We start from the raw sequence: 54680 nt of genomic DNA on the forward strand, positions 1-54680 counted from the left end.
ACAAACACAAGGCCGGCATCCAGTCCAACGTGTATGTGCAGAAGTGGGGTGTGCGTTTGCTGCCTGGCCTGTATGCCATGTACAACCCCATGCCGTATGAAGGGGCGCGCGACATGGAGGTGGAGTTGGGGATTGCGTTGCGGGAGTTGGGGTATGGGGTTTGGCAGGCTTAGAGTTGTCCTTTGGATCGCTGAAGCGACATGAGCGTTGCCGCCTCGTACAGAAGAGTGCGTCTTTCTAGTCCGATTGCAGGATGACGGGTTGTAGCCTGAGCTCGATACTTGGCATTTGCTGTATTTGTGCCCACCTGTTGGTAGTCGCTTTGCCGACAGATATTTCTAGCGGAATATCTTTACAACTGAATCACTTTTGACAAGAACACAATGAAGTCTCTACCCCTTGAATTCGAGCCGAATGCCTCCTTCTGCTACCGATTTGCTCGCTACCACCTTCTGCCAGAACTAGCCCAAGAACCTGAAGCTCTATCGCGTGAACCTTTCAAACTGAATCTTGTCATTAACAGAGTTTTGAACCGATATTTGACGGATGAGCAAATGGGTCTTACGTACCCAGCGCGGGACACTGAAGGGAAAATGCATCAGGTTGGCGCAGCCATTCGGTTTTTCGTTTCTCTTCGCGCAAAGCGAGGGTCGGAATCACCATTTGTTTGGATGGGGCAGTCCGGGATGTATCGCCTGAAGTCAGACTCGGAGTTGACGCAGGAAGCTGCCGAGGACGTAGACAACGCCGTTGAGGAGCAGGTCGACGTTGAATTCAACGGGTGGATATATGCTTTCACTTTCCCTGCAATTAAGAAAAGCAAGGAGCCATTTCCAATCAAGGTTGGGCTTACCACCGCTGCTGACGTAGAGACCCGTGTATTTGGACAATGTCGGGGTGCAGGATACTTCGAGAAACCAGAAATCCTCGGTCGGTGGCCGGTCAAACGGGTTGCCCAAGTTGAAGATGCCATTCATGCCGTTCTTAAAGCAAGAGGGCGTTGGAAAGAAGATGCGCCTGGAGATGAGTGGTTCATTACCACCATTGACGAAGTGCAATCTATCGTTGGCTTTATTAACCCGTAAGAAGGTGGCGAGTGTCTTGGCTATTTGTGTACTGACGCCAACGTTCGAAATAGGAACGGCGCGGATTTTTGTTGAGGATCTTCACAATCGAAGTCTCGCGATCACGTGAACACCCCAGCGTCGATGAATCAAACCCAATAGAAGCCCCACCCATGCGCTTCGAAGGCACCCTCAAAAGCTGGAACGACGACAAGGGCTTTGGCTTCATCAGTCCCAGCCAGGGCGGGCAGGACATCTTTGTCCACATTTCCGAATACCGGCGCGGTGGCCGACCGGTGCTGAACGAGGCGCTGACCTTCGAGGTGGCGCTCAATCCCCAGGGCAAAAAACGCGCGATGAATGTGCAGGGTTTGGGTGCGCAGCATGCCGCGTACCAGCCCGACCGCAGCAGCCGCCCGGTGCGCATCAGCCGTTCGGGCAATTCGCCCGGCGGTGCTTTGAAGACCGTGGTGGGCGTGCTGCTGGTGGCGGCACTGGGTTGGCAGGCTTATGCGTATTACCAGAAGGTGGCGCCAGCCCATCGTGCCAGTGAAGCAACGTCGCCCGCCAGCCAACCCTTGCTGGACCTGGCGCCTTCGCGTGCCGCTACAGCTTCCTATGTCTGCGACGGCCGCCAGCATTGTTCACAGATGACGTCCTGCGCCGAAGCCACGTATTTCCTGAAAAACTGCCCAGGTACCAAGATGGACGGCGACCACGATGGTGTGCCCTGCGAAGACCAGTTGTGCAGGTAGTCGCGACCTCGCTGTATTTGATCTGCTATCAATAGCAGAGCTGCTGGCGCCCGACAGACAGGGGCTGCAGGCCGTTTTGACCTTCAACTTTGGTGGACTGGCCGCAGCGCGGGCCTGGCACTGCAAGGTGGCAGGCGCCGGCTGTGGGCCCGCTGTGGGCCCGCTGTCCGACATGCAACGTGTTACCTCGCCTACACGAGCGTCGTGATCTGGCCCTAAATTCGAGCTTACGTCCGCTGTGCGGACATCAGCAGGAACACAAGTCATGGACATTTCCCTGGGCGGCGAGAAGAAGGCGTCTGTGAGCAAGGCGCAGGCAACGGAGCAGCGGGCGGCACAGCGTTTTGGTGTGGCGCTGCGCCTGACGGTCGACGGTGACGAGGGCGCGACCCATGACCTGAGCGCGACCGGGCTGTACTTCCAGTCGGACCGCAGTTATGAAGTTGGCGCCAATATGGAACTGGTGCTGGAGTTTCCACGCACCGGCCGTGTGCACCCGCTGACCTGCGAGGCACAGGTGGTGCGGGTAACACCTGCCGGCGACGGCTTCAACATTGCCGTGCGCCTGTTGACGCCGCTGTTTCCCGACCGGGCGTAGCCCCTCAGGCTCAAGCCGCCCTGGCCGCTCAGGCCAGGCCGATGTTTTTCAGCGCGGGCTTCCAGCACTGCATGACTATCTTTTTGAAACCCGAGCCCTTGGGGTGCAACTCGTTGGCCCAGTCGCCGGGGCCTAGCGTGCCGCGGCTGTCCACCACGTGCAGGTGGGCGGGGTCCATTTTCGTGATGTTGTCCAGCACCTTGTAGAAAGCGTCCAGCAGGTAGACCACGCAGGCCTGGTGCAGCTCGGGCTTGACACCGGCGGCCGTCAGCGCGGGTTGCAGCCAGCCGTCCTTGCCGAACACGCCCTTGCCGTCCGGGATCGCATAGTCGTAGGTGTGCATGACGATCAGGCAGTTCAGGGGGGTGCGGGTGTAGACCACACCAATCAGCTTGCGGTAATAGGTGTCCATGCGGTCCAGAAACCCCTGCAGACCCTGCGCGCCACCGCGAAAGCAGCCGTTGGCCGTGGTTTCGCCCGAGCAGCTGTCCTTGAGCAGCGGCCGCATGTCGTTGAAGCCGGCGAAGTCGTTGCCGCCGCCGCTCAGGAACACGGCCGACAGGCCTGCGCCGTACAGCTTGAGTGTGCTGCGCACGCTGTCGGCGTATTTGCCGTCCACATAGTCAAAGGCTTCGGCGCCGTTCATGCCCTTGGCCAGAATGACGTGGCTTTTGGGCGCCACGATCTGGCCCAGGTAGTTGGTCAGGCTGCCCCCGAAGAAGGGGTACCAGAACCACGAGTCGCCGATCGCCAGGATGGTCGGGTTGGCGCCGTCGGCCTTCATTTGCGTTTCGTCCCAGTAGTAGTTGCTCATGGTGTTTCCAGTCAACGAAGTGGATGAGGAGAAAATACTCGCGCTGGCGCCGCTGGCTGTCGTCCCACAATTGGAGGAGAAAGCGGCAGAAGTCACACAGATCGGCGGGGTGGCACCGGGTGGCCGGCGGCTGTCACCGCCGTTGCATGCCGGGCGCGCCGGGCGGCATAAACTCGGAGCCATCTTTCCAGGAGACAACACCATGCTTACCCTTTGCGGCTTTCCCGTGTCCAACTACTACAACAAGGTCAAACTCGCGCTGCTTGAAAAAGGCGTGCCTTTTGCCGAGGAACATGCCGCCACGCACAGCAAGGACGAAGCCATCCTCGGCGCTTCGCCGCTGGGAAAAATTCCGTTCATCCGTACCGAGCACGGCGGGCTGTGTGAGAGCCAGGCCATCCTGGACTACATCGAAACCACCTACCCGCAGTCGCCGCTGCTGCCGGCCGATGCCTTTGCCGCCGCCAAGGTGCGCGAGCTCACCACCTTCATCGACTGGCACCTGGAGATCGTCGCGCGCCAGTTGTATGGCGCGGCGTTTTTCGGTGCCGAGCCGCTGAGTGAGGGCAACCTGGCGCGCATCCGCAAACAGCTGGAGGCCAACATTGCCGCCTTCAAAAAGCTGGCGAAGTTTTCGCCCTATGTGGCCGGCGACACTTTCACCCAGGCCGACTGCGCCGCCTTTGCCAGCCTGCCGCTGGTGGGCATGGCCAGCAAGATCGCGTTTGGCGAAGACCTGCTGCTGGCCGGCGGGGTGGACTACAAGGCGTATGTCAAGCTTATCGGCGAGCGGCCTTCGGCCCAGAAAGTGGTGGCTGACCGCAAGGCCGCGCAGACCAAGGCCTGAGCAGGGACCGGCAAGCGATGATGGCGTTTGAACAGCTGATGGCGCAAGCCGTCTACCTCGTCTACCGCGTCGGCGGCTACGCGCTGCTGAACCTGGTGGAAGACCCGGCGCTGCTGGCCATCATCTTCTGCTGACTATCAAAATAATAGCTGGTGGCGCCCGTATCTATTGGGCTGACGGCTGTTTTTGCATGTAATTCTTTGACATGCGGAATCCGGCCACCCGCGTTAAGCTCGACCCCATGACGCCTGAGCAACTTCTCCACCATCACGACCATGCCGGTTTCTGGCCCGCCGCCTCGGGTCTGGACGTGCCTGCGGCTTATCAACGCGCGCTGGCGGTGCGGCAGTTGCGCATGGACCGCGGCGAACAGCCGCGCGGCTACAAGGTGGGTTTTACCAATCGCAGCATCTGGCCGCGCTACCAGGTGTTTGGACCGATCTGGGGCACGGTCTGGGACACCACCTTGTCGTATTGCGAAGGGCAGGGCGAGGTGTCGCTGGCGGGAACCTGCCAGCCGCGGCTGGAGCCGGAAGCGGTGTTCGGCATGGCCGCGACGCCCCCTGTGAATGCCTCGCTTGACGATTTGTTTGCCTGCATCGCCTGGGTCGCGCCCGGTTTCGAGATCGTGCAGTCGCACCAGCCCGGCTGGAAATTCGTGGCGGCCGATACCGTGGCCGACGGTGCGCTGCATGCGCGCCTGCTGGTAGGCGCACGGGTGCCGGTGGCCACGCTGGCCAGCGATGCGCAGGCCCTGGAGCAAAAGCTGGCCGGGGCACACATCACGCTGTCTTGCGGCGGGCGGCAGGTGGACCAGGGCGTGGGTGCGAATGTGCTCGACGGCCCGTTGCATGCGCTGCAGCATTTCCTGCAGGAGCTGCGCAGCTGCCCCGGTGCGCCCGAGCTGCAGCCGGGCGACGTGGTGACCACCGGCACCTGGACCGATGCCTGGCCGGTGGCGCCGGGCGAGACCTGGACGGCGGCGTTTGATGCACCACTGTCCGGTCTGAGCGTCAGGTTCCGCTGATGGCGGGCGCCGTTCCCCGGCGCATCCTGCCGGTCATCGTGCTGTCGCAGTTTGCCGGCACCTCCCTGTGGTTTGCGGTCAATGCCGTCATGCCCGACCTGCAGCGCGCCTGGGGCTTGCCGCCGGGCGCGGTGGGCATGTTGACCTCGGCGGTGCAGCTCGGCTTTGTGGCGGGCACGCTGGTGTTTGCCTTGCTGATGCTGGCCGACCGTTTTGCACCTTCACGCGTGTTCCTGATCTGCTCGCTGCTCGGTGCGGCGCTCAACGCCGCCACCGTGGGGGTGCAGGGCGACTTCACGCTGTTGCTGGCCTTGCGTTTTGGTGTTGGGTTTCTGCTGGCCGGCATTTACCCGGTGGGCATGAAGATCGCGGCGAGCTGGTACCGCGAACGCCTGGGCGCGGTGATGGGTGTGCTGATAGGCGCGCTGGTACTCGGCACGGCCTTGCCGCACGGTTTGCGTGCGCTGGCCGGTGACGCGGGCCTGCCGGCATTTGCAGGGGGCGGCTCGCCCTGGCAGGCGGTGGTGCTGGGCGTGTCGCTGCTGGCCACGCTGGGTGGCCTGGCCACGGCCTGGCTGGTGCCGGAGAGCCCGTACCTGCTGCGCGGCGCGCGCATCACGCCGCGGGCGCTGGGCCTGATCTGGACCGACCGGCGCCTGCGCGCGTCGGTGTTTGGTTACTTCGGCCACATGTGGGAGCTGTATGCCTTTTTTGTGCTGGTGCCGCTGATCGTGGCAACCCGGCTGGCCGGCACGTCGGTGAGCGCCGCGGCCTTCTGGATCATTGCGGTCGGCAGCGCCGGCTGCGTGGGTGGCGGCCTGCTGGTGCGGCGTTTCGGCAGCGCACGTGTGGCGCAAGTTCAACTGGCCGTCAGCGGCGCCTGCTGCGTGGTCGCACCGTTGATGCTGGCCGCGCCCTTGCCGTGGTTCATGGCCTGGATGCTGCTCTGGGGCGTGACGGTGTCGGGCGACTCGCCGCAGTTCTCCACCCTGACTGCGCAGAACGCGCCGCCTGCGGTGGCCGGCAGCGTGCTGACCTTTGCCAATTGCATCGGTTTTGCGATCTCGGTGCTCAGCATCGAAGTTTTCGTGCGGGCCACGCAGGCCTGGCCCTTGGCGGTGGTGCTGCCCTGGCTTGCCCTTGGGCCAGCCCTGGGTCTGCTGATGGTCAGGCCGCTGCTGCGCAGACGCGGCTGACGCGGCTGACGCGGCTGACGAGCCTTGCGTTCGAGCCCCTTGTCGGGGCTGGTCTACGGGCTGTAGTGGGCGCCCTACACACTGAAAAGTTGGGTGTTTCGCTACCTTGCCGTGGCACGCTGTTTGCATGCTAACCCTTTGCACAACCGACCGGTTGCGCAGCAGATGCTGGCTCATCAGCTTATCTACACCAAGGAATATCGCATGACCTCCACAAGACGTTCACTGCTCAGTCAGGCATCCATTGCTGCGGCTGCCGGAACCGCGCTCGGCTTTCCCATGATTGCCCGCGCCCAGCAGAATTTCAGCTGGAAGATGACCAGCGCCTATGGCAAGGGTTCACCGTTTTACATGGAAGGGCCGGGCAGTGCGACCGACCTGGCCAAACGCATCGACGTCATGTCGGGCGGGCGCCTGAAGATCCAGGTGTTTGGTGCGGGCGAGCTGATTCCGGCGCTGGAAGGTTTCGACGCGGTGCGTGCAGGCACCGTCGAGATGAACCATGCCAACAGCTACTTCTGGACCGGCAAGACCTTTGCCGCGCAGTACTTCACGGCCGTGCCGTTTGGACTGAACTTCCAGGGCATCAACGGCTGGCTCTACGACGGCGGCGGCCAGCAGCTCTGGAACGAGGTGTATGCACCCTTCGGCATGGTGGCCATGCCTTGCGGCAACACCGGTGTGCAGATGACGGGCTGGTTCAAGAAAGAGATCAAATCGAGCGCCGACCTCAAGGGCCTGAAGATGCGTATCCCCGGCCTGGCCGGACGTGTCTATGCGGCGCTCGGCGTGGACGTGAAACTGCTTCCCGGTGGCGAGATTTTCCCGGCGCTCGAGCGCGGTGTGATCGACGCGGCCGAGTTTGTCGGCCCCTTCCAGGACCGCAAGCTGGGCCTGCACAAGGCAGCCAAATACCTCTACACCACCGGCTGGCACGAGTCGGCCACGGTGTCGGAACTGCTGATCAACAAGGCCGCCTGGGACAAGCTGCCCAAGGACCTGCAGGCCGTGGTCGAAAACGCTTCGGCCGCCTGCAATGTCATCAGCGAAGCCTGGTGCCAGCGCAACAACGCCGAAGCCATGGACGACCTGGTGAAAAACCAGGGCGTGATCGCCAAGCCGCTGCCCGACGAGGTGCTCAAAAAGCTGCGCGAGGTCACCAACCAGGTGCTGGCCGAAGCCGTAGCCAAGGATGCAATGACCAAAAAAGTGCACGACTCCTACATGGCGTACAAAAAGAAGTACGACGCCTGGGCCGGCTACAGCGAAGGGCCGTACCACAACAAGATCCTGACGGCCTGAGCCGGTCATGACAGTTGCAAAAAATGCCGGCGCCTCCGGGGGCGCTGTGGGGCCTGCGCGCGCCTTCGTGGCGCGCGTTGAACAGGTGGTGGATCTGATCGGCCGCGCGGCCTCCTGGCTCACGCTGGCCATCGTGGTGCTGATGTCCATCGACGTGCTGATGCGTTACGCCTTCAGCATCGGCTCGGTCTGGGCGCAGGAGCTTGAGTGGCATCTGCTGGCGCCACTGGTGCTGTTTGGCATGACGTACGCGCTGCTCAAAGGTGAACATGTGCGCGTTGACGTGTTCTATGCACGTTACTCGCCGCGCATGCAGGCGGCAGTCGATTTGCTGTCGGCGCTGCTGGCCGTCGCCATGGCGGCACTGGTGATTCGTTACTCGATTCAGTTCGTGAGCCAGTCCTATGTGATCAACGAGATTTCGTCCGACCCTGGCGGGCTGACACACCGCTGGATGCTCAAGGCGCTGATCCCGGTCGGCTTTGCGGTGTTTGGCCTGATGGCGGCGGCGCAGGGTGTGGGCGCTGCCCTGCGCCTGTTTGGCCCGCAACCCGCGACGACCCCGGAGGCCGCGCCATGAGCATGAACGAATGGCTGGCAATTGGCCTGCTGATCGGCTTTTTCCTGATGCTGATGGGCGGCATCCCGGTCGGCATCACGCTGGCCGCCAGTGGCTTCATCTTCGGCTTCATGGGTTTCGGCGAGTCGCTGTTCAACCTGCTGCCGGCGCGTATTTACGGCGTGGTCGCCAACTACCAGTGGCTGGCGATTCCGCTGTTTGTCTTCATGGGCGTGATGCTGGAGAAATCGCGCCTGGCCGAGGACCTGCTTGACGTGATCGGCCACCTGGCCGGCGGGCTGCGCGGCGGCATGGCGCTGGGCATCATCGGCGTTGGCGTGTTGATGGGGGCGACCACCGGCATTGTCGGCGCCACCGTGATCACGCTGGGCCTCTTGACTTTGCCGACCCTGCTGCGGCGTGGCTACGACCCAGCGATCTCTTGCGGCGCGATCTGCGCCTCCGGCACGCTGGGGCAGATCATTCCACCCAGCCTGGTGCTCATTTTGCTGTCCGACATCATGCAGTTGTCGGTGGGCACATTGTTTGCCGCCGCCGTGCTGCCAGGCCTGATGCTGGCCGGGCTGTATGTGAGCTGGATCGTGGTTTACGGCATGATCCGGCCCGATTCGATGCCGCCGGTGCCGCAAGCTGAGCGTGACGCGGTGTCGCGCGCTCAGCTCTGGCTGCGCGTGCTCAAGGTGGCGCTGCCGCCGCTGGCGCTGGTGCTGTCGGTGCTGGGCTCCATCATTGGCGGCATTGCCGCGCCGACCGAGGCGGCTTCGATGGGTGCGCTGGGCTCCATCCTGGTGGTGGCGCTGGCGCGGCGGTTGTCGCTGGCGGTGCTGCGCGACGTGATGCAGACGACGACACGCATCTCGGCCATGGTGCTGTTCATCCTGATCTGTTCGCAGGTCTTCAGCCTGGCGTTTCGCGGGCTGCAGGGTGAAAAGCTGATCGAGGATCTGTTCGCGTTTTTGCCGGGCGGCATCAACACCGCGGTCTGGTTCCTGATGGGTCTGATCTTCGTGCTCGGTTTTTTCATTGAATGGATCGAAATCAGCTACATCGCGGTGCCGCTGTTTTTGCCGATCTTCGCGGCCGCCGGTGTCGACATGGTCTGGCTGGCGATGATGATCACCATCAACCTGCAGACATCCTTCCTCACGCCACCGTTCGGCTGGGCGCTGTTTTTCCTGCGCGGCGTGGCGCCGCCAGGCGTGACCACGCGCCACATTTACCTGGGCGTGATTCCGTTTGTGGTGTTGCAGATCCTGGGCATCGTGCTGGTGTTTTTCTTCCCGGCGATTGCGACCTGGCTGCCCAAGGCCATCGGCTGGTAGGCGGCCGTAACCGCAGCCGCTCAGCGCGCGATCAGCACCGGCACCGGCGACTCGGCCGCCACCTTGGCGGCCACGCTGCCCAGCATCAGCCGGACGATGCCGGTGCGGCCGTGGGAGCCCATGACCACGAGGTCTGCGCCTTCGTCCTTGACCGTCTGGACAATGCCGTTGGCGGCGGACACGTTTTCGGCCATGCGCGCTTCGAGCTTGACGCCCGCGCCCGGTGCACCGCACAGCGCCGCGACCTTGGCATGGGCCTGCGCGGCGTGTTGCTGGGCAGCGGCCATATAGGCCTGAACGCCCAGCGGGTTGGTCTCGCCGATGCTCAGGTAAGGGTAGGGGTCCACAACGTACAGGGCGGTGAGTCTGGCGCCGTGCGTACGCGCCAGGTTGACGGCCAGTTGGGCCGCGTGGGCGGATGCTTCGGAGCCGTCGGTCGCCAGAAGAATGTTCTTGAACATGGGAGCCTTGTCTGGTGATGAACAGGCCCTTATCTTGCTGGGGTGCGCGGCCGCTTTGTTGATGTGCATCAAGCCGGGCGCACAGACGCCCCCCTATATTGGCGGCATGAAAACCCATCCTGCCGCGCACGACCCGGGCCATTCCAGCGAGCCGCTGACCGGTTTTTCCCTGTGTCATCTGGGCATTCTGTCCAAGCTTCAGGCCTTTGCGGAACTGCCTGCGCTCCAGGCGGCGGCGGCCCAGGCGCGAACCATTGCCACCGACACGCTGGCCCTGTTCCACCATGCTGTGTACGAGCACCACGCGGACGAGGAGCGTGAGCTTTTTCCGGCCGTGTTGCGCAGCGCGGCCCGGGGCCAGGAGGCCGATGAAGTCCAGACCATGGTGCAACGCCTGACGGCGCAGCACCGTCAGATCGAGGCGATGTGGAAAAAGCTGGAGCCTTCCGTCAAGGCCGCGGCGAAGGCCCAGTCTGTCGATCTGGACCTCGATGCCGTGGAAGAACTGGTGCACGCCTATTCCTCGCACGCGCGTTTCGAGGAAGAGTTTTTCCTCCCACTGGCCGAGACCATTCTCGGCCGCGACGGCAACCACATGCAGGCGCTGGGCCTGTCGCTTCACTTGCGGCACACGCCGCAGCCCGTCGGCCACATCTGAGGGCGGTGACACGCCGGCTTGCCGGTGATTCCTGTCCGCATCGCTGTACGATAGCCGGTGGTGCCCGGGGCGATCCGCCCGGAGGCAGTTCCTTTCTATCGGTGCATTCCATGAAAAGTCATTCAAGCCCCGGCGGACTCGTTTACTCGACCGAGGCCGGTCGCATGTGCCCGGCTTGCCGCAAGGCGCTGGCCCAGTGCGTGTGTCGCCAGACGCGGCCGCTGGCCCCGTCCGACGGCATTGTCCGGGTGTCGCGCGAGACCAAAGGCCGTGGCGGCAAAAGCGTGACCGTGGTCAAGGGACTGGCCTTGCAGGACGCCGCGCTGGTTCTTGTCGGCAAACAGCTCAAGACGGCCTGCGGCTCCGGTGGCACGGTCAAGGACGGCGTCATCGAAGTGCAGGGCGACCATGCCGCGCTCGTGGTGGACTTGCTCACCCGGCAGGGCTGGACCGTCAAGCGCGCGGGTGCATGAAGCCAGAAGACCTGCAACTGCTGGTGACGCGCGAGATGCCTTTCGGCAAATACAAGGGGCGGCTGATCGCCGACCTGCCGGGCAATTACCTCGCCTGGTTCGCCCGCGAGGGTTTTCCCCGTAACGAGCTCGGTCGCTTGCTGGCACTGATGCTCGAAATCGACCACAACGGGCTGTCCGCCTTGCTGCAGCCCCTGCGCAGGCGCTGACAGGGGGCTTGTTTCCGGGCAGCGCCAGGCATACGATGGCCAGGCCGTTGCGTGAAAGTCGCGCAAACGGACTGGAAGCAGCAGGGAGGCCTTATGCCGCAGTTGATCGCATCGGTTGAGGGGGTCGAAATCAAGCATGTCCACCTGCGCAGGGACCGGACCACGCTGGGCCGGCGGCCCCACAACGACATTGTGTTCAACAACCTGGTGGTCAGCGGTGACCACTGTGTGTTTGAACTGGTGGGGCTGGCCGACGTGTATGTCGAAGACCTGCATAGCACCAACGGCACCTATATCAATGGCAAGATGATCAAGTCGCGGCAATTGCTGCATGACAACGACATCATCGCCATCGGAAACTTCAGGATCCAGTACCTCTCGGCCTCGGAAGATTCCGGCTACCACGAGACCGCGGCGATGAAGCTCGAGGGGCACGGCGCACCGGGCGGGGCGGGCACCCTGCACGCCAGTTTCAAGGTGCTCTCGGGTTCCTCGGCCGGACTGGAGGTGCCTGTGGTCAAGGCGGTGACCACCTTCGGCAAGCCCGATGTCAGCGTCGTGGCCGTCTCTCACCGGCGCTACGGCTACTACGTGGCGCACATGGCCGGCGAGGCCTTGCCGACACTCAATGGCCGGCCGATCGGTGCCGACGCGGTGCCGCTGGCCCACAACGACGTGCTGGAGCTCGCGGGAACCAGCATGCAGTTTTTGCTCAAGGACGGTTAGTTGCCTGTCCGGGGCCCTATTCCGGGGTGATTCCTTACATTTTTGATATTAATACAAAAGATTGACAGGGTTTTGTAGACCTTTTTTTGTGTAATTTCATGCCCAGATTCTTCAGCAACACCAAGAAGAATCAACAAGAAGAACAACAGCAGGCTACGCACAGAGCTTGTTTGGAAGGCGCCGGCAGGGCGCCTGTTTCAAGCCTTTTCACGGTCACTGTGCACCGCAGCTGCGTTCCGCGGGGGCGCTGAAATTTCTATCTATAGACAAATTTTCTATCGAGGCGAGAGCCTAACCTCTAGACTATGAGTGTTCACACATTAATCAGGGAAGGCCGCAAACGGCTGGGCATGAGCGAGCAGCAGTTTGCTGACGCTGCAGGCGTCAGCCGCGGGGCCGTACAACAATGGGAAAGACCAGGCGGCACCGCGCCAAAACGTTCCAACCAGCGCAGGGTGGCGGAGTTGCTTGGCGTTTCCGTGGCGGAGTTGATCTCTGGGGGGTCCAATGTCAGCCCGGGCTTTGACGTGAGGGCTGAAGTGCCGCTGATCTCGGAAGTGCAGGCCGGAAATTACACGGTGATTGACAACTTCAACCCCAGGGACGGACTGGAAATGGTGCCGGTGACGGTCGTTATCAAGCGCCACACCTTTGCGCTGCGGGTCCAGGGGGACAGCATGGTGGGCACCAACCTAGACTCCTTCCCGGAGGGCTCCCTGCTGATTGTGGAGCCTGAAATGCAGGCTATTCCGGGCGATTATGTGATTGCACTGAACGGCGAAAATGAGACGACCTTCAAGCAGCTCATCAGGGATGGTGGCGAGCTTTTCCTCAAACCGCTCAACGTGCGCTACCCCATCCGTCCCCTGGGGAATGCAGAGATCATCGGCGTGGTGCGCGAATTCACCAAGAAATTCCGTTAGCCATGCGGGCTGGTGCAGGCCGCTGACCAGCGCGCCGGGCTTCGTCATGAAGCAATTGCCGGTTGGACGCATCGGGAAAAATAAGTTTCCTTTTAGATAGAAAAATCATCTTTTCCCCCAGATTTGGTTAGACTCCCCCGAAAAGGGGTACGTGTGTTCGATGATTTGGCGGAGCTGGTCGTTCTGGGGCTCTTGCTGCTGGTATCTGTGGCCGGCGCCTGCGGACTGCTTGACAGAGGCCATCGGCGGCGCGATGCCCTGCGCAGCCTGAGTGCCCCCAGCCAGTGGCCGATCACGGCGCGTGAGCTGGTAACGCCGGATGAACATGAAGTCTGGCAGTGGTTGCGCGGAGTTTTTGCGGACTACCACGTCATGCTGAAAATTCCGCTGGTGCGCTACACCGCGCCCACCACCCCCGCAGAAAGCAAGGTCTGGCACAAGCGCCTGAGCGGCGTCTACTGCACGTTCACCGTCTGTGGCGCGGATGGAACCGTGATCGGCTGCGTGGACGTCGTGGGCGCAGGCGACAGTGACAGGGCGCACTGGTACGTCAAGGAATCGGTTCTGGGCAATGCGGCATCCCCTATGTGATGGTCAGCTGCGGCAAGCTGCCGGCGGGTGAGAGCCTTCGCACGGCTTTCATCGGGCAGATCGAGTTGAGCGGGACGGCCTCGACCGACCCCCTGGCCCCGGAAGCACTGGCCGGCAGCGGATCGCTGGAGCTGACGGCCTTCGACCCGATGGATGCTTCGCCAATCAAGCCGGCGCACGATCATCTGCACGCCAGCCTGGAGCAGCAGCGCCGGCCACGTGTTTTCCCCCCGGCAGGAGTCATCAATTCCTGAGCGCCGCCAGGCAGCCGCTGCGACAGTGCCGCCCGCGCTGCGCCGCTGCTTCCGAGCTTCATTTGGTAACCGTTCCCGCGGCCCTGCTTTGACCGGCGGGGTGTTTGTGACTTATGCTGGCTGCCAGAGGCGGGCTTGATCCGCCAGCCTGTCCACACAAGAAGGAGATACCGTGAACCTGTCCACATGGCTGATGACTGCGCTGGGCCTCTTGCTGGGCGTCGGGCTGGGGGTTCTGGCGCATTGGGGCTGGTCACGCCGGCGCGTCGAACGCAAGCTGCGCCTGCCGGCACGCTGGCTGCTCAATGCCCGTGGCCTGATGACCAGCGAGGAGCAGGAGGTGTGGAAGTGGCTGCGCACGGCGTTTGCGGACCATGCGGTGATGATCAAGGTGCCCGTCATGCGTTTCACGATTCCAAGCACCAAAAACCGGCCCGAGAACAAGGACCAGAACTGGCACGAACTGCTGGAGGGGGTTTACTGCAGCTTCACCGTCTGCACGCTGGACGGCAAGGTGGTCGGCTGTGTCGATGTGCCGGGCAAGCGGGGCCTGACCAAGGCGCAGAAGGACATGAAGGAAAGCCTGTTGCTGGAATGCGGCATTGGCTACACCACGGTGCGCAGCGGGAGTATGCCCACCGGCGGCGCCATGCGGGCGGCATTTCTGGGCGAAGTTCCGATGTCGGAGGCCGAAGCCGACGAGACCCGGGGCGGCGACAGCAGCTTTCATGCGGCGCTCGACGAGTTCACCAGCGAAAAGGTGCGCGCCGCCAAGGCTGCTGCGCTCAAGGAGCTCAAGGACAAACAGGCCGCCGACACCGACCCGCGGGAGAAAAGCCGCAACGTCGGCTTCAACCCCGAAGGCACCGGGTCCTTCATGACAGGTGACAAGCCGGGCCGTTTTGCGACTCCCTGGGAAGACTCCTTCACCCTGCCGGCAGACGGCTCGCGAGGCAGGTAGTCCGGACGCAGGCAGGGGCAGCGCCCCGACCCTTTCCAGGCGGCCACGGCCGCCTTTTTTGTGGCCGCTGAAAGACCCGTCCTACAGACAGTCGCGTACGTGGCGCTAACCAGCGGGGGTGATCTCCCTCAGGCCGGCCGCGCCCGTCTGCCTAGACTGAGGCATCTTTCACCGTTCAGGAACACCACATGATCACCACCAACCTCATTTTCCGCGCACGCCACGCCTGGGCCGGCCTGGGGCTGTCCCTGCTCATGGGCGCGGCCCTGGCGCAGGCGCCCATCACGGCGACCGGCACCACCGGCATTGATGCCTCGGGCAACGCTCAGAAGGAGCGCGCTGCCTGCATGGAGGGCCGGTCCCAGCAGGACCAGGCCACCTGCCTGAGGGAAGTCAACAATGCCGGGGCTGAAAAACGCAGCGGCAAGATGGACAACAGCGGCGCCCAGTTTGAAGCCAATGCCCGCCTGCGCTGTGAAGCGCTCACGGGCGAAGACCGCGTGGCCTGCGAAGCCCGCGTCATTGGTTACGGCAATGCCAGCGGCAGTGTCGCCGGCGGCGGGGTGATTCGCGAGGTCGAAACCGTGGTTGTGCCGGCGGGCGCCACATCGGTGCGTATCGAGCCGCAGACCAATGCGCCGGTGCTGCTGGTACCGGTTCCTGTGCCGCAAAAATAAGTAAAGTACGGCATGGCAGGCCACCAGGCTGGCCGGACCGACACGATCACCGATGAAAGCAGGCGCCCTTGACTGACAAGCCCAGACATTTTTCCATGTTGCGCGAGTTTCACCTCGCAGACTTTCTCACGCTGTGTAATGCGGCCTGCGGAGTGGCGGGTGTTTTTCTGGCGATGCTGTACGCGGTGGAGGGTGCCAAGGCCTGGTTTTATGCGGCCGCGGCGATGGCCCCGGCGGCCTTCATCTTCGACGTGCTGGACGGCCGCGTGGCACGCTGGCGCAGCCAGCATTCGGCGCTGGGGCGTGAGCTTGATTCGCTGGCTGACATCATTTCATTTGGTGTGGCTCCTGCCGCGCTGGCGTTTGCGGCGGGTCTGCGTGGCGGCTGGGACTGGATCGCGCTGATCTACTTTGTCTGTTGCGGCGTGAGCCGGCTGGCACGGTACAACGTCACGGCCGAAACGCTGTCGGCAGGTGCCGACAAGGTGGCCTATTTCGAGGGCACACCGATTCCTACCAGTGTGCTGCTGACCGCCTTGCTGGCCGTGGCTGCCTGGCAGGATCGCCTGGGTGACCAGCTCTACGGCGGCGTCTGGATGCTCGGTCCCTGGGCGTTGCACCCTCTGTCCCTGCTGTTCGTGTTGTCCGGCACGCTGATGCTGAGCAAGACGCTGCGTATCCCCAAATTCTGAGTCCCGCGTCGGTGGTCCTTGTCATGAAGCAAAATCGGTCTTCGGCCCTTGTGTGGATTGCGCAAGTAGCTATCAAAAAGTGAGCGATGGCGCGCTACCGGTCGCTGTGTCGGCCGTCACTGACAGGGCCTTTCAGATTCCGCCTATGGAAAAAGCGTGGCATTTCATCAAAAATAGAGGCATGCCAATCGTTACAGATGCCATCCCACCGAAGTCTTCCGGGCTGTCCGCTACACCGCGGCGGTGTGTGTGGGGTTCGGGTGGCCCATGTCTCATCGGTATCAGCGGGCACCGCCGCGGTAGCCGCGCTGGCGACCGCAGGTGCTCCGGTGTCATCCTGGATCACTGCTTTTTGACGACCATGTCGGCCACCCACCGTTCCCACCCTTCCGAAAATGGCGAGCCGCTCTCGCCTGGCGGGAAGACCGTGCCGGCGCCTGCCGAGTTTCCGGTGGAGCCCGACCTCGGGCCCGTGCCCCCGCCGGCGCACCCGGAAGAACCCGGAACGGTTCAACCCCCGATTTAAGGTCCGGCCCATGACTGCTCCCCTCACCAAAGCGCAGGAAGCCCTGGCCGACTACGACGAGGCGCGGGCGGACTACATGCGTTTTCTGAGCATGGACCCGCCTGACTACAAAGCGGTCAACGACGCCATGGTGGCCATGGACGAAGCCCACATCCGCTTCAAGGTGGCGATGGGCGACTCGGACCCGCCTACCCATCTCCGTCCGCTGTAGCCGCCTTGGGCTTTCGTCGCCCATCACCAGCCGAGACCCCAGCTTCGTCCCGGTGCATACAATCGTTGCTTCACGCCACGGCCGCCCGGCCACCTACTGAAAGCCCCCCAGTGCAAGACTGCTTTGACGACATTGCCAAATTCAAGGCAGTGCTGGCGGACCATGGGGTTCCTGGCGCGCTGGCCTTCCTGAACCGCCGCTCGCCGCACCGCTACACGGCCATCTACAAGCTCGACGGCGATGTGATGCTGAACGTCGGTATTTACGACCGGCTGGGCCAGGTGGCCTCTCCCTTGCCCCCCACGCCCCGTGACCACTCGCTTTGCAGTTTTGTGGAAGCCAGCCAGGCCTTTGTCAGCGAGGATGTCCTGACCGACCCGCGCCTGGCCGCCCACTTCCAGCGTGGGCGGATCAATGCCTACGTGGGCTTGCCGCTGTCTCGCGGTCCGCGTCATCTCTACGGCACCCTTTGCCAGATGGACCCCGAAGCCCGGCACCTGCCTGAAGGCGAGTACCGCTTTCTGGAAATGGTTGCGCCGCTGCTGCTCGATCACCTGGACTGATGCAGTAGCCCCCCGGCGGCGGCCGGGTAGGTGGCCTCCGACATCCGGAGATTGAGTTGACCTATGCCAAAGTCGGGCCGGCCCGCCCATAGTGAGTTCCATGTGGGGCCCGGATCGGCCGACCCTGCACTGTGTACCCACCAAGCCGGAGATGACATGCAGGCACACCTCACCAGCTCTCACATTCGCCCCACCGTGGCCTTGGCCGACTACGATTTTCTTCGCGCCACTTACGACATGCTGCTGCGCGCACCCGTGCCCGACCAGCGTGCCATCGACGCGGCCTTCGCCGCGCTGGACGCGGCCCACGCGCGCCTGAAGGCAGCCCACTTGCAGCGGGTGTTTGGCCTGTTGAACTAGGATTTCCATGGCCACCGCGTCCGCATTTTGCCGACAGCCCGTTCCGGCCCATGGTGGCCCCGTCCCTTCTGACCCGTGAAAGCAGGAAAACCCTTGGCGCTCATTACCTATCTCGTTGAGGACAACCAGACCATCCTCGCCAACCTGATCGACACGCTGGAAGAGATCGCGTCGGTCACCGTGGTCGGTCATGCCGCCACCGAAGTCGAAGCCACGCGCTGGCTCTCGCTGCATGACGGGCAGTGGCAACTGGCCATCGTCGACATGTTCCTGCGCGAGGGCAGCGGCCTGGGGGTGCTGGCCGGCTGCCGCAAGCGCGAGCCCCACCAGAAGGTGGTGGTGCTGACCAATTTCGCCACGATCGATATTCGGCAGCGCAGTCTGGCGCTGGGCGCCGATGCGGTGTTCGACAAGTCCAACGAACTCGACGAGTTTTTTGCCTATTGCATTGCCGAAACCGCCCGGGACCTGCCGCTGCCGGAGACCTGAGATCTCAGGCCCGGGCTTGCCGCCGCAGCCAGTGGTTTTTTGCTAAAAACAGCTTGCAGCCCTTGCCTGGAGAGCGCAGGCAGCTATCAAAAAAGTAGCATCCGGCCTTGACGACCTGGCCGTGCCGGGGCGCGCGGTTCAGGGATTCAGCAAGATGGTGACCAGCAGCGAAGCGTCCGTGGTGGCCTGCAGCGCATGCGGCTCGCCGCCGGGCAGGGCCATCAGCTCGCCGGGGCCGAGCGTGCGCGAAAGTCCGGGTGTGCTGACGACGGCCTGCCCCTCAAGGCAATGGATGGTGATTTCCCCGGAGACCTGGTGTTCGGGCACGTTCTGGCCGGCTGCCAGCACCAGACGCATCAGCTGAAGTTTTCCTGTCTTGAGCAGGCTGTGGGTTTTCACATCCGGCAGCTTGCCGGCAAGGGGCTGCACGTTGATGACATCAAGCGGCTGCGCGTGGTCCAGGGCCATGGTGTTTTCCTTCGGGGTTGCCTGTCACACTAACCAGCCCCGACGCGTTTGTCCATAGGCAGGGTTCGCCAGCTTCCACGCCAGGTCCGGCGTAGGATAATGGGCGCCAAAAAGGGGCTTTGCGCCACCCACATGCCTGAACTCCTGTGTTTCCGACACCTTGTCCGCCCGCGTCTGGCGCTGCGCGGGTTGCTGCTGGTGCTGGCGCTGCTGATGTTTCCCGTGCTGCATGCGCAGGGCGGCACGCTGGTGATCGGCCAGGACGGCCGCTACCCCTTGTCGCGCGCCTTCATGGTGCTGGAAGACCGTGGTGGCCAGCTGACCCTGGACGAGGTGCTGCAGCCGGGCCAGCAGGCGCGCTTCAGGCCCGTGGCCCAGAGCGGGTCGGCCACCAATTTCGGCTTGACCTCGTCGGCCTTCTGGCTGCGCGTCACGCTGCAGGCGCGGACCGATACACCGGCGCCCTGGCTGCTGGAGCTCGGCTATCCGGCGATCGACCGGCTGGACCTCTACACACAGAACCCCCGTGGCGGGTTTGACCACCAAAGGGGTGGGGATCTGCTGCCTTTTGCCAGCCGGGCCGTGCCCCACCGCAATCATGTGTTGCCGGTGACGCTGCAGCCCGGTGCGGATACCCTGCTTTATCTCCGTGTCCAGTCGGAGGGAACCGTGTCGGCCCCGACCTCCCTGTGGCAGCCCGGGGCACTGTGGCAGCATGACCAGCAGGAGTACGCGCTTCTCAGCCTCTACTTCGGCCTGCTGGTCGGCCTGCTGCTGTACAACCTGCTGCTGTATTTTTCCGTGCGCGACCGGGCGTACCTGATTTATGTCGGTTTTGTCGGTGGCATGGCCGTGTCGCAGGCCGCGTTGACGGGACTGGGCGGGCAGTTTCTTTGGCCTGGACAAACCTGGTGGAACAGCGTGTCGCCGCCGGTGGGCATGGCCACCGCGGCCGCGTTCGGGCTTTTGTTCGCCCGCAGGTTTCTCGACACTGCCCTGCGCATGCCGCGCATCAACCGCGTGATGCAGGTCCTGACCGGCGCGTGGCTGCTGACGCTGCTGGCCGGGCTGCTGCTGCCCTACACGGTTTCATCGTGGATGGTGACCGTGCTGGCCATCGTCAGTGTCCCGGTGGTTGTGCTGGCCGGCGTGCTCAGTGTGCTGCAGAAATTTCCCGGCGCGCCTTATTTCCTGACCGCCTGGACGGTGCTGCTGCTGGGGGTGGCGACTTTTGTGCTCCACAACACGGGCATCCTGCCTTCCAACCTGCTGACCTCCAATGCCCTCCTGATCGGTTCGGCGCTGGAGATGGTGCTGCTTTCCTTTGCGCTGGCAGACCGCATCAATGTCGCGCTGGCTGAAAAGGAAAAGGCCCAGGCCGCCAGCCAGGCCGACCATGCCATGGTTGAAGCCCTGCGCCAGTCGCAGGAGCGTTACCGCGCCGTGCTGCAGGAGCGCGAAACCATTCTTGCAAACTCCATCGTCGGCATCGCGTTCCTGACGCCGGAAGGGCGCTTTCGCTGGGCCAACCAGGCCATGCTCGAGATTTTTGCCGCCGGCGACCAGCCGCTGACCTCGATGGAGCCGTTCTACCTGTCGCGCGAGGACTACCTGCGCGTCGGGGGAGAGGTGGCGGCCTGCATCCGGGCGGGGCAGGCTTATGCGACCGAGATCCAGGTCCGCCAGCGCACCGGTACGCATATCTGGATTTCCCTGTCCGGCAAGGCCGTCAGCCCGCGCGACCTGACGCAGGGCACGGTGTGGGTGATGACGGATATCACCCGGCGCAAGGAGCTGGAAGCCGAGCTGATACGGACCTCGTCGGAGCGGGAAGCCATCCTGAACAGCGCGCTGGTCGGCATCGTGTTGTCGGTGGCGCGCCGGCTGGAGTGGGTCAACGCCAAGTTCGCCGAGATGATGGGCTACACGCGCGAGGACCTGATCGGCCATTCGGCCCTGCAGCTGCACACGGACGCCGCAGCGTGGGAAAACTTCGGGCATCGCGCGCACGAAGCCCTGAGAACCGCCGGCACCTATACCTGCGAGCAGCAGTTTCGGCGGCGCAGCGGCGAGTTGTTCTGGGTGCAGGCGGGCGGCAGCTGCCTGCAGCCGCTGGACCCGGAGGCAGGTGTGATCTGGACTTTTCTTGACATCACCGAACGCAAGAAATCGGAGCAGGATACCCGCGAGGCGCTGCAGCGCCAGCGGGAACTCAACGAGCTGCGCAGCCGTTTTGTGGCCATGACCAGCCACGAGTTCCGCACGCCACTGGCAAGCATCCTTTCATCCGGGGAAATCCTCAAGCATTACGGCGAGCGCCTGCCCGCGCCCGAGAAGGCGGAAGTGCTCGACACCATCGCGGCCAGCGTTCAACGCATGACGCGCATGCTCGATCGCGTGCTGCTGATCGGCAAATCCGACGCCCAGATGCTGGAGTTCGAACCCCGGCCTCTGGATCTTGAAAAACTCTGCCAGCAGCTGATCCAGGAAGCGCGCACCCTGCAGCCTGACAGCCTGTGCGAACTGCGCCTGGTGTTTACGGCCACGGGCGAGACCGGGCTGCATGACGAAAAACTTCTCAGGCACATCCTGGGCAACCTGCTGTCCAACGCCGTCAAGTACTCGCCACTGGGCGGTGTTGTGCTGTGCCGTGTCTTTCTGGCCGACCAGCACCTGGTGCTGGAAGTGTCGGACAACGGCATCGGCATTCCTGCCGATGAAGTCAACCACCTGTTCGAGTCCTTTCACCGCGCCAGCAATGTCGGCGCGATTCCCGGCACCGGCCTGGGACTGGCGATTGTCAAGAACGCGGTGGACCTGTACGGCGGCACGATCGAGGTCAGCAGCCTGGTGGTCCCGGCGGGTTCGGGCACCTGTTTCACGGTGCGGCTGCCGCTGCAGGTCCAGACGCAGGACGTGCTGGTGCAACCCGCCTTGCTGTAGCCCGACAGGCCCCCGGGGGGGGCGTTCAGGCCTGTTGCGGAACCGCTGTGCCGGCTGGCTGGCTGAACACTTCAAGCAGGCGGTCGAGTCCGCCTTCGTTGATGGCAACCATGGCCTGTTCGCGCACCTTCGGTTTGGCGTGGTAGGCCACCGACAGGCCGGCTTCGCCCATCATCGGCAGGTCGTTGGCGCCGTCGCCCATGGCAATGGCCTGGTCGGGGGTGATGTCGAGCATGGCGCAGGTCTGCAGCAGCATTTTTCTCTTTTCCTCGCCGTCACAGATGTCGCCCCAGGGCTGGTCCACCATGCGGCCGGTCAGCAGGCCGTTCTCGACTTCCAGCACGTTCGAGCGCGTGTAGTCGATGCCGAGCTCGTCGCGCACGCGATCGGTGAAAAAGGTGAAGCCCCCGCTGACCAGCAGCACCTTCAGGCCGGCCGTCTTGCAGGCATGCACCAGTTCGGCGGCGCCGGGGTTGAGCTTGAGCCGCTGGTGGTAGACCTCGTCCATGCTGGTGACGCTGACGCCCTTGAGCAGCGCCACACGCCGGCGCAGGCTTTCCTTGTAGTCGGTGATCTCGCCGCGCATGGCCGCTTCGGTGATGGCCGATACCTCGGCCTTGCGGCCGGCGGCGTCAGCGATTTCGTCGACACACTCGATGTTGATCAGGGTTGAGTCCATGTCGAAAGCGATCAGCTTGAAGTCGCCGAGTTTGAGATCGGGTGTGGTGAGCTTGACGACAAGGCCGGGGAGGGTTTCAGCGGGGGTCATGCGGGCGTGGCTTCCGTGGTGGTTTTGGGTTGTCCGAGGGATTTCAATACATCGCGAACCATCTGCGCGCGGTCCTTGGGTTCCTTGAGTTCGCGTTCAATACGGAGCTTGTCGTTGCCGGCCAGCTTGATGTGTTTGTTCTTCTGGATCAGGTGCATGATCGCCATCGGGTCGATGGGCGGGTCCTTCCGGAAGGTGATGTTGATCACGGTGGGCGCAGCATCGACCTTGACCACGCCGTAGGGCTTGGCGATCACGCGAAGGCGGTGCACGTCGATCAGGGTCTGCGCCTGCGCCGGCAGTTTTCCGAAACGGTCCACGATCTCCTCCAGCAGCGCGTCGATCTGATCGGTATTTTTGGCGGTTGCCAGCTTTTTGTAGAAACTCAGGCGCAGATGCACGTCGCCGCAGTAGTCGCTCGGCAGCAGGGCCGGCGCGTGCAGGTTGATCTCGGTGCTGACATTGAGCGGCGCCAGCAGGTCCGGCTCGCGGCCGGCTTTGAGCGAAGCCACGGCCTCATTGAGCATCTCGTTGTAAAGCTGGAAGCCGATCTCCATCATGTTGCCGCTCTGGTTTTCGCCCAGCACCTCGCCGGTGCCGCGGATTTCCAGGTCGTGCATGGCCAGGTAAAAGCCCGAGCCGAGCTCTTCCATCTGCTGGATGGCTTCCAGCCGCTGGCTGGCCTGTTTGGTGAGGCCCTCGATGTCGGGCACCATCAGATAGGCATAGGCCTGGTGGTGGCTGCGGCCGACTCGGCCGCGCAGCTGATGCAGCTGCGCCAGGCCGAACTTGTCGGCACGGCTCATGACGATGGTGTTGGCGCTGGGCACGTCGATGCCGGTCTCGATGATGGTCGAGCACAGCAGCAGGTTGTAGCGCTGCGCCACGAAGTCCTTCATGACTTTCTCGAGTTCGCGCTCCGGCATCTGACCGTGCGCCACGGCAATGCGCGCCTCGGGCAGCAGCGCCTCGAGCTTTTCGCGGCGGTTCTGGATGGTCTCGACCTCGTTGTGCAAGAAGTAGACCTGGCCGCCGCGTTTGAGTTCGCGCAGCACCGCCTCGCGGATCACGCCGTTGCTTTCGCTGCGCACAAAGGTCTTGATCGCCAGCCGCCGCTGCGGCGCAGTCGCAATCACGCTGAGGTCACGCAGGCCCTCGAGCGCCATGCCCAGGGTGCGAGGAATCGGCGTGGCGGTCAGCGTCAGCACATCCACCTCGGCGCGCATGGCTTTCATGGCTTCCTTGTGGCGCACGCCAAAGCGGTGTTCCTCGTCGATGATCAAGAGGCCCAGGCGCTGGAACTTCACGTCCTGGCTCAGCAGCTTGTGCGTGCCGACCACGATGTCGATGCTGCCGTCGGCGATGCCCTTGATGGCGGCGGTGATCTCTTTGCCCGATCGGAAGCGGCTCATCTCGGCGACCTTGACCGGCCATTTGGCAAAACGGTCCACCAAGGTCTGGTAGTGCTGCTCGGCCAGCAAGGTGGTGGGCGCCAGCAACGCCACCTGCTTGCCGCCAGTGATGGCGATGAAGGCGGCGCGCAGGGCGACTTCGGTCTTGCCGAAGCCGACATCGCCGCAGACCAGCCGGTCCATGGGCCGCGGGCTGATCATGTCCTGGATCACCGCATGGATGGCGGCGCGCTGGTCGGCGGTTTCCTCGAAGCCGAAGTCGTTGGCAAAACTTTCGTAGTCGTCTGGCGAATAGCGAAAGGCATGGCCTTCACGTGCCGCGCGGCGCGCGTAGATGTTGAGCAGTTCGGCGGCCGAGTCGCGCACCTGTTCGGCGGCCTTGCGCTTGGCCTTTTCCCACTGGCCGCTGCCCAGGCGATGCAGCGGCGCCTCGTCGGCGCTGACGCCGGTGTAGCGGCTGATCTGCTGCAGCTGGCTGACCGGTACGTAGAGCGTTGCATCGTCGGCGTACTGCAGGTGCAGGAACTCGGTGTTGCCCTGGCCCAGGTCCATGTTGACCAGGCCCTTGTAGCGGCCGATGCCGTGCGCGCTGTGAACCACCGGGTCGCCGACGTTGAGCTCGGACAGGTCCTTGATCAGCGCCTCGACGTCGCTGACCTGCTCCTGTTTCTTGTTGCGCCGCCGGGTCACGACACCCGCGGCGAACAGCTCGGTTTCGGTGACGAAGTCAATGTCGCCGGCCAGCCAGCTGAAGCCCGTGTTCAGGGCCGCCGTCGCGATGCCGAGTTTCTCGCTGCTGTGCTGAAAGTCTTCCAGCGAATCGAAGGCCGGCGGACTGACGCTGCTGGCGCGCAGGAAATCGAGCAGGCTTTCGCGCCGGCCGTCGCTTTCGGCCAGCAGCAGCACCCGCTGCGGTGTGTTGCGGATGTGTGCCTTCAGGCGCGCCAGCGGGTCTTCCGCGCCGCGCACCACCGACATCTCACCGAGTTTCTGGAAGTTCGCGTTGTCGGCCACGTCCTCGACCGCGGGGCGGATGGCCAGCTGCGCGTAGTCGTTGGCGCGGGCATAAAACTGCTCGGTGCCCAGGAACAGCGCTTCCGGCGGCAGGGCGGGGCGGTCCGGTGCACCTTGCACCAGGCGGTAGCGGTCCTTGGTGTCCTGCCAGAAACGCTGGAAGGCCGGCTCCAGATCGCCGTGCAGGACCACGGTGGCGTCGGTACCGAGGTAGTCGAACACGGTCGCCGTGTCGTCGAAAAACAGCGGCAGGTAGTACTCGATCCCGGCCGTTGCCACGCCGTTGCCGATGTCCTTGTAGATGCGGCTCTTGGTCGGATCGCCGTCCAGCAGTTCGCGCCAGCGGTTCCTGAATTTGGCACGCGCGTCGTCATCCATCGGGAACTCGCGGCCGGGCAGCAGCCTCACTTCGGGCACCGGGTACAGGCTGCGCTGGCTGTCGGGGTCAAAGGTGCGGATCGAGTCGATCTCGTCGTCGAACAGGTCCACCCGGTAAGGCACCGCCGAGCCCATGGGAAACAGGTCGATCAGGCCGCCGCGCACCGCATATTCGCCGGGGCTGACCACCTGCGAGACGTGGGTATAGCCGGCCAGGGTGAGCTGGCTCTTGAGTCTGGCTTCGTCGAGTTTCTGCTTGACCTTGAAGTGAAAGGTGTAGCCGGCCAGGAAGGACGGCGGCGCCAGGCGGTACAGCGCCGTGGTGGCCGGCACGATGACCACGTCGGCGCCGGTTTCCTTGTCGTGCTGGCTGATGCGCCACAAGGTGGCCAGCCGTTCGCTGATCAGGTCCTGGTGCGGCGAGAAAGTGTCGTAGGGCAGGGTTTCCCAGTCGGGAAACAGGGCGCAGCGCAGGTCAGGCGCAAAAAAGGCCAGCTCGTCCAGCAGGCGTTGCGCTGTGGCAGCGTCTGCGGTGACGATGGCGGTGAGGCGGCCGGCCGCTTTTTCCCGCAGGCCCAGCTGCGCCAGCAACAGGGCGTCGGCAGAGCCGGCGGGTTGCGGCAGGGTGTAGCGTTTGCCAGGGAGAAGTTTGGGTAAATCCATGAAGCAGTCGGAATGGGGTAACAGGAAAGCGGCGGAAAAAAGGAAAACACCCCAAACGGTGCAGAGTGGGGTGTGAACGGCCCTGGCTGGCCTTTAAGTCCCTGATTTTAGAATCTATGATCAGGCCATGACGCCGATCCCGCCAAAATCCCTGGTTCCCCGCTTTTTTGCGCTGATTCCTTGCGCGGGTCAGGGCATGCGCGCCATCGGTGACAACGCGGCGCAGAGCGCAGGCGCGGCCTTGCCCAAGCAGTACCAGCCGATCGCGGGCGTGCCCATGGTGCAGCACACGCTGCAGGCGTTTGCCGGGGTGGCGCGAATCGATTCCTGCCTCGTGGTGGTCGCCCCCGGTGATGATTTCTTCAATGGACAGACCGCCACCGGCTACGAGGTGGCGGCCTGCGGCGGCGCCACACGTGCCGCCAGCGTGCTGGGTGGCCTGGAGCAGCTCTCGGCCAGCGGCGCCGAACCGGACGATTGGGTGCTGGTCCACGACGCCGCACGTTGCCTGGTCACCCCCGCGCTGATCGACCGGCTGATCGATGCCTGCCATTGCGACCCGGTCGGCGGCCTGCTGGCCCAGCCGGTGCCCGACACGCTCAAGCAGGGGCGCGACGACCGCGTGGCGGCCACCCTGGATCGCTCGGACAAATGGCTGGCACAAACACCGCAGATGTTTCGCCTGGGCGCCCTGACGCAGGCGCTGAAGATGGCGCAGACCCTGGGCGAGCCGGTGACCGACGAAGCCAGCGCCATGGAAGCGGCCGGTGTGGCGCCGCAACTGGTGCGCGGCAGCGCCCACAACTTCAAGGTCACCTGGCCGGAAGATTTCCTGCTGGCCGAAGCCCTGATCAAAAGCCGGACGCCAGCCAAGCCGCGGGTGCGCAAACCCGCCGCACCGAAAGCTGCACAGAAAGTTTTATCTGATGACTCCAGCACCGAACCCAGCTGACTCTTTACCAGCCGGGGCCGCGGATCCGGCCTTGCCGGTCCGCAGGCGCAGCGCCCCCTCGGGGAGCGCGGGGGCCCCATTCCGCATCGGGGAAGGCTGGGATACCCATGCGCTGGTGCCGGGCCGGTCACTGATCATTGGCGGTGTAACGGTGCCGCACAGCGCCGGCCTGCTGGGCCACTCGGACGCCGACGTGCTGATCCATGCGGTCATCGACGCTCTGCTGGGCGCGGCCGGCCTGGGCGACATCGGCAGCCATTTCCCCGACACCGACCTGCGTTTCAAGGGTGCAGACTCGGTGGTGCTGCTGCGTGAAACCGGCCGCCTGCTGGCCGAACGCGGCCTGCACATCGGCAACATCGACAGCACCGTGATCGCGCAGGCGCCCAAGCTGGCCGCCTACATCCCGGCCATGCGCCAGTGCCTGGCCGATGCGTTGGGCCTGGAGGTGTCGCGTGTCAACGTGAAAGCCAAAACCGCCGAAAAACTCGGTCCGGTGGGGCAGGGCCTGAGCATGGAAGCACGCGCCGTCGTGCTATTGTTTCAGTAGCTGCTTGCGCCCGCTGGGTAAGGGCTGGGGCCAATTTTTTGCATGAATTTCACGCAGCGCCTCCTGCGGGAGCATCCTTCGACAAGCTCAGGGCGAACGGGATAGCGGATGCTCTCAAGTCAAGCGGGGGCCGCGGATCCGGCTTTGCCGGTCCGCAGGCGCAGCGCCCCCTCGGGGGGCAGGGAGCTACACGCAGTGAGCGACCGTGGGGGCGCTATTCAACCCCGCCTTAGTTTGATATGCGCCGCCAGCCCGCCCGAGCCGGTGTTGGCCAGTGCAAACACGCCGCCCATGCGGTGCAGGGTTTTTTCGACAATCGCCAGGCCAAGACCGGCGCCGGTCGCTGCAGTGCGTGCTGCGTCGCCGCGGAAAAAGGGTTTGGTCAGGTTGTTCAGGGCCTGGGGCGCAACGCCGGTGCCGTGGTCGCGCACCTTGATCAGCACCCACTGGTCGCGTTCCTTGGCCGCAATGTCCACCACGGCAATGCCGGTGTCCGGTGTCTTGCCATAACGCCGCGCGTTTTCCAGCAGGTTGGCGATCACGCGGGACAATTCGACCTCGTCGGCCAGCACCGCAATCTGGCCCGGTAGCGTCACATTGACGCGCATGTCGGTGTATTCGGCCACGGAATAGACGGCCGCCTCGATGATGGCATTGAGCGACACCGACCCCAGCTGCGGCGGGTCGGGACGGGCGTAGTCGAGGAACTTGTCGATGATGGCGTCGAGCTGGGTGATGTCGGCGGCCATGTGGGCCCTGGCCTCCGGATCGGCCACGCTCATCTCGGTTTCCAGCCGCAGCCGCGCCAGCGGCGTGCGCAGGTCGTGCGAAATGCCGGCCAGCATGATGACGCGGTCTTCCTCGATTTTGGAGAGCTGCTCGGCCATGCGGTTGAAGCCGATGTTGACTTCGCGGATCTCGCTGGTCGCCACCTGTTCGTCGAGCAGGCTGGCGTCAAAGTCACCGTCGCGCATGCGGCTGGCCGCAAACGACAGCTGCTTGAGCGGCCGGTTGATGAGGCGCGCAATCAGCGCGGCGCCGAGCAGCGACAGGATGGCTGCGGTGATCAGCCAGATCAGCCAGGTGCCGCCCTGCAGGGGCCCCAGCCGCGAGGGGTCGGTCAGCAGCCAGTAGGCGTCGCCGTCAATGTTGAACCCCACCCACAGGCCCTTGACACCGTTGACGGATCGGGCCACCACCGTGCCTTCGCCCATGCGCGCGGTGAGCTCTTCACCGATGCGCTCACTGAAGGGATCGTTGACAAAGCGCTCGAACTTGTCGCGCGGCTCGCGCGGCGAGATGCGTACGCCTTCTTCCTCGGCCAGGGTCTTGATCAGCCAGACCCGGGTGATGGAGTCCGAGTATTTCAGCGCGGCGCGGCTCAGGTTGACCAGCGAGGCAAGTTGCCTGGCGCTTTGCACGGCGCGCGGCTCGAATTCCAGCGCCCGGAAGGTCTGCAGCCAGGCGACGATGCAGCCAATCAGCAGCAGCGACAGGAACAAAAAGGTGCGCCAGAACAGGCTCAGGCCGACGCGCGGCCGCATCTCCAGGGGCGCAGGTGCGGTTTCAAGCGCCGCGGGGGCGGTTTCCAGGTGTTCGGCGCGTGTGCCTTGCATTCGAGGACTCGGAAGGCGGAGAGGTTGATCGGCCCGGTCAGCCAGACAGCAGTCGGGCGTGCGGCAGCATGTGGCGCTTTAGCTGGTTCCGTCCGGCACGAAAACGTAGCCTATACCCCAGACGGTCTGGATGTAGCGGGGCGCTGCGGCGTCCACCTCGATCAGCTTGCGCAGGCGCGAGACCTGCACGTCCAGGCTGCGGTCAAAGGGCTCGAACTCCCGGCCGCGGGCCAGTTGCGCCAGCTTTTCGCGCGACAGCGGCTGGCGCGGATGCCGTACCAGCGTCTTGAGCATGGCGAATTCGCCGGTGGTCAGTGGCAGCTCCTCGCCATTTTTCTGCAGGGTGCGCAAGCCCATGTCGAAACTGAAAGGTCCGAAATTGACCACTTCCTGCTCGCTCGACGGCGCGCCGGGCACTTCGACCGCGGGGCGACGGCGCAGCACCGCATGAATGCGGGCGAGCAGCTCGCGCGGATTGAAAGGCTTGGCCAGGTAGTCGTCGGCGCCGACTTCGAGGCCGACGATACGGTCCACGTCCTCGCCCTTGGCGGTCAGCATGATGATGGGGGTGCGGTCGTTGGCGGCGCGCAGGCGGCGGCAGATGGACAGGCCGTCTTCGCCGGGCATCATCAGGTCGAGCACGATCAGGTCCACGGCATCGCGCATCATGATGCGGTTCAGGGCCTTGCTGTCCTCCGCCAGGATGACCTCGAAGCCTTCCTGCGTCAGGTAGCGCCGCAGCAGGTCACGGATGCGGGCGTCGTCGTCAAGAATCAGGATCTTGTCAGCACGGGTGGAATTGCTAGCTTGTGTCATAAGGCGATCGTAATTTGTAACAGAGCCAATTCTGCGGGCTAAAAACGCGGATTCCGTATTTTTCGTGCACTTTGACAGACTGTTACAGAAGTTGCAGCTGTGGGCAAGCGCGATAAGGTGCAGATGCAAACCAATGGCAGGCTTGGGCCATTCGATGGCAACCATTGCCGGCCGATGCTGACAAGCCGGTCGCCGCAAATCGTCTATCGTTTCGCTGGCGACGCACATTCACATCCATGTGTGCCGGTCGTTTTTTTATTCAACCGAAAGAGATCCCTTGAAAAAAGCCCACCAACTCTTCGCCGTCTGCGCGCTGCTGGCCGCAAGCACCGGCGTTTTTGCCCAGAACCAGCCCCCGGTTGCGCCGCTGCAAAACGTCGCGCAGCTATCGGCCAGCGCAGCCGTTGAAGTGCAGCAGGACCTGCTGTCCATCGCGATGACCACCACCCGCGACGGCAGCGATGCCGCCACCGTGCAAAACCAGCTCAAGGCGGCGCTGGAGGCGGCATTGGCCGAGGCCAGAAAAACCGCCCAGCCCGGCCAGATGGATGTGCGCACCGGCAACTTCAGCCTGTACCCGCGGTATGGCAAGGACGGCAAGATCAACGGCTGGCAGGGCAGCACCGAGATGGTGCTGGAGGGCCGGGATTTTGCGCGTATCACGGCGGCCGCCGGCAAGGTCCAGACCCTGAGCCTGGGCAATGTCGGTTTTGCACTGAGCCGCGAGGCACGGGCCCGTGTCGAGGGGGATGCGCAGGCGCAGGCGATCGAGGGGTTCAAGGCCAAGGCCAGCGAGATCGCACGGGGTTTCGGTTTTTCCGGCTACACGCTGCGTGAAGTTGCCATCAACGCCAATGACCAGGGCCCGATCCGTCCGCGCATGATGGCCATGGAAGCAAAGTCCGCGATGTCGGATTCGGCGATACCGGTCGAAGCCGGCAAGAGCACTGTCATGGTTAACGTGTCGGGCTCCGTGCAGATGAAGTGACGACGTGCCCCCGGGCTGGTGATCCGGCCGTACCGGACACTCCCGGAAGGGCGTTTGCCTGACAGACGCAAGCAGCGCCGTTCCGTAAGCTCGTGGGCATGAATGTTCATTTCCTGGCGCAGGACGCCGCGCGCCGGGGCCCCCTGCTGATTGTCATCAATGGCGGCTCTGGCCGCCACAACACCGACGACGAACAGGCGGTCATGGCCCGCGTGTTCACGCAGGCCGGCCGCGAATTCGAGTTTTTTCCGATCGACGAGCCCGCCCAGATCGACGAGGTGGCGCGCCGCGCTGTCCGCCAGGCCCAGGCCCGGGGTGGCGTGGTGGTGGCTGCCGGCGGGGATGGCACCATCAACGCCGTGGCCCGCGCCGTGCTGGGCAGCGGCTGCCCCTTTGGCGTCCTGCCGCAGGGCACCTTCAATTATTTCGGCCGTGTCCATGCCATCCCGCAGGACACCGAGGCCGCCGCCAACGCCCTGGTCGGCGCGAGCGTGTCGCCGGTCCAGGCCGGACAGGTTAACGGCAGGCTGTTTCTGGTCAATGCCAGTCTGGGCCTGTATCCGCAATTGCTGGAGGACAGGGAAGCCTGGAAGCAGCAGTTCGGTCGCAGCCGCCTGGTGGCGTTTGTCTCGGGGCTGGCCTCGCTGCTGCAGACGCGCCGCCAGCTGCACCTGCAGATCGAATCGGCGGGGCAGGTGGCCGCCCTGCGCACCCCAACGCTGTTTGTCGGCAACAACCACCTGCAACTCACGCGTGTGGGCATTGCCGAAAAAGACGCCAACGCGGTGATCAACGGCCAGCTGGCCGGGGTGGTGGTCCGCCCCATCGGCTCGCTGGCGCTGTTTGGCCTGATGCTGCGCGGCCTGCTGGGACGGCTCGGCGACGCGGACAACATCCGCAGTTTTTCGTTTCGCCGCCTGACGGTCACGCCACGCGGACGCCGGCGCGTCAAGGTGGCCACCGACGGGGAGGTCTGCTGGATGGAGGCGCCGCTGGTGTTCGAGGTCGCCGACCAGGCCCTGCTCCTGATGGTTCCCGCGCCGGCCGACCGGGCGGATGTCGCCTGATGAAAAAGCTGCTGCAGATTTCCGACCCCCATTTCGGCACGGCGCAGCCGGCGGTGATGGAGGCGCTGGTGGAACTGGCGCGGCAGCAGCGCCCCGACGTGCTGGTGCTGTCGGGAGACATCACGCAACGTGCGACGGCGACGCAGTTCCGCGAGGCGAGGGCATTTTGCGAGCGTCTGCAGATTCCGCAGATGCTGGCTTTGCCCGGCAACCACGACATTCCGCTGTTCCATCCCTGGCAGCGCCTGGTGACGCCTTATGCGCGTTACCTGCAGGCTTTCGGACCCGAACTGGAACCGGTGCTGGACACTGCCTGGTTGCAGCTGAGCACCGTGAAGACCACGCGCCGCTGGAGGCACAAAAACGGCGAGGTGTCGGCCCGGCAGATCGAACGCGTGGTCGCCCGCCTGCGCCGGGCCGCGCCCGCCCAGTTGCGCGTGGTGGTGGTGCACCAGCCCGTGATGGTGCTGCGTGCCGAAGATGAACATGACCGCCTGCGCGGCTGGGAGGCTGCCGTGCGCGCATGGGCGGCTGCAGGCGCGGACATCGTCATGGGGGGGCACATTCACCTGCCTTATGTCTGCGAGCTGTCGTCCTGCGTGAGCGACCTGCCGCGGCGCCTGTGGTGCGTGCAGGCCGGTACCGCGCTGTCCTCACGCATCCGGCGTGAGGCGCCGAACTCGGTGAATTTGCTGCTGTGCGACCCGGCCGACCAGCCGCTGCAGGGCCGGCTCGAACGCTGGGATTTCCGCAGCGCGGGCGCAGCGGGCCGTTTTGAAGTGGCGCACACCAGCGAGCTGATGCCGGACCGCGCAGGGGTCCGCTGAATCTGCGGACCGTTCAGGCGGCGGACAGCGCTTTCTTGCGCAGTCGCCGGGCCACGATGATCTCCCGCAGGTGGTCGTAGGTCCAGTTGAAGGCAAAGGTGTAAGGCAGAAAAAACAGCACGATGCCGATGTCCAGCACAAAGGCTTCCCACAGCCCGATGTCCAGCCACCAGGCGGCCAGTGGCACCACAGCCAGGATCAGGCCGACCTCGAACAGCACCGAATGCACCGCCCGCGCGCCCAGCGTGCGCCGGAAACCCAGGCGACGCTGCGCGCCGTCGAACACGGCGTTGAACACCATGTTCCAGGCCATCGCGATCAGCGAAATCATCAGCGTCAGCAGCCCCATGTGGGCCAGCGAATAACCGAGCAGCCAGGCGCCCAGCGGCGCGCAGAGGGCAATCGCCAGCACCTCGAAACCGAGGGCGTGGAAAAAACGTTCCTTGACAGACTTCTGCAGGCTCATGGGTGACTTTGGGGGCTTTGAAAAGGGAATGGCTGTATTTTTATCGTTATTTCCAATACATTAAAGTTGATAATCATCGAAAAAATAGATGAATAAGCCCCCATGCGCCATTCTCCCGAAGCCCTGACCGCCTTTGCCGAAGCCGCCACCCTGGGCTCGTTTTCGGCCGCCGCGCGCAAACTCGGCAAGAGCCAGTCCACCGTGAGCAGCGCGATTGCCAACCTCGAGATCGACCTGGGCCTCACCCTGTTCGACCGCAGCAGCCGCAAACCTGCGCTCACCGAACATGGCCGGGTGATGCTGGGCAAGGTGCAGGAGATTCTGGCCGCCAGCGACCGGCTTGACCTGTCGGCCAGCCAACTTGGCGGCGGGCTGGAGGCCAGGCTCAGCGTGGTCTGGTCCGACACCTACCAGTCGGACCGCTTTGAGGAGATGCTGACTGCCTTTGAGCAGCGTTTTCCCGACCTGGAATTCGAATGCCTGATCGCCGAACACGGCGACCTGGTGTCCCTGGTGCAGACCGGCCGCGCCCACATCGGCGTGGTCGGCGCCCAGGGAGCTTATCCGCCCGACATCGGCTCGGCCACGATTGCCGAGCAGTCGGAGATCGCGCTGTTTGTCGCCACCGGCCACGCGCTGGCCGGCATGCAGGACATCACGCCCGAGCTGCTGGCGCGGCACCGTGAGCTGAGGCTGGACACCTACCTGGGCCGGGCCGACCAGGTCAAGCCGGCGGCGCGTCGCTCCTGGTCGGCGCCCAGCTACCTGATGCTGCTGGAGATGGCGGTGCTGGGTTTTGGCTGGGCCGCGATTCCGCGCTGGATGGTCACGCGTTTTGCCGTCGGCAAGCTCACCGAGTTGACTGCGCGCGGCTGGCCGCAACGCGTGCCGGTGGACGCCGTCTGGTCGCGCCAGCGGCCGCTGGGCCGTGCCGGCACCTGGCTGCTGCAGGAAATGCTGGCGCCGGCGGTGCCGTCCCTTTTATAAGAAAAATGAGCCTCCAGTCCTTATGGGGCGGGCGCGGGCAGCTCTTTATTTGATAGCAACGTTGGCGGCGTCGCGCTGGCGGGCGCGGCCTTGCCGACCTCGCCCAGCAGCCACTGCCGGAAGACGCCCAGCGGCTTGAGGTGGCTGCGCGATTCCGGGTAACACAGGTAGTAACCCATCTCGTCCCTGTAGCCGTCGTCCAGCGGCGTGGCCACCAGACCGGCGGCAATGTCGTCCTGCACCAGGCAGTGCGGCACCAGCGCCAGACCCATGCCGGCCCGCACCGCGCGTATCAGGCTGTGGTACTGGTCCAGCTGCGGGCCCATCAAGGTGTTGACGCCGCCGACGCCGTGCGCCGCGCACCAGTGGGTCCAGGCGTGCGGCACACTCACATGCTGCAGCAGGGTGAAACCGGTGATGTCCTGGGCCTGGCGCAGCGGCGGCTGCGCCGGCAGCCCCGGCGGGGCGATCAGCACCACTTCCCGGCCGGTCAGGTAGTCGGCCCGGGCACCCGGCCAGCTGCCGTTGCCGAACAGAATCGCGCAGTCCAGGTCTTCGCGCTGGAAGTCATAACCCTGGGCATAAGGCACATAGTGCAGTTCAATCTGTGGATGCTGGCGCTGGAAGGCCGGCAGCCGCGGTATCAACCATTTGGCGCCGAAGGTGGGCAGGGTGGACAGGTGCAGGGCGCCGCCGCCGTCGCCGCTGGTGATCAGCTCCAGCGTGGCGGCTTCGAGTTGCGCCAGCACCGGCCGCACAGCGGCCTCGTAACGCACACCGGCGGGCGTCAGGGTCAGGCGCTGGCGGATGCGCTCGAACAGCAACACGCCGGTGAGCTGCTCGAGCTCGCTGATCTGTTTGCTGACGGCGCTTTGCGACAGGTGCAAGGCCTCGCAGGCGCGCGAAACGCTGCCGAAACGCGCGGTGGTGGTGAAGGCACGGAGCAGGTGAATCGGCGGCTGGAGGCGTTTCATGGCCCGATTTTACGTGAGGTTCATTCCAGAATGGACTGAACCCAGTCGAAGACTTCACGGGTGAGTTCCGCGGACTGGCACCCCTCCTGCTTCACAATGGATTCACAAATTCACTTTGATCGGAACACACATGCAAAGACGCCATCTCATCGCACTCGCAGCCACTTCAGTACTCCCAGGAATGGGTTGGGCGCAGTCGAACAAACCGCTGCGCCTGGTCGTGCCCTTTCCTCCGGGCGGCGCCACCGACATCACCGCGCGTGTGGTGTCCGAGGCGCTGGCGCGCGTTCTGGGCCAGCCGGTGATCGTTGAGAACCGCGGTGGCGCCGGCGGCTCCATCGGCATGAGCGAGGTGGCCAAGTCCGCGCCTGACGGGTTGACGCTCGGCGTGGCGACCCTGTCCACGCACGGCGTCAACCCGGCCGTCTACAAAAAGCTGCCTTACGACCCCCTCAAGGACTTTGTGGCCGTCACCGAGCTCGTCAAGGCGCCCGGTGTGGTGGTGGTCAACGCGGCGCTGCCGGTGAAAAACTTTGCCGAACTGGTCGCCTACCTCAAGGCCAACCCGGGCAAGCTCAGTTATGCGTCCCCGGGCAACGGCACCATTGGCCACATGTGGGGCGAGCTGTTCAAAAGCACGACCAACACCTTCATGGTGCACATTCCCTACCGCGGTGCGGGCCCGGCCCTGAACGACGTGGTTGGCGGGCAGGTGATGGTGTACTTCGACCAGGTGGCTGCTTCGCTGCCTTTCATCCAGTCGGGCAAGCTGCGCGCGATCGCCGTGTCCTGGGACAAACGCCTGGAGGTCCTGCCGAACACGCCGACCTATGGCGAGCTCGGCCTGCCCAACAGCAACGACCCGTCCTGGTTTGGCCTGGTCGCACCGGCAGGTACGCCGGCGGCCGCGGTGAATCGCATCCAGCAGGCCGTGGTCAAGGCCCTGCAGGAGCCGGCCGTGCGCACCAAGCTGGCGGCGCAGGGGCTGTTTGCCTCCGGTACCACGCCGGCCGAGTTTGATGCCCAGATCAAGCGCGAGATCGCGAAGATGCAGCGCATTGCCCAGTTCGCGAAAATCAGCATCGAGTAAATCAGCATCAAGTAAACCGGAGTGAGCCGGCCCGCAGCGCCTGTGCGCTGGGGCCGGCCTCCATGCACCCCCGGCCGCAACGTGGCCTTGGCCGAGCTGGCCACCGCAGGGGTGCCGACAGGACCACAATCAAGACCATGACCCCATTTCTCCGCTCTCTGCCCGGCAGCACCGCTCTGGTGCTCGATTCACCCCACAGCGGAACCGACTACCCCGACGACTTTGCCTACGCCTGCGCGCTGCCTGTCCTGCGCCGCGCCGAAGACACCCATGTGGAAAAACTCTATGACTTCGCCCACGGCCTGGGCGCCGGCTGGGTCGAGGCCTTTTTCCCGCGCAGCTACCTCGACGCCAACCGCGACACCACCGAGATTGATGTCAGCCTGTTCGACGAGCCCTGGCCCGATGCCGTGTCCACCGACACCCGGGTGATGAGCAAGGTGCGCCTGGGCAAGGGCCTGATCTGGCGCACCACCGACGACGGTGAGGCCATTTACACACGCAAGCTCAGCGTGGCCGAAGTGCAGGCGCGTATTGCGCGCTGCTGGGAGCCCTACCATGCGGCGGTGGCCCAGGCCATCGACAGCGCGCACCAGCGCCATGGCTACAGCATCCACCTCAACTGCCATTCGATGCCGGCCATCGCCTCCAGCCACGCCACCGAATTTCCGGGTGAGGCGCATGCCGATTTCGTGGTTGGCAACCGCGATGGCTCGACGTGCAGCGAGCCGCTGGCCCGTCTGGTGTGTGAACACCTCGAGGGCCTGGGTTACAGCGTTTCCTACAACCACCCCTACAAGGGTGTGGAACTGGTGCGCCGTTATGGCGAGCCGCTGCAGCAGCGCCACAGCCTCCAGCTGGAGGTCAACCGCAAGCTGTACATGGACGAGCAGACGCTGGCCATGCATGAAGGGGCTGTGCCGCTCAAGGCCAGCCTGCAATCCCTGGTGCAACTGCTGCTGGCCACCGACCCGCGCACCCTGTAGAGCCGCGTCGGCGGGCGGGGCTCGCGGATAATCGTCTGCAATGATCACCCTGTTCAGCGACCAGCACGCCCTGCATGCGCCCGCCTTCGAGTTTTTCCGGGGCGAACGTGTGCCCTGTTTTGAAACCCCGGCGCGTGCCGTCTTTGTCCAGCAGCGCCTGTTGCAGGGCGGCCACGTACTGCGCGAGCCGCATGTGGACAGCCGCTTGGTGCTGGGCCAGGTGCACAGCGCGCGTTACCTGGCCTTTCTGGAACACGCCTGGGACGACTGGCTGGCACAGGACGCCGCCAACGCGGCACGCCAGCCTTTTCCCTCGGTCTGGCCGGTGCGCACCTTGCGCAGCGACATCGAACCGGCCAACTTCACCGCGCGACTGGGCCTGTATTCGATGGACAACGGCTCGCCGCTGTCGGCCGGCACCTGGGCGGCGGCCAAGGCCGGGGCCGACGGCGCGGCCAGCGCCGCGGCCTTGATCGGTGGCGGCGCGCGCGCGGTGTTTTGCTGCAGCCGCCCGCCCGGCCACCACGCGGGCGCCGACTTCATGGGGGGCTACTGCTTTCTGAACAACGCCGCCGTTGGGGCGCAGGCCTTGCGCCAGGGCGGCGCAGACCGTGTGGCCGTGCTCGATGTGGACTACCACCACGGCAACGGCACGCAAAGCATTTTTTACGATCGCGCCGATGTGTTGTTTGTCAGCCTGCATGGCGACCCGCTGACCGAGTACCCGTTTTACCTCGGCCACGCCGACGAGACGGGCGAGGGCGCCGGCCTGGGCTTCAACCTGAACTTGCCGCTGCCGGCGGGCGCGCCGGTCAACATCTGGTTCGAGGCGCTGGAACAGGCTTGCCGGCGCATCACGCAACACGGCGCGCAGGCGCTGGTGGTGTCGCTGGGGCTGGACACCTTCGAAGGCGACCCGATCTCCACCTTTGCGCTGCGGGCGGCCGACTTCGGCCGGCTGGGCCGGCGCCTGGCGGACCTCGGCCTGCCGACGGTGTTTGTGCTGGAAGGTGGTTATGCGGCCGAAGCGCTGGGCACCAACGCGGTCCAGGTCCTCGACGGTTTTGAACAGGGAGCGTAGATGGACAGCGTGGATGCGGTGGTGATTGGTGCAGGTGTGGTCGGGCTGGCGGTGGCCCGTGCGCTGGCCCTGCAGGGGCGCGAGGTGATGGTGCTGGAAGCGGCGGACGCCATCGGCACCGGCACGAGTTCGCGCAACAGCGAGGTGATCCACGCCGGCATTTATTACCCGCAGGGCTCGCTCAAGGCGCAACTGTGCGTGGAGGGCAAAGCGTTGCTGTACGGCTATTGCGCGCAGCGCGGCATCGGCCACAGCCGCTGCGGCAAGCTGATCGTCGCCACCCAAGAATCGCAGATTCCCCAGTTGCAGGCCATCATCGCCAAGGCCGCCGCCAACGGGGTGCACGACCTGACGCTGCTCACGCGCGAGCAGGCGCAGGCGCTGGAGCCCGAGCTGGAGGGTGTGGCGGCGGTGTTGTCGCCCAGCACCGGCATTGTGGACAGCCACGCGCTCATGCTGGCGCTGCAGGGTGATCTTGAGAACGCCGGCGGCATGGTGGTACTCAATTCGCCGCTGGCCAAAGCGCACTGTACGCCGACAGCTATCGTTCTGATAGCAGAAGACGGCACCGAGCTGGCCGCGCAGAGTGTGGTCAATGCCGCCGGCCTGCACGCGCAGGTGCTGGCCTGCCGTTTTGAGGGGCTGGACGCGCAGTATGTGCCGCCCAGCCATTACGCCAAGGGCAACTACTTCACGCTGGCGGGCCGCTCGCCCTTCAGTCGCCTGATCTACCCGGTGCCCGAAGCGGCCGGGCTCGGTGTGCACCTGACCCTGGATCTGGGCGGCCAGGCCAAGTTCGGCCCCGACGTGCAGTGGGTGGATTCACCCGATGACCTGGTGGTGGACCCGCGCCGCGGCGACGCGTTTTACGCCGAGGTGCGCAAGTACTGGCCGGGCCTGCCCGATGGCGCGCTGCAGGCCGGTTATGCCGGCATACGGCCCAAGATCCAGGCGCCCGACCAGCCGGCCCGTGACTTCCTGATCCAGGGCCCCAGCGAACATGGCGTGGCGGGCCTGGTCAACCTGTTCGGTATCGAGTCACCGGGCTTGACCAGTTCGCTGGCGATCGGCCGCCATGTCGGCGAACTGCTCTCAAAAAAATAGCTGCAAGCGCCCGACACACGGGCGCTGCAGCTGTTTTATGTGTAGCTAGGGATCAGCCGCGCTTGCCGCTCACCATGCGGTAGATGAACAGCAGCAGCATCGCGCCCAGCACCGCCGCGATGAACCCGGCAGACTCGCCGACCTGGTACAGGCCCAGCGCACCGCCCAGGTAGCTGGCAAGCACCGAACCAACGATACCAATCAGCACCGTGATGATGAAGCCGGACGGGTCACGCCCGGGCATCAGGAACTTGGCGACCACGCCAACGATAAAGCCAATGAGAATGGTCCAGAGAATGCCCATGGAAATACTTTCAAAAAGAGGGGAAAGGAATCAGGCCTGCATGCCGTGGCACGCAGCAGCCTTGCTCAGTCGCGCAGGTCGGCCGGCACGGTGCCGCCGTTGGCGGCCAGCTTGTTCATGACCTGGCGGTGCAGCCAGATGTTCATGGCAGCGCTGTCGCCGGTGTCGCCGGTGTAGCCCAGCTCTTTCGCCAGTTCCTTGCGTTCGCCCAGGCTGCTGTCGAGGTCGAGCAGTTTCATCAGATCAACAATGGAGGTTTTCCAGTTGAGCTTTTGCGGGTTTTTCTGCGCCATGCCGTCGAGCACTGCTTCCACATCGACCTGCGTCATCGGCGCCGGTGCGGCGGTGGCGGCACCTGCTCTGGCTGCGCCGGCTGCCGCGGCGGCGGCAGAAACGTCATCGCTGCTGGGCGACGCCGGGGCTGGCACCGGTGCGGCCTGGGCCGACGGAAAAATTTTGCTGAAGATCTTGCTGAGAATGCTCATGGGGGTTCCAGTCGAAGGAGTAAAGCATTCATGGTGGCGCGGGCGTCCAGCGGCTGACAGAGGACGCCGGCGTATTTGCATGTAGGAAAAGCGGCTGGTGGGGGCGGTTCGCGAACTCGTGTCCAATAGCGCTTATGGAAACCGCCACTGAAATTGAAAAACGCCTGACTGATCTGGAGATCAAGGCCAGCTTCGGCGAAGACCTGCTCGACGAGCTCAACCAGGTCATCGTCCGCCAGCAGCAGCAGATCGACCTGCTGATGCGCGAGCTCAGCCAGCTGCGCCAGCAGCTGCCCGAGTCCGGCGCCGCGACCCTGACCCGCGCCGGCGACGACCTGCCGCCGCACTACTGAGGCGCAGCAGATGGCCACTGCAAAAAGCATCACCACCGACGACTACAAGCTTTTTCCGTCGCCGCGCAACCGGCACAGGAGCATCTTTCTGCACCAGGTGTTTGTGCCTTATCCCTACATGCTGATCGACATGGACAGCTACAGCTTCAAGGGCAAGGCCAGCCTGTTCGCGGCCTGCCGGACCGCCGACGGCAAGATGGGCCAGCTCGTCACGCTGGAGTTGCCCGAGGACGAGACGCGCTTCAAGCAGCAGTTTGTGCCGGACTGAGGCAGGGCGCTGGCTTGCTCCAGGGGGGGCTGGATGGAATATGTATCTGCCCGCCGCAGCGTTGCCGAAGATGGTTCACCGGCCCCCGCTCCTGGGTCGCTGTGGTCCCGCCATTCATGCTCAAATCGAGTTCCAGCCTTTGATGGGCTTGCGCAGTCAGCTATTAAATAAATAGCATGCCTGCGGCTGCGGGTCCCTCGCATGGCGTGCGCGCCGGGAGCTGCCAGCGTCCGCTGGCGCTGGCCGGACGGGCGTCAGCGCAAGCCCGGGGGATAGCCCACCCTGCGGCTTGTCATTCGGGCCTCCTACAATTGGAGGAGAACATTTTCAGAAAACTCATCGTTCATCCAGCAAGGAGATTTCCGATGTGCCCAATATCGCTTCTGTTCTCAAAGCCGAAATTTCCCGGGTTGCCCGCAAGGACGCCCGCGCGGAAACCCAGCCGCTGAAAAAGGCCTCGTCGCAGTACCGCAGCGATATCGCCGCCCTGAAAAGGCGTGTGCTGGCGCTGGAAAAGCAACTGGGCCGCGTGCTCAAGTCTGGCAGGAAGGCTTCTGCGACCGAGGAAACCAGAGAGGGCGCCGGCAGCGGATTGCGTTTCAGCGCCAAGGGACTGGCTGCCCAGAGGCGCCGGCTTGGGCTGACCGCCGCCGCGACGGCAAGACTCCTCAACGTCTCGGTGCAGTCTGTCTACAAGTGGGAGGACGGCAAAACCCGACCCCGCGCCAGCCAGCTGCCGGCGATTGCGAAGCTGCGGAAAATGGGCAAGCTCGAAGCGGCGAAAATCCTGGATGGTTTGCCGGAGTAGGAGCCATTCCTGCATGGGCGTGTACGCCCATCTCTCCCGGGCTATCGACTCTTTTTGAGGGCCAGTGCAGCCTCGGTCACCAGGCCCGGCCCCTTGTAGATCAGCCCGGTGTAGATCTGCACCACGTCGGCGCCAGCCTCGATTTTGGAGACGGCGTCCGCACCGCTCATGATGCCGCCCACGCCGATGATGGGAAAACCTTTGCCCAGTGCCGCGCGCAGCTGGCGGATCACGCGATTGCTCGCGGCCAACACCGGCGCGCCGCTGAGGCCGCCGGCTTCTTCGGCGTGCGGCATGCCCTTGACAGCCTCACGGCTGAGCGTGGTGTTGGTCGCCACCACGCCGTCCATGCCGTGGCGCTTCAGGGTGGCGGCAATCACCCCGACCTGCGCCTCGTCGAGGTCGGGCGCAATCTTCACAAAAATCGGCACGCGTTTGCCATGCTGCTTCGCCAGTATTTCGCGGCGTTCGGCGATGCGGCCCAGCAGCGCGTCCAGCGCCTCGTCGCTTTGCAGTGCGCGCAGGTTTTTGGTGTTCGGGCTGGAGATGTTGACGGTCACGTAGTCGGCATGCGGGTAGACGCCATCGAGGCAGATCAGGTAGTCGTCCACCGCGTTTTCGATCGGCGTGGCAGCGTTCTTGCCGATGTTCAGGCCCAGCAGCAGCGGGCTGGCGCCCCCACGTTTGCGAAAGGTGGATTGCTGCACGTGGGTGATGAAGGCGTCCAGCCCCTCGTTGTTGAAGCCGAGCCGGTTGATCAGCGCGTTGGCCTGCGGCAGGCGGAACATGCGCGGCTTGGGGTTGCCCGGCTGGGCTTTCGGCGTGACGGTGCCGACTTCGACAAAGCCGAAACCCATGGCGGCCAGCCCGTCAATGCAGCGCGCGTTTTTGTCGAGTCCGGCCGCCAGCCCGACACGGTTGGGAAATTGCAGGCCGGCCAGTGTGACGGGATCGTCCACCCGGCCCGAACAGTAGGCCAGCGCCAGCGGCGTGCGCTGCGTGCCGGCCAGCGAGGCCATGGTCAGTTCGTGGGCGGTTTCCGGGTCCAGGCCAAATAAAAAGGGGCGGGCGAGGGCGTAGGGGAGCAGGGACATTGGATAATTTGTGTTGTTCTGTGCGGCAGGCCCCATTGTCGCAAACCCCATCCACCCCCCAACATTCCGGACCGACATGACCCAAGACGAACTCAAAACCCTGGTGGGCCAGGCCGCCCTGGCTTATGTCGAACCCGGCAGCATTGTCGGCGTTGGCACCGGCTCCACCGTCAACAAGTTCATCGACGCGCTGGCCGGCATCAAGGACACGATCACCGGCGCGGTGTCCAGCTCGGTGGCCTCCACGGAACGCCTGAAAGCACTGGGCATCCAGGTCTTCGAGGCGGCCGATGTCGAGGAGCTGGCGGTCTACATCGACGGCGCGGACGAAATCGATCATGCGGGCTACATGATCAAGGGCGGCGGCGCAGCGCTCACGCGAGAAAAAATCGTGGCTGCCCAGTCGCGCAAGTTTGTCTGCATCGCCGACGAGTCCAAGCTGGTTCAGACGCTCGGCCAGTTCCCCTTGCCGGTGGAAGTGATTCCGATGGCGGCGCAGCGCATCCGGCGCCAGTTTGAGGCGCTGGGCGGCACAGCCACCCTGCGCCTGAGAAACGGCGCGCCGCTGGTCACCGACAACGGCCAGCACATCCTGGACGTGACCGGACTGAAGATCAGCGAGCCGCTGGCCTTCGAGTCCGAGGTCAACCAGTGGCCCGGGGTGGTGACGGTCGGGGTGTTCGCCTTCCAGAAGGCGCATGTCTGCCTGCTGGGAACGGAAACCGGCGTCAAGACGCTGGTGTTTTAAGAAACCTGGGTGAACCCCGAGAGGGCCGCGGGCCGGATGTTGTAGAGTTGTACGACAAATTTCAGGCGCCCATGACCCACCGTTTCCAGTCCATCACGCCCGGCGTTCACCTCTCGGAGCAGGTGGCCGAGGCCCTCTCCGCCGAGATCCGCGCCGGCCGGCCAGCGGCGGGCGACAAGCTGCCGACCGAGGCCGCGCTGGTCGAGCAGTTTGCGGTCAGCCGCACGGTGGTGCGCGAGGCCGTGTCGCGTCTGAAGTCCCTGGGCCTGGTGGAATCCCGCCAGGGCAGCGGGGTGTTTGTGAAGCGCGCTGCCTTTGCGCCGCTCAACTTCGACACCCGTTCAGCCGCGTCCATGCAGGCGGTCATCCAGATGGTGGAGGTGCGCCGCGCGCTGGAGGCCGAAGTGGCCGCGCTGGCGGCGCAGCGCCGCACGGGAGACGATGTCAAGCGTATCCGCCAGGCAATGGCGGCGCTCGACAAGGCGGTCAAGGCCGGCGGCGACGGTGCCGAGGAAGACGTGAACTACCACCGCGCGATTGCGGACGCGGCGCAAAACCCGTTTTTGATCAGCACGCTGGACTACCTGCGCCAGTTCCTGCGCGGTGTCACCCGGGTCACCCGCGCCAACGAGGCACGCCGCGCCGACTTTGCCGGGCAGGTGCGCGAGGAGCACGAAGCCATCACCCAGGCCATTGAGGCCGGCGACCCCTTGCAGGCGCGCCAGGCCGCCTCCCGCCACATGGACAACGCAATCCGGCGCATTGAGCAGGCGGATCCGGCTTTCTGGCAGCAGGAGGGCGTGCAACTGGCCAGCGCCCTTCTTTCCGGCGCCATCAGCCACTGAGTCGTTGGCCTGGTCCCAATTCGGGAAAACCTGAGGTGATTCATGGCGGGTAAGTTGTATGATAACCATATAAATAAGGCCAAATCGATCTGCTTTATCCAAGGAGACCTGCCATGCGACCCCCCAAGCCATCAATCCCTCCCACCCTCACGCGCCGCGACTGCCTGTTGGTAGGGGCGGCCCTGGCACTGCCTGCGCTGGCCCGGGCACAGGCTTGGCCGGCCAGACCGCTTCGCCTGATCGTGCCCTTCCCGCCGGGCGGTCTGATTGACAACATGGCTCGCCTGGTCGGGCCGCGCCTGGCACAGGAGTTGGGTCAGCCAGTGGTCATCGACAACAAGCCCGGCGCAGGCGGAAATCTCGGTGCGGCCGAAGTGGCCCGCGCGCAAGCCGATGGCTACACCCTGTTGATGGCCTCACCGCCGCTGACCATCAGCCCGGCCCTGTATGCGAGCCTGCCTTACAGGCCTGCACAGATCGCACCCGTCGGCCTGCTGGGCCGGGTGCCCAATGTGCTGCTGGTGAATCCGAAAAGCGGCATCAACTCGGTGGCCGAGCTGGTCGCGCGCGCCCGGCGCGAGCCTGGAAAGATGAACTACGCCTCCAATGGCAATGGTACTTCGCTGCACCTGAGCGCCGAGCTGTTCAAAAGCACGGCCGGCGTGTTCGTCACACACATTCCCTACCGCGGTGCTGCCGCGGCAGTCACCGGCCTGATCACCGGCGAGGTGGACATGATGTTCGAGAACCTGCCCTCGGTGCTGGGCCAGATCCAGGGCGGCACGGTGAAAGCCCTGGCCGTCACGACCAGCCGCCGCAGCACGACGCTGCCGGCCGTGCCGACGCTGGCTGAATCGGGTATGCCGGCCTTTGATGTCAGCGCCTGGTACGGTGTAGCGGCCCCTGCCGGCACGCCGCCCGCCGTGGTTGCTGCGCTGGAGCAGGCGCTGCAGAAGATTCTGCGCGAGCCGGAGGTGATCCGCGCCATGGAGTCGCGTGGGGCCGATGTCGGCTTTCTGGCCGCAGCGCCCATGGGCGCGTTCATGGCCGCCGACGCGGCGAAATGGAAGCGTGTGGCAGACTTCGCAAAAATTACCCTCGGTTGAAGGAAACAGCGATGAGTGTGGTTGCAGGCGTGATTGGTCTTGGTGCGATGGGCAACGGCATGGCGCAATCGCTGCGCCGCGCCGGTCATCGGGTGTTTGTGTTTGACGTGCGGCCCGAGGCGGCGCAGGCTTTTGCCGAAAACGGCGGTGTGGCCTGTGCCTCGCTGGCCGAGCTGGCGGCGGCCTGCGACGTGATCGTGTCGGTGGTGGTCAATGCGGCGCAGACCGAAGCGGTGCTGTTCGGCCCCGGGGGCTGTGCGGCGGCCATGAAGCCCGGCAGCGTGTTTGTGATGTGTTCCACGGTCGATGCGAACTGGTCCATGGCGCTGGAAAAACGGCTCAATGACCTGGGCCTGCTCTACATCGACGCGCCGATTTCAGGCGGCGCAGCCAAGGCCGCCAGCGGCGAGATGACCATGATGACTTCGGGCGCGCCGGCAGCGTACGAAAAAGCCGAAGCCTTGCTGAACGCGATGGCCGCCAGGGTCTACAAGCTCGGCGATGCGGCCGGCGCCGGCAGCAAGGTCAAGATCATCAACCAGCTGCTGGCCGGCGTGCACATCGCCGCCGCGGCCGAAGCCATGGCGCTGGGCCTGCGCGAAGGCGTGGACCCGGCCGCGTTGTACGAGGTCATCACACACAGCGCGGGCAACAGCTGGATGTTCGAGAACCGCATGGCGCATGTGCTGGCCGCCGATTACACGCCACTCTCGGCCGTCGATATTTTCGTGAAGGACCTCGGCATCGTGCTCGACATGGCGCGCGCCAGCAAGTTTCCGCTGCCGCTGTCATCGACGGCGCACCAGATGTTCATGCAGGCCTCCACCGCCGGTTTTGCGAAAGAGGACGACAGCGCGGTGATCAAGATTTTCCCTGGCATCGACTTGCCGAAGAAGTCATGAAAAAAATTGTTCTGGGCTGTATTGCCGACGATTTCACCGGTGCCACAGATCTGGCCAACAATCTGGTTCGCGCGGGCATGCGGGTGGTGCAGACGATTGGTGTGCCGTCCGGACCGCTGGGCGCCGAGGTGGATGCCGTGGTGGTGGCGCTCAAATCGCGCACCGTGCCGCCGGCCCAGGCCGTCGCCGAATCGCTGGCCGCCCTGGCCTGGCTGCAGGCGCAGGGCGCGCAGCAGATCTATTTCAAGTACTGCTCGACCTTCGACAGCACGGCTCGCGGCAACATCGGCCCGGTGACCGAGGCGCTGATGGACGCGCTGCAGACAAACTTCACGATCGCCACGCCGGCCTTTCCCGACAACCAGCGCACGGTGTTCAAGGGCTATCTGTTTGTGGGCGATGTGCTGCTTTCTGAAAGCGGCATGCAGAACCACCCGTTGACACCGATGGCGGACGCGAATCTGGTGCGGGTGCTGCAATCGCAGACCACGCGACGTGTCGGGCTGATCGCCCATACCGTGGTGGCGCGCGGCGCGCCAGCGGTGCGCGAACGCATGGCGCAACTCCAGGCGGAAGGCGTCGGCGTAGCCATCGTGGACGCGGTGTCCAACGATGACCTGCTGCGCCTCGGCCCTGCACTCAAGGGCATGCCACTGGTGACGGCGGGTTCCGGCGTGGCCATCGCCCTGCCTGCCAACTTCGGCATCACGCCTTCGGACCAGGCCAGCCGTCTGCCCGTCGCCAGCGGCCTGCAGGCGGTGGTGTCGGGCAGTTGCTCACTGGCGACGAATCGGCAGGTGCTGGATTTCATGAAGCAGGGCCATCCCGCGCTGGCAATTGATCCGCTGCGCATCGCGTCTGGTGCCGATGTGGCGGCCGAGGTGCTGGCCTGGGCCAAGCCGCTGCTGACACAGGGGCCGGTGCTGGTCTATTCGACGGCCGACAGCAGCGACGTCAAGTCGGTGCAGGGCAGGCTCGGTGTGGAGGAAGCTGGCGCGATGGTCGAACGCACACTGGCTGCGGTGGCGCGCGGCCTGGTGCAACTGGGCGTGCGGCAACTGGTGGTGGCCGGTGGTGAGACCTCGGGTGCCTGCGTGCAGGCGCTGGGCATCACGCAGATGCAGATCGGCCCGCAGATTGATCCCGGTGTGCCCTGGTGTCATGCAGCAATAGAGCCCCCACGCCCGGCACTGCGGGTCCTCGCTGCCCCCCAGGGGGGCGTCGCCGACCTTGGGGCGGCCCGGCGGTCGTCGGCCACGACCGGCGATGGCGGTCTGCATCTTGCGCTGAAATCCGGCAACTTTGGCAGCGACGATTTTTTCACCAAAGCCTTTACGATGCTGAAATGACAATGCTTACCGAGAACCAGGCGCGCGAAGAAATCTGCCGCGTTGGCAAAAGCCTGTTCGAGCGCGGCTATGTGCATGCCACGGCCGGCAACATCAGTGTGCGGCTCGATGAATCGGCAGGCGGTGGTTTCCTGATCACCCCGACCGATGCCTGCCTGGGCTTCCTGGACCCGGCGCGGCTGGCCCGGCTCGATGCCGATGCGAAGCAGGTCAGCGGCGACACCGCGAGCAAAACGATCGCGCTGCATGCCGGCATTTACGCGGCAGCCTCCGCGTTCGACCCGGCCACGCGCTGCATCATCCACACCCACAGCACCCATTGCGTTGCGCTGAGCCTGCGTGCGGCGGATGAGGAGTTGCTGCCGGCGCTTACGCCTTATTTCGTCATGAAGGTGGGCCATGTGCCGGTCATCGACTACCACCGCCCGGGCGACCCGGCGGCGGCGGCGCTGGTGGCCCAGACCATCACGCGTTACGGCCGGCAGGGCACACCGATACGCGCGGTGATGCTGGCACGGCTGGGGCCCAATGTCTGGCACGACAGCCCGGCGGCGGCCATGGCCGTGCTGGAGGAACTTGAGGAAACCGCGCGACTCCAGTGCCTGGACGTTGAGCCGGTGCGGCCCTTGAGCGCGGCGCAGATCGACGAGCTGCGCCAGGTGTTCGGCGCCCGCTGGTGAGTTTTTTACAGTCAAATAGGCCTGCAGCCCTTTCCCTGTAAGCGCAAGCAGCTATCTATTTAATAGCATTTCAAGAGAATAAACATGCCTAAATTTGCCGCCAACCTGTCCATGATGTACGCCGAGCTGCCGTTTCTGGACCGTTTTGAAGCGGCGGCGAAAGACGGTTTCAGGGCGGTGGAGTTCCTCTTCCCTTACGCCTTCAGCAAGCAGGAACTGGCCGCGCGCCTGAAGGGCAACGGCTTGCAGCAGGTGTTGTTCAACGCGCCACCGGGGGGCACCGACGCAGCATCCATTGCGCAGGCCTGGGACAAAGCCGGGGACAAGGGCACGGCCGCCGTGCCCGGCCGCGAGGCGGAGTTCCGCGCTGGTGTGCTGCTGGCTCTTGACTATGCCGAGGCGCTGGACTGCCCGCGCATCCATCTGATGGCCGGCCTGGTCGCCGCCGGGCAGGAGCGCGAGGACCTGCGGCCGCTGTACGTGACCCATCTGCGCTGGGCGGCAGCCGAGGCGGCGAAGCGTGGGCGCGACGTGTTGATCGAGCCGATCAATACGCGTGACGTTCCGCGTTTTTTCCTGAACCGGCAGGACCATGCGCACGAGATCCTGGCCGAGGTCGGCGCGTCCAACCTCAAGGTGCAGATGGACCTTTACCACTGCCAGATCGTCGAGGGAGATGTCGCCACCAAGATCCGCCAGTACCTGCCGACCGGGGCCGTCGGCCATTTCCAGATTGCCGGTGTGCCGGAGCGGCACGAGCCGGACATCGGGGAGCTCAACTACCCCTATCTGTTCGCTGTGATCGACGAAGTGTCTGCCGCCTGCGGCTGGGACGGCTGGACCGGCTGCGAATACCGGCCGAAAAAAGGCGGCCAGCCGGGCGGTACGTCGGCAGGCCTGGGCTGGCTGCCGCGCTGAGCGCCAAAGGCGCGGTTTTCCGCTGAAGCTTAAAAACGGATGCCGGTGGGGTTGCTCGGCGGCGGCGTCACCGGGGCCGGGGCGGCTGCCGGCGTGGCGGGCCGCGCGGCCGTGGTGGTGGCCGCCGGCGCGGGCGCGACCGTCACCAGGGGGGAGGCCGGGGCCTGCCGGTAGCTGGCGGGCAGCACCGATGATTTGGGGTAACCCGCCGCATCGAGAAACTGCGTCCATTCCGCATCCGAGAAACCCTTGAGTTGCTGGCTGCCAATGGTCAGAAAGGGCAGGGAGTTGTCGCCGCTGATGCGTTGCAAAGCCTGTGCGTCTTCATTGGTCGCGATGGTTTTTTCTGCAAACGGGACACCGCGCGTGGTCAGCAGCGAACGCGCCGAGGCGCAGGGGCCGCAGTTCTCGCCCGAATAAAGGGTGACCGGGTACTGGCCCACCACCTTGCGCAACTCAAAGGGCAACGACGCCGTGACGACGCCGCGGGCACCGTCGGCGCCGCCCGCCGTCACCTTGGCATTGCCGGCCGCAGGGGGCGGCTTGTCGGAATAGGTGACCTTGCCGTCCGGGCCGACGATGCGGTAGACGGGCTGAGCCTGGGAAAGAGAAGAAAATGTGCCGCCAGCCAGCGCCAGCAGGGCGCCAACAGCTGCAAATTTAATAGCATTCGAGGTCATACATCACTCCGTTAGAGGTCACTCACGCCATGCCCTGGTGCCGCAGCAGCGCGTCGATGGAAGGCTCGCGGCCACGGAAGGCCTTGAACGATTCCATCGCCGGGCGGCTGCCACCGGCCTCCAGAATGGCCTGGCGGTATTTTCTGCCAGTTTCCAGACTAACGGGGCTGGAGCCGGCTTCGGCGTCGGTGTTTACACCTGCAGGTGTGGCGCCCTGTGCACTTTCCTCGAAGGCCGCGTAGGCGTCTGCCGAGAGGACTTCGGCCCATTTGTAGCTGTAATACCCGGCCGCGTACCCGCCGGAAAAAATGTGACTGAATGTGTGCGCGGTGCGGCTGTAGGGCGGCGGGGTGATCACGGCGAATTCCTCGCGCACCCCGGCCAGCAGCGCCATCACGTCGTCGCCGGGCTGCCAATCGGTGTGCAGCAGCATGTCGAACAGCGAAAACTCGATCTGGCGCAGGGTCTGCATGCCGCTCTGGAAGTTCTTGGCCGCCAGCATCCGCTCGAACAGGGCGCGCGGCAGCGGCTCGCCAGTGTCCACATGGGCCGTCATGTGTTTGAGCACATCCCATTCCCAGCAGAAGTTTTCCATGAACTGGCTGGGCAGCTCGACCGCGTCCCATTCGACGCCGCTGATGCCGGAAACATCGCGCTCGTTGACCTGGGTCAGCATGTGGTGCAGGCCGTGGCCGAACTCGTGGAACAGCGTGGTCACGTCGTCATGTGTCAGCAAGGCGGGCTTGCCGCCCACGCCGTCCGCAAAGTTGCAGACCAGGTGGGCCACCGGGGTCTGCAGTTGGCCGGTGTCGGGACGCAGCCAGCGGGCACGCACGTCGTCCATCCAGGCGCCGCCGCGTTTGCCGGTGCGCGCTGGCCGGTCCAGGTAAAACTGGCCCACCAGTTGCCCGTCGCGCTCGATGCGGTAGAACTCGACGCCGGGATGCCACACCGGCGCGGTGTCGGGCCGGATCGCCACCTCGAACAGGGTCTCGACAATCCTGAACAGGCCGGCCAGCACCTTGGGGGCGGTGAAGTACTGCTTGACTTCCTGCTCGCTGAAGGCGTAACGCGCTTCCTTGAGCTTTTCGGCTATCCAGGTGAAGTCCCAGGCTTGCGGGTCTTTCAAACCCAGCTTTTCCGCAGCAAAGGTGCGCAGGTCCGCCACGTCCTTGAGGCCGTAGGGTTTGGCGCGCTGGCCGAGATCGCGCAGGAAGCTGATCACCTGCTCGGGCGAGTCGGCCATCTTGGGGACCACCGAGACCTCGCCAAAATTGCGGTAACCGAGCAACTGCGATTCCTCCAGCCGCAAGGCAAGGATCTCCTGCATCACGGCGCTGTTGTCAAAGCGGCTGAACTCAGGCGGCGACTGGTCGCTGGCACGCGTGCTGTAGGCCCTGTACAGGGTTTCGCGCAGGGCGGAACTGTCGGCAAACTGCATGACGGGCAGGTAGCAGGGCATCTTCAGCGTGAGTTTGTAACCCTCCTTGCCTTCGGCCTCGGCCTGCGCGCGCGCCGTCTGGACCACGTCGGCCGGCACCCCGGCGAGTTCATCTTCGCGGGCGTAGTAGGCCCAGGCTTCGGTGGCGTCGAGCGCGTTTTCGCTGAATTTCTGGCTCAGCTCGGCCTGGCGCTCCTGGATGGCGGCAAAGCGCTCCTTGGCCGCACCCACCAGTTCGGCGCCAGACAGCACGAAGTTGCGCACGGCGTTTTTGTGTGCCTGGCGCTGTTCGGGGTTCAACGACGCCACATCGATGGCCTTGTACTTTGCGTAAAGCCGTTCGTCGGCGCCCAGGCGGGTCCAGAACTCGGTGACACGCGGCAGGGCGGCGTTATAGGCGGCGCGTAATTCGGGGGTGTCCGCCACGCTGTTGAGGTGGCTGACCGCGCCCCAGGCCCGGCCCAGGTTTTCGGTGGCCACGTCCAGCACGCCGGCAATGTCCGCCCAGCGCGCCGGAAAATCCGGGGCGGTGACGCGTTCCAGCGCGGTTTCGGCCTGCGCCAGCAACACGTCAACCCCAGGGCCGACATGCCCGGGCGTGATGCGGTCAAACAGGGGAAGGCCGGAGAAATCGAGGAGCGGGTTGGAAGGGGGCAGGGTGGTCAAGGTGGTCATGTCCATCAGTTGTGGGCGCAGGCGCCCGATCTAAAGGGGGGGACGCGCGGGACAAAAGAAGGAAAGTGCCGCGCTGGCCAGGCCAAGGGGCCGGGGCCGGGCGGATCACGCCGGCGTGTTGGCTCAGCTTTTCAGCCCTGGGCGCGTTTCTTGGCGCTTTGCTGCTTCTTCGGTTTCGCGCGTTTGACGGTGCCGCCCGGCGTCAGGCGCTGGTTGCCCAGTACGCGCAGGGTCTTGACCTCGGGGCGCTGGCCGTAACGCGCACTGTTTTTGAGCACCTTGACGTCGCGCGGCCCAGGCATGCGGTCCTCGTTGACCTTTTTTTCCTTCTCAGGCACCGGGCGCCACAGCACCAGCAGTTTGCCGATGTGCTGGATGGGCGCGGCGCCGAGTTCGTCGGCCAGGGCCTGGAAGATGGCTTCGCGCCCGGGACGGTCGTCCGACTGCACGCGGACCTTGATCAGGCCGTGCGCCTTCAGGGCCAGGTCGATTTCCTTCCGGACGGCGGCGGTCAGGCCGTCCGAGCCGACCATCACGACGGGGTCCAGGTGGTGTGCCTCGGCGCGGTGGTCTTTGCGCTGGGCGGGGGTAAGTAGTATTTGAGCCATGCCCCGATTATCCGGGAAGCTGCAGCTGCCGTTGATTTATCGTTGGTGAAACCGCAGCGCGGGAGGGCGCTAAGAGGACAATACGGGCATGAAAGTAAAAACCCAAAGCAAAAAGGTCAACAAAGCGTGGCTGAATGACCACGTCAACGATACCTACGTCAAGCTGGCCAAAAGAGAGGGTTACCGGGCCCGTGCCGCCTACAAACTCAAGGAAATCGATGAAACGCTGGGCCTGATCCGGCCCGGCCACTGTGTGGTGGACCTGGGCAGCGTACCCGGCGCCTGGAGCCAATACGCGCGTCGCAAGCTCTCGCCATCGGGCGCGGCAGCCGGCGAACTCAACGGTCGCATCGTGGCGCTCGACATCCTGCCGATGGACCCGGTCGAAGGCGTGGTGTTCATCCAGGGGGACTTCCGGGAGCCGGAGGTGCTACAGATTCTGGAGCAGACTCTGGCCGCCGACAAAGGCTTTACCAAGGTTGATGTGGTGATTTCCGACATGGCGCCGAATCTGTCGGGCATCGAATCGGCCGACGCCGCCCGCATCGCCCACCTGGTGGAACTGGCGGTTGATTTTTCCGTGCAGCACCTCAAGCCCGAGGGCGCGCTGGTCGTCAAGCTGTTTCACGGCGGGGCCTACAGCCCGCTGGTCAAGCTGTTCAAGGAGACCTTCAAGGTCGTCAAGCCCATCAAGCCCAAGGCCTCGCGCTCGGAGTCGTCGGAAACCTTTCTGGTCGGCATGGGGCTCAAAACCAGGCCGGCCCCCACCGTCTGAGCTTGCTCAAACGCAATAAATGCCGCAATCCCGCTTCAAACCAAGGGATGTCCCGGGCTTGTTATGAGGCTTTTGCCCTTGAAACGCCTAAAATCAGGCGCATGTGCCTTGTGTTCCTCTATCGGAGACATCCTTGAACAATCAGTGGTTTTCAAAAATTGCAATCTGGCTGGTGATCGCCATGGTGCTGTTCACCGTTTTCAAGCAATTTGATACACGCGGTGGCGCCGGTACGAATTACCTTGGGTACTCCGAATTCCTTGACGAGGTCAAGGGCAAACGCATCAAGTCCGCGACCATCGCGGAAGGCCAGGGCGGCACGGAAATTTCGGCTGTCACGACCGATGACCGCCGCATCCGCACCACGGCCACCTACCTGGACCGCGGTCTGGTCGGCGACCTGATCGCCAATGACGTCAAGTTCGACGTCAAGCCGCGCGAAGAAGGCTCGCTCCTGATGACCCTGCTGGTCAGCTGGGGTCCGATGCTGTTGCTGATCGGCGTCTGGATCTACTTCATGCGGCAAATGCAGGGCGGCGGCAAGGGCGGGGCCTTCAGCTTCGGCAAGTCCAAGGCCCGCATGCTCGACGAGTCCACCAATACCGTGACCTTTGCCGACGTTGCAGGCTGCGACGAGGCCAAGGAAGAGGTCAAGGAAGTGGTCGATTTCCTGAAAGACCCGCAGAAATTCCAAAAGCTGGGCGGACGCATTCCGCGCGGCCTGTTGCTGGTCGGCCCTCCGGGCACCGGCAAGACCCTGCTCGCCAAAGGCATTGCCGGCGAAGCCAAGGTTCCGTTTTTCTCGATTTCCGGCTCCGACTTTGTCGAGATGTTCGTCGGCGTGGGCGCAGCCCGGGTGCGCGACATGTTCGACAACGCCAAGAAAAACGCGCCCTGCATCATCTTCATTGACGAGATCGACGCTGTCGGCCGCCAGCGTGGTGCAGGCCTGGGCGGCGGCAACGACGAGCGCGAGCAGACGCTCAACCAGATGCTGGTGGAGATGGATGGCTTTGAAACCAATGTCGGCGTGATTGTGGTGGCCGCCACCAACCGGCCCGACATCCTGGACTCGGCCTTGCTGCGTCCCGGCCGTTTTGACCGCCAGGTGTACGTGACCCTGCCCGATATCCGTGGCCGCGAGCAGATCCTCAATGTGCACATGCGCAAGGTGCCACTCGGCCAGGACGTCAATGCCAGCGTGATCGCCC

The 54680-nt window shown here is 64.5% G+C and carries 61 protein-coding genes (1 of these 61 running past the window's edge); 46 read left to right on the forward strand and 15 right to left on the reverse strand.

Annotated features, from left to right (window positions below):
- Positions 1 to 383 precede the first annotated feature (383 nt).
- The 3 genes from PSV33_RS02825 to PSV33_RS02835 all read left to right on the forward strand — a co-directional run bounded on the left by PSV33_RS02825 (position 384) and on the right by PSV33_RS02835 (position 2417).
- Positions 384 to 1085, forward strand: a complete 702-nt coding sequence (locus tag PSV33_RS02825) for a GIY-YIG nuclease family protein (protein ID WP_300558396.1) — start codon at positions 384 to 386, stop codon at positions 1083 to 1085.
- A gap of 152 nt (positions 1086 to 1237) precedes the next feature.
- Positions 1238 to 1819 carry a cold shock domain-containing protein gene (locus PSV33_RS02830; RefSeq protein ID WP_300558398.1) on the forward strand — a complete coding sequence of 194 codons (582 nt, stop codon included), beginning with the start codon at positions 1238 to 1240 and terminating at the stop codon, positions 1817 to 1819.
- Positions 1820 to 2084: 265 nt separating this feature from the next.
- Positions 2085 to 2417, forward strand: a complete 333-nt coding sequence (locus PSV33_RS02835; RefSeq protein ID WP_300558401.1) for a PilZ domain-containing protein — start codon at positions 2085 to 2087, stop codon at positions 2415 to 2417.
- A 28-nt stretch (positions 2418 to 2445) separates the two neighbouring features.
- Here PSV33_RS02835 and PSV33_RS02840 read toward each other — a convergent pair whose 3' ends face one another.
- A complete protein-coding gene (locus PSV33_RS02840; protein ID WP_300558404.1) occupies positions 2446 to 3231 on the reverse strand; it encodes an SGNH/GDSL hydrolase family protein in 786 nt (261 codons plus the stop codon).
- A gap of 202 nt (positions 3232 to 3433) precedes the next feature.
- On the opposite strand from PSV33_RS02840, the gene PSV33_RS02845 reads away from it, so the two are divergent.
- From PSV33_RS02845 to PSV33_RS02870, 6 genes are all read left to right on the forward strand, one after another.
- The gene (locus tag PSV33_RS02845) at positions 3434 to 4078 is read left to right on the forward strand and encodes a glutathione S-transferase (RefSeq protein ID WP_300558407.1); all 645 of its coding nucleotides are present in this window, start codon (positions 3434 to 3436) and stop codon (positions 4076 to 4078) included.
- 241 nt (positions 4079 to 4319) lie between these two features.
- Complete coding sequence (locus PSV33_RS02850) at positions 4320 to 5105, forward strand: hydratase (protein ID WP_300558410.1); 786 nt, start codon at positions 4320 to 4322, stop codon at positions 5103 to 5105.
- Entirely contained in the window at positions 5105 to 6301 is a 1197-nt protein-coding gene (locus tag PSV33_RS02855) for a nitrate/nitrite transporter (RefSeq protein WP_300558413.1), read from the forward strand. Before PSV33_RS02850 ends, PSV33_RS02855 begins: the two co-directional genes overlap by 1 nt.
- Positions 6302 to 6505: 204 nt before the next feature.
- Entirely contained in the window at positions 6506 to 7603 is a 1098-nt protein-coding gene (dctP, locus tag PSV33_RS02860) for a TRAP transporter substrate-binding protein (protein WP_300558416.1), read from the forward strand.
- A gap of 7 nt (positions 7604 to 7610) precedes the next feature.
- The gene (locus PSV33_RS02865) at positions 7611 to 8183 is read left to right on the forward strand and encodes a TRAP transporter small permease subunit (protein ID WP_300558420.1); all 573 of its coding nucleotides are present in this window, start codon (positions 7611 to 7613) and stop codon (positions 8181 to 8183) included.
- Complete coding sequence (locus PSV33_RS02870) at positions 8180 to 9505, forward strand: TRAP transporter large permease subunit (protein ID WP_300558423.1); 1326 nt, start codon at positions 8180 to 8182, stop codon at positions 9503 to 9505. The genes PSV33_RS02865 and PSV33_RS02870 overlap by 4 nt, the downstream gene beginning before the upstream one ends.
- A gap of 20 nt (positions 9506 to 9525) precedes the next feature.
- Here the strand turns inward: PSV33_RS02870 and PSV33_RS02875 are convergent, their stop codons facing one another.
- Positions 9526 to 9966 (reverse strand): universal stress protein, encoded by a 441-nt coding sequence (locus PSV33_RS02875; protein ID WP_300558426.1) that lies wholly within the window; start codon positions 9964 to 9966, stop codon positions 9526 to 9528.
- 106 nt (positions 9967 to 10072) lie between these two features.
- Here PSV33_RS02875 and PSV33_RS02880 point away from each other — a divergent pair, with 106 nt between their 5' ends.
- From PSV33_RS02880 to PSV33_RS02945, 14 genes are all read left to right on the forward strand, one after another.
- A complete protein-coding gene (locus PSV33_RS02880; RefSeq protein ID WP_300558428.1) occupies positions 10073 to 10624 on the forward strand; it encodes a hemerythrin domain-containing protein in 552 nt (183 codons plus the stop codon).
- Positions 10625 to 10734: 110 nt separating this feature from the next.
- Positions 10735 to 11097, forward strand: a complete 363-nt coding sequence (locus PSV33_RS02885; RefSeq protein ID WP_300558431.1) for a translation initiation factor Sui1 — start codon at positions 10735 to 10737, stop codon at positions 11095 to 11097.
- Positions 11094 to 11306 (forward strand): DUF3820 family protein, encoded by a 213-nt coding sequence (locus PSV33_RS02890; RefSeq protein WP_300558434.1) that lies wholly within the window; start codon positions 11094 to 11096, stop codon positions 11304 to 11306. The genes PSV33_RS02885 and PSV33_RS02890 overlap by 4 nt, the downstream gene beginning before the upstream one ends.
- Before the next feature lie 93 nt (positions 11307 to 11399).
- Positions 11400 to 12032, forward strand: coding sequence for an FHA domain-containing protein (locus PSV33_RS02895; protein ID WP_300558437.1), 633 nt, complete (start codon positions 11400 to 11402; stop codon positions 12030 to 12032).
- Between the two features lie 305 nt (positions 12033 to 12337).
- Complete coding sequence (locus PSV33_RS02900) at positions 12338 to 12955, forward strand: S24 family peptidase (RefSeq protein WP_300558440.1); 618 nt, start codon at positions 12338 to 12340, stop codon at positions 12953 to 12955.
- 153 nt (positions 12956 to 13108) lie between these two features.
- Positions 13109 to 13546 (forward strand): hypothetical protein, encoded by a 438-nt coding sequence (locus PSV33_RS02905; RefSeq protein WP_300558443.1) that lies wholly within the window; start codon positions 13109 to 13111, stop codon positions 13544 to 13546.
- Positions 13543 to 13800, forward strand: coding sequence for a hypothetical protein (locus tag PSV33_RS02910; RefSeq protein WP_300558446.1), 258 nt, complete (start codon positions 13543 to 13545; stop codon positions 13798 to 13800). Before PSV33_RS02905 ends, PSV33_RS02910 begins: the two co-directional genes overlap by 4 nt.
- Positions 13801 to 13972: 172 nt before the next feature.
- A complete protein-coding gene (locus tag PSV33_RS02915; RefSeq protein ID WP_300558449.1) occupies positions 13973 to 14761 on the forward strand; it encodes a DUF2726 domain-containing protein in 789 nt (262 codons plus the stop codon).
- A 188-nt stretch (positions 14762 to 14949) separates the two neighbouring features.
- A complete protein-coding gene (locus PSV33_RS02920) occupies positions 14950 to 15438 on the forward strand; it encodes a hypothetical protein (protein WP_300558453.1) in 489 nt (162 codons plus the stop codon).
- 95 nt (positions 15439 to 15533) lie between these two features.
- Positions 15534 to 16130, forward strand: a complete 597-nt coding sequence (locus tag PSV33_RS02925; protein ID WP_300516825.1) for a CDP-alcohol phosphatidyltransferase family protein — start codon at positions 15534 to 15536, stop codon at positions 16128 to 16130.
- A 536-nt stretch (positions 16131 to 16666) separates the two neighbouring features.
- On the forward strand, positions 16667 to 16867 hold the full coding sequence (locus PSV33_RS02930) for a hypothetical protein (RefSeq protein ID WP_300558456.1): 201 nt from the start codon (positions 16667 to 16669) through the stop codon (positions 16865 to 16867).
- Between the two features lie 110 nt (positions 16868 to 16977).
- Complete coding sequence (locus PSV33_RS02935) at positions 16978 to 17430, forward strand: hypothetical protein (RefSeq protein ID WP_300558459.1); 453 nt, start codon at positions 16978 to 16980, stop codon at positions 17428 to 17430.
- A 156-nt stretch (positions 17431 to 17586) separates the two neighbouring features.
- Entirely contained in the window at positions 17587 to 17790 is a 204-nt protein-coding gene (locus PSV33_RS02940; RefSeq protein ID WP_300558462.1) for a hypothetical protein, read from the forward strand.
- Positions 17791 to 17883: 93 nt separating this feature from the next.
- A complete protein-coding gene (locus PSV33_RS02945) occupies positions 17884 to 18279 on the forward strand; it encodes a response regulator (protein ID WP_300558465.1) in 396 nt (131 codons plus the stop codon).
- A 138-nt stretch (positions 18280 to 18417) separates the two neighbouring features.
- Here the strand turns inward: PSV33_RS02945 and PSV33_RS02950 are convergent, their stop codons facing one another.
- Positions 18418 to 18747, reverse strand: a complete 330-nt coding sequence (locus tag PSV33_RS02950; protein WP_300516715.1) for a cupin domain-containing protein — start codon at positions 18745 to 18747, stop codon at positions 18418 to 18420.
- A 132-nt stretch (positions 18748 to 18879) separates the two neighbouring features.
- Here PSV33_RS02950 and PSV33_RS02955 point away from each other — a divergent pair, with 132 nt between their 5' ends.
- Complete coding sequence (locus PSV33_RS02955; protein ID WP_300558468.1) at positions 18880 to 21690, forward strand: 7TM diverse intracellular signaling domain-containing protein; 2811 nt, start codon at positions 18880 to 18882, stop codon at positions 21688 to 21690.
- A gap of 25 nt (positions 21691 to 21715) precedes the next feature.
- Here the strand turns inward: PSV33_RS02955 and serB are convergent, their stop codons facing one another.
- Entirely contained in the window at positions 21716 to 22459 is a 744-nt protein-coding gene (gene serB / locus PSV33_RS02960; protein ID WP_300558471.1) for a phosphoserine phosphatase SerB, read from the reverse strand.
- Positions 22456 to 25926, reverse strand: coding sequence for a transcription-repair coupling factor (gene mfd / locus PSV33_RS02965; RefSeq protein WP_300558474.1), 3471 nt, complete (start codon positions 25924 to 25926; stop codon positions 22456 to 22458). Before mfd ends, serB begins: the two co-directional genes overlap by 4 nt.
- A gap of 127 nt (positions 25927 to 26053) precedes the next feature.
- Here mfd and ispD point away from each other — a divergent pair, with 127 nt between their 5' ends.
- Positions 26054 to 26878, forward strand: a complete 825-nt coding sequence (ispD, locus tag PSV33_RS02970) for a 2-C-methyl-D-erythritol 4-phosphate cytidylyltransferase (RefSeq protein WP_300558477.1) — start codon at positions 26054 to 26056, stop codon at positions 26876 to 26878.
- Positions 26879 to 26909: 31 nt separating this feature from the next.
- Positions 26910 to 27428, forward strand: a complete 519-nt coding sequence (gene ispF, locus PSV33_RS02975) for a 2-C-methyl-D-erythritol 2,4-cyclodiphosphate synthase (protein WP_300558480.1) — start codon at positions 26910 to 26912, stop codon at positions 27426 to 27428.
- A 218-nt stretch (positions 27429 to 27646) separates the two neighbouring features.
- On the opposite strand, the gene PSV33_RS02980 is transcribed toward ispF, so the two are convergent.
- Complete coding sequence (locus tag PSV33_RS02980; protein WP_300558483.1) at positions 27647 to 29044, reverse strand: sensor histidine kinase; 1398 nt, start codon at positions 29042 to 29044, stop codon at positions 27647 to 27649.
- 78 nt (positions 29045 to 29122) lie between these two features.
- Entirely contained in the window at positions 29123 to 29860 is a 738-nt protein-coding gene (ompR, locus tag PSV33_RS02985; protein ID WP_300533122.1) for a two-component system response regulator OmpR, read from the reverse strand.
- 277 nt (positions 29861 to 30137) lie between these two features.
- Here ompR and PSV33_RS02990 point away from each other — a divergent pair, with 277 nt between their 5' ends.
- The 3 genes from PSV33_RS02990 to PSV33_RS03000 all read left to right on the forward strand — a co-directional run bounded on the left by PSV33_RS02990 (position 30138) and on the right by PSV33_RS03000 (position 32742).
- On the forward strand, positions 30138 to 30848 hold the full coding sequence (locus tag PSV33_RS02990) for an SIMPL domain-containing protein (protein WP_300558486.1): 711 nt from the start codon (positions 30138 to 30140) through the stop codon (positions 30846 to 30848).
- A 98-nt stretch (positions 30849 to 30946) separates the two neighbouring features.
- Positions 30947 to 31915, forward strand: coding sequence for a diacylglycerol kinase family protein (locus PSV33_RS02995; RefSeq protein WP_300558489.1), 969 nt, complete (start codon positions 30947 to 30949; stop codon positions 31913 to 31915).
- Positions 31915 to 32742 carry a metallophosphoesterase gene (locus PSV33_RS03000; protein WP_300558492.1) on the forward strand — a complete coding sequence of 276 codons (828 nt, stop codon included), beginning with the start codon at positions 31915 to 31917 and terminating at the stop codon, positions 32740 to 32742. The genes PSV33_RS02995 and PSV33_RS03000 overlap by 1 nt, the downstream gene beginning before the upstream one ends.
- A gap of 13 nt (positions 32743 to 32755) precedes the next feature.
- Here PSV33_RS03000 and PSV33_RS03005 read toward each other — a convergent pair whose 3' ends face one another.
- Complete coding sequence (locus tag PSV33_RS03005) at positions 32756 to 33208, reverse strand: multidrug/biocide efflux PACE transporter (protein ID WP_300558494.1); 453 nt, start codon at positions 33206 to 33208, stop codon at positions 32756 to 32758.
- A 102-nt stretch (positions 33209 to 33310) separates the two neighbouring features.
- Between PSV33_RS03005 and PSV33_RS03010 the strand changes: the two genes are divergently transcribed.
- Complete coding sequence (locus PSV33_RS03010) at positions 33311 to 34195, forward strand: LysR family transcriptional regulator (RefSeq protein WP_300558497.1); 885 nt, start codon at positions 33311 to 33313, stop codon at positions 34193 to 34195.
- A gap of 20 nt (positions 34196 to 34215) precedes the next feature.
- Here the strand turns inward: PSV33_RS03010 and PSV33_RS03015 are convergent, their stop codons facing one another.
- Positions 34216 to 35169 (reverse strand): LysR substrate-binding domain-containing protein, encoded by a 954-nt coding sequence (locus tag PSV33_RS03015; RefSeq protein WP_300558500.1) that lies wholly within the window; start codon positions 35167 to 35169, stop codon positions 34216 to 34218.
- 130 nt (positions 35170 to 35299) lie between these two features.
- Between PSV33_RS03015 and PSV33_RS03020 the strand changes: the two genes are divergently transcribed.
- The 4 genes from PSV33_RS03020 (at position 35300) to PSV33_RS03035 (ending at position 39430) form a co-directional block, all read left to right on the forward strand.
- Positions 35300 to 36259: a tripartite tricarboxylate transporter substrate binding protein BugE gene (locus PSV33_RS03020; RefSeq protein ID WP_300558503.1), complete on the forward strand. Its 960-nt coding sequence runs from the start codon at positions 35300 to 35302 to the stop codon at positions 36257 to 36259.
- A gap of 137 nt (positions 36260 to 36396) precedes the next feature.
- Positions 36397 to 37245: an N-formylglutamate amidohydrolase gene (locus PSV33_RS03025; protein ID WP_300558508.1), complete on the forward strand. Its 849-nt coding sequence runs from the start codon at positions 36397 to 36399 to the stop codon at positions 37243 to 37245.
- 40 nt (positions 37246 to 37285) lie between these two features.
- Positions 37286 to 38326, forward strand: coding sequence for a histone deacetylase family protein (locus PSV33_RS03030; RefSeq protein WP_300558511.1), 1041 nt, complete (start codon positions 37286 to 37288; stop codon positions 38324 to 38326).
- The gene (locus PSV33_RS03035) at positions 38327 to 39430 is read left to right on the forward strand and encodes an NAD(P)/FAD-dependent oxidoreductase (RefSeq protein ID WP_300558514.1); all 1104 of its coding nucleotides are present in this window, start codon (positions 38327 to 38329) and stop codon (positions 39428 to 39430) included.
- Between the two features lie 52 nt (positions 39431 to 39482).
- On the opposite strand, the gene PSV33_RS03040 is transcribed toward PSV33_RS03035, so the two are convergent.
- On the reverse strand, positions 39483 to 39734 hold the full coding sequence (locus tag PSV33_RS03040; protein WP_300516756.1) for a GlsB/YeaQ/YmgE family stress response membrane protein: 252 nt from the start codon (positions 39732 to 39734) through the stop codon (positions 39483 to 39485).
- A gap of 65 nt (positions 39735 to 39799) precedes the next feature.
- Positions 39800 to 40219 carry a DUF3597 domain-containing protein gene (locus PSV33_RS03045; RefSeq protein ID WP_300558516.1) on the reverse strand — a complete coding sequence of 140 codons (420 nt, stop codon included), beginning with the start codon at positions 40217 to 40219 and terminating at the stop codon, positions 39800 to 39802.
- Positions 40220 to 40353: 134 nt separating this feature from the next.
- Here PSV33_RS03045 and PSV33_RS03050 point away from each other — a divergent pair, with 134 nt between their 5' ends.
- The 3 genes from PSV33_RS03050 (at position 40354) to PSV33_RS03060 (ending at position 41648) form a co-directional block, all read left to right on the forward strand.
- On the forward strand, positions 40354 to 40572 hold the full coding sequence (locus PSV33_RS03050; RefSeq protein ID WP_300558519.1) for a SlyX family protein: 219 nt from the start codon (positions 40354 to 40356) through the stop codon (positions 40570 to 40572).
- 10 nt (positions 40573 to 40582) lie between these two features.
- Complete coding sequence (locus PSV33_RS03055) at positions 40583 to 40840, forward strand: hypothetical protein (protein ID WP_300558522.1); 258 nt, start codon at positions 40583 to 40585, stop codon at positions 40838 to 40840.
- Between the two features lie 289 nt (positions 40841 to 41129).
- Positions 41130 to 41648: a helix-turn-helix transcriptional regulator gene (locus PSV33_RS03060; protein WP_366945577.1), complete on the forward strand. Its 519-nt coding sequence runs from the start codon at positions 41130 to 41132 to the stop codon at positions 41646 to 41648.
- 41 nt (positions 41649 to 41689) lie between these two features.
- Here PSV33_RS03060 and PSV33_RS03065 read toward each other — a convergent pair whose 3' ends face one another.
- A complete protein-coding gene (locus PSV33_RS03065) occupies positions 41690 to 42742 on the reverse strand; it encodes a quinone-dependent dihydroorotate dehydrogenase (protein WP_300558525.1) in 1053 nt (350 codons plus the stop codon).
- Between the two features lie 76 nt (positions 42743 to 42818).
- On the opposite strand from PSV33_RS03065, the gene rpiA reads away from it, so the two are divergent.
- From rpiA to otnI, 7 genes are all read left to right on the forward strand, one after another.
- Complete coding sequence (rpiA, locus tag PSV33_RS03070) at positions 42819 to 43490, forward strand: ribose-5-phosphate isomerase RpiA (protein WP_300558528.1); 672 nt, start codon at positions 42819 to 42821, stop codon at positions 43488 to 43490.
- A gap of 71 nt (positions 43491 to 43561) precedes the next feature.
- On the forward strand, positions 43562 to 44335 hold the full coding sequence (locus tag PSV33_RS03075) for a FadR/GntR family transcriptional regulator (RefSeq protein WP_300558531.1): 774 nt from the start codon (positions 43562 to 43564) through the stop codon (positions 44333 to 44335).
- A 113-nt stretch (positions 44336 to 44448) separates the two neighbouring features.
- Positions 44449 to 45441 (forward strand): tripartite tricarboxylate transporter substrate binding protein, encoded by a 993-nt coding sequence (locus tag PSV33_RS03080; RefSeq protein ID WP_300558534.1) that lies wholly within the window; start codon positions 44449 to 44451, stop codon positions 45439 to 45441.
- 11 nt (positions 45442 to 45452) lie between these two features.
- Positions 45453 to 46343, forward strand: a complete 891-nt coding sequence (gene ltnD, locus PSV33_RS03085) for an L-threonate dehydrogenase (RefSeq protein WP_300558536.1) — start codon at positions 45453 to 45455, stop codon at positions 46341 to 46343.
- Complete coding sequence (gene otnK, locus PSV33_RS03090) at positions 46340 to 47692, forward strand: 3-oxo-tetronate kinase (protein WP_300558539.1); 1353 nt, start codon at positions 46340 to 46342, stop codon at positions 47690 to 47692. The genes ltnD and otnK overlap by 4 nt, the downstream gene beginning before the upstream one ends.
- Entirely contained in the window at positions 47689 to 48372 is a 684-nt protein-coding gene (locus PSV33_RS03095; protein ID WP_300558542.1) for an aldolase, read from the forward strand. The genes otnK and PSV33_RS03095 overlap by 4 nt, the downstream gene beginning before the upstream one ends.
- Before the next feature lie 84 nt (positions 48373 to 48456).
- Positions 48457 to 49290 (forward strand): 2-oxo-tetronate isomerase, encoded by an 834-nt coding sequence (otnI, locus tag PSV33_RS03100; protein ID WP_300558545.1) that lies wholly within the window; start codon positions 48457 to 48459, stop codon positions 49288 to 49290.
- 29 nt (positions 49291 to 49319) lie between these two features.
- Here otnI and PSV33_RS03105 read toward each other — a convergent pair whose 3' ends face one another.
- The 3 genes from PSV33_RS03105 to yhbY all read right to left on the reverse strand — a co-directional run bounded on the left by PSV33_RS03105 (position 49320) and on the right by yhbY (position 52694).
- Positions 49320 to 49970, reverse strand: a complete 651-nt coding sequence (locus PSV33_RS03105; protein WP_300558547.1) for a glutaredoxin domain-containing protein — start codon at positions 49968 to 49970, stop codon at positions 49320 to 49322.
- 22 nt (positions 49971 to 49992) lie between these two features.
- Positions 49993 to 52086, reverse strand: a complete 2094-nt coding sequence (locus PSV33_RS03110; RefSeq protein WP_300558550.1) for a M3 family metallopeptidase — start codon at positions 52084 to 52086, stop codon at positions 49993 to 49995.
- Between the two features lie 131 nt (positions 52087 to 52217).
- A complete protein-coding gene (gene yhbY, locus PSV33_RS03115) occupies positions 52218 to 52694 on the reverse strand; it encodes a ribosome assembly RNA-binding protein YhbY (RefSeq protein WP_300558552.1) in 477 nt (158 codons plus the stop codon).
- A gap of 88 nt (positions 52695 to 52782) precedes the next feature.
- On the opposite strand from yhbY, the gene PSV33_RS03120 reads away from it, so the two are divergent.
- Complete coding sequence (locus PSV33_RS03120; RefSeq protein ID WP_300558554.1) at positions 52783 to 53469, forward strand: RlmE family RNA methyltransferase; 687 nt, start codon at positions 52783 to 52785, stop codon at positions 53467 to 53469.
- A 133-nt stretch (positions 53470 to 53602) separates the two neighbouring features.
- Positions 53603 to 54680 carry the 5' portion of an ATP-dependent zinc metalloprotease FtsH gene (gene ftsH / locus PSV33_RS03125; protein ID WP_300558556.1) on the forward strand. The gene runs 842 nt beyond the window's last position, so the window shows 1078 of its 1920 coding nt (coding positions 1–1078); the start codon lies at positions 53603 to 53605; its stop codon lies beyond the right edge, outside the window.

The sequence above is a fragment of the Polaromonas sp. genome (genome assembly GCF_029945895.1).
In the GTDB taxonomy this organism is placed as follows: Bacteria; Pseudomonadota; Gammaproteobacteria; order Burkholderiales; family Burkholderiaceae_C; genus Polaromonas.

Bases quoted from the DNA above. Each gene is read 5' to 3' on its own strand.
- PSV33_RS02895 (WP_300558437.1), top strand. From the start codon at position 11,400: ATGCCGCAGTTGATCGCATCGGTTGAGGGGGTCGAAATCAAGCATGTC.
- PSV33_RS03035 (WP_300558514.1), top strand. From the start codon at position 38,327: ATGGACAGCGTGGATGCGGTGGTGATTGGTGCAGGTGTGGTCGGGCTG.
- PSV33_RS03000 (WP_300558492.1), top strand. From the start codon at position 31,915: ATGAAAAAGCTGCTGCAGATTTCCGACCCCCATTTCGGCACGGCGCAG.
- yhbY (WP_300558552.1), bottom strand. From the start codon at position 52,694: ATGGCTCAAATACTACTTACCCCCGCCCAGCGCAAAGACCACCGCGCC.
- PSV33_RS02920 (WP_300558453.1), top strand. From the start codon at position 14,950: ATGATCACCACCAACCTCATTTTCCGCGCACGCCACGCCTGGGCCGGC.
- PSV33_RS02890 (WP_300558434.1), top strand. From the start codon at position 11,094: ATGAAGCCAGAAGACCTGCAACTGCTGGTGACGCGCGAGATGCCTTTC.
- PSV33_RS03045 (WP_300558516.1), bottom strand. From the start codon at position 40,219: ATGAGCATTCTCAGCAAGATCTTCAGCAAAATTTTTCCGTCGGCCCAG.
- PSV33_RS03010 (WP_300558497.1), top strand. From the start codon at position 33,311: ATGCGCCATTCTCCCGAAGCCCTGACCGCCTTTGCCGAAGCCGCCACC.
- PSV33_RS02875 (WP_300558426.1), bottom strand. From the start codon at position 9,966: ATGTTCAAGAACATTCTTCTGGCGACCGACGGCTCCGAAGCATCCGCC.
- PSV33_RS02950 (WP_300516715.1), bottom strand. From the start codon at position 18,747: ATGGCCCTGGACCACGCGCAGCCGCTTGATGTCATCAACGTGCAGCCC.
- PSV33_RS02855 (WP_300558413.1), top strand. From the start codon at position 5,105: ATGGCGGGCGCCGTTCCCCGGCGCATCCTGCCGGTCATCGTGCTGTCG.
- PSV33_RS02885 (WP_300558431.1), top strand. From the start codon at position 10,735: ATGAAAAGTCATTCAAGCCCCGGCGGACTCGTTTACTCGACCGAGGCC.
- PSV33_RS03080 (WP_300558534.1), top strand. From the start codon at position 44,449: ATGCGACCCCCCAAGCCATCAATCCCTCCCACCCTCACGCGCCGCGAC.
- PSV33_RS02865 (WP_300558420.1), top strand. From the start codon at position 7,611: ATGACAGTTGCAAAAAATGCCGGCGCCTCCGGGGGCGCTGTGGGGCCT.
- PSV33_RS03015 (WP_300558500.1), bottom strand. From the start codon at position 35,169: ATGAAACGCCTCCAGCCGCCGATTCACCTGCTCCGTGCCTTCACCACC.
- PSV33_RS02850 (WP_300558410.1), top strand. From the start codon at position 4,320: ATGACGCCTGAGCAACTTCTCCACCATCACGACCATGCCGGTTTCTGG.
- PSV33_RS03050 (WP_300558519.1), top strand. From the start codon at position 40,354: ATGGAAACCGCCACTGAAATTGAAAAACGCCTGACTGATCTGGAGATC.
- PSV33_RS03120 (WP_300558554.1), top strand. From the start codon at position 52,783: ATGAAAGTAAAAACCCAAAGCAAAAAGGTCAACAAAGCGTGGCTGAAT.
- otnK (WP_300558539.1), top strand. From the start codon at position 46,340: ATGAAAAAAATTGTTCTGGGCTGTATTGCCGACGATTTCACCGGTGCC.
- ompR (WP_300533122.1), bottom strand. From the start codon at position 29,860: ATGACACAAGCTAGCAATTCCACCCGTGCTGACAAGATCCTGATTCTT.
- PSV33_RS03065 (WP_300558525.1), bottom strand. From the start codon at position 42,742: ATGTCCCTGCTCCCCTACGCCCTCGCCCGCCCCTTTTTATTTGGCCTG.
- PSV33_RS02870 (WP_300558423.1), top strand. From the start codon at position 8,180: ATGAGCATGAACGAATGGCTGGCAATTGGCCTGCTGATCGGCTTTTTC.
- rpiA (WP_300558528.1), top strand. From the start codon at position 42,819: ATGACCCAAGACGAACTCAAAACCCTGGTGGGCCAGGCCGCCCTGGCT.
- PSV33_RS02940 (WP_300558462.1), top strand. From the start codon at position 17,587: ATGCAGGCACACCTCACCAGCTCTCACATTCGCCCCACCGTGGCCTTG.
- serB (WP_300558471.1), bottom strand. From the start codon at position 22,459: ATGACCCCCGCTGAAACCCTCCCCGGCCTTGTCGTCAAGCTCACCACA.
- PSV33_RS02835 (WP_300558401.1), top strand. From the start codon at position 2,085: ATGGACATTTCCCTGGGCGGCGAGAAGAAGGCGTCTGTGAGCAAGGCG.
- PSV33_RS03030 (WP_300558511.1), top strand. From the start codon at position 37,286: ATGATCACCCTGTTCAGCGACCAGCACGCCCTGCATGCGCCCGCCTTC.
- PSV33_RS02825 (WP_300558396.1), top strand. From the start codon at position 384: ATGAAGTCTCTACCCCTTGAATTCGAGCCGAATGCCTCCTTCTGCTAC.
- PSV33_RS03110 (WP_300558550.1), bottom strand. From the start codon at position 52,086: ATGACCACCTTGACCACCCTGCCCCCTTCCAACCCGCTCCTCGATTTC.
- PSV33_RS02955 (WP_300558468.1), top strand. From the start codon at position 18,880: ATGCCTGAACTCCTGTGTTTCCGACACCTTGTCCGCCCGCGTCTGGCG.
- PSV33_RS02845 (WP_300558407.1), top strand. From the start codon at position 3,434: ATGCTTACCCTTTGCGGCTTTCCCGTGTCCAACTACTACAACAAGGTC.
- PSV33_RS02880 (WP_300558428.1), top strand. From the start codon at position 10,073: ATGAAAACCCATCCTGCCGCGCACGACCCGGGCCATTCCAGCGAGCCG.
- PSV33_RS02930 (WP_300558456.1), top strand. From the start codon at position 16,667: ATGACTGCTCCCCTCACCAAAGCGCAGGAAGCCCTGGCCGACTACGAC.
- PSV33_RS02840 (WP_300558404.1), bottom strand. From the start codon at position 3,231: ATGAGCAACTACTACTGGGACGAAACGCAAATGAAGGCCGACGGCGCC.
- PSV33_RS03095 (WP_300558542.1), top strand. From the start codon at position 47,689: ATGACAATGCTTACCGAGAACCAGGCGCGCGAAGAAATCTGCCGCGTT.
- PSV33_RS02925 (WP_300516825.1), top strand. From the start codon at position 15,534: ATGTTGCGCGAGTTTCACCTCGCAGACTTTCTCACGCTGTGTAATGCG.
- mfd (WP_300558474.1), bottom strand. From the start codon at position 25,926: ATGGATTTACCCAAACTTCTCCCTGGCAAACGCTACACCCTGCCGCAA.
- otnI (WP_300558545.1), top strand. From the start codon at position 48,457: ATGCCTAAATTTGCCGCCAACCTGTCCATGATGTACGCCGAGCTGCCG.
- PSV33_RS03025 (WP_300558508.1), top strand. From the start codon at position 36,397: ATGACCCCATTTCTCCGCTCTCTGCCCGGCAGCACCGCTCTGGTGCTC.
- PSV33_RS03005 (WP_300558494.1), bottom strand. From the start codon at position 33,208: ATGAGCCTGCAGAAGTCTGTCAAGGAACGTTTTTTCCACGCCCTCGGT.
- PSV33_RS03075 (WP_300558531.1), top strand. From the start codon at position 43,562: ATGACCCACCGTTTCCAGTCCATCACGCCCGGCGTTCACCTCTCGGAG.
- dctP (WP_300558416.1), top strand. From the start codon at position 6,506: ATGACCTCCACAAGACGTTCACTGCTCAGTCAGGCATCCATTGCTGCG.
- PSV33_RS03105 (WP_300558547.1), bottom strand. From the start codon at position 49,970: ATGACCTCGAATGCTATTAAATTTGCAGCTGTTGGCGCCCTGCTGGCG.
- ltnD (WP_300558536.1), top strand. From the start codon at position 45,453: ATGAGTGTGGTTGCAGGCGTGATTGGTCTTGGTGCGATGGGCAACGGC.
- PSV33_RS03040 (WP_300516756.1), bottom strand. From the start codon at position 39,734: ATGGGCATTCTCTGGACCATTCTCATTGGCTTTATCGTTGGCGTGGTC.
- PSV33_RS02830 (WP_300558398.1), top strand. From the start codon at position 1,238: ATGCGCTTCGAAGGCACCCTCAAAAGCTGGAACGACGACAAGGGCTTT.
- PSV33_RS03020 (WP_300558503.1), top strand. From the start codon at position 35,300: ATGCAAAGACGCCATCTCATCGCACTCGCAGCCACTTCAGTACTCCCA.
- PSV33_RS02995 (WP_300558489.1), top strand. From the start codon at position 30,947: ATGAATGTTCATTTCCTGGCGCAGGACGCCGCGCGCCGGGGCCCCCTG.
- ispD (WP_300558477.1), top strand. From the start codon at position 26,054: ATGACGCCGATCCCGCCAAAATCCCTGGTTCCCCGCTTTTTTGCGCTG.
- PSV33_RS02980 (WP_300558483.1), bottom strand. From the start codon at position 29,044: ATGCAAGGCACACGCGCCGAACACCTGGAAACCGCCCCCGCGGCGCTT.
- PSV33_RS03055 (WP_300558522.1), top strand. From the start codon at position 40,583: ATGGCCACTGCAAAAAGCATCACCACCGACGACTACAAGCTTTTTCCG.
- PSV33_RS02900 (WP_300558440.1), top strand. From the start codon at position 12,338: ATGAGTGTTCACACATTAATCAGGGAAGGCCGCAAACGGCTGGGCATG.